Below are 56,420 nucleotides of genomic sequence, written 5' to 3' on the forward strand. Positions count from 1 at the left end.
GCGCGCCACCTTGGTCAGCTCACGGCCGTCGGTGTGCCCGTAGGTGTCTCCGGGCACCTGGCCGGAGCCCATCTCCCATTCCGGGTCGAGCGCGATCCCCACGTCGGGGTGCACGAGCCAGTCGCGCAGCGCCTCGACCTCGTCGAGCACCGATGCGCGGCCCGGCTGGATGTTCAGCAACAGCAGCGCACGCCGGTCGCGGGCCAGGCGGTGGAAGCGGCGGATGGTGGCGGGGGCCGTCCGGGAGCGGTAGGTGCCGTCCGGACCGGCCGAGGCGTTGGCGACCGTCGCCAGGAGTTCGAGCACGGGCAGGGGTTCACGGCCCGCGGCGTACGAGTGCGCCACCTTCTCCGCCTCGGCGGCCCGCTTCTCCGGGTCACCGGTCCCCAGCCTGCCGAGCGCCGCCGCCCCCGGCAGGCCGCAGAACCCGACCAGTCGGTAGTGCGGGAACAACTCCCGCCCGCCACGCGGCAGTTCGGTGCGGCGCCGCTTCGACGGGCGGGCCGAGTGGGGTGCGGTCGCCGCGCCGGAGGGGCTCGGGGAGCCGGACCCGGCGGAGGAGGAAGGCGAGGAACCGCCGGGCGGTGAGGCCTTGGGGGCGGAGTCGTCCGCGCGGGAGGCGGTCCCTCCGCACGCCGTGAGCAGCCCCAGTCCCGCCGCTGCCGCGGCCGCGAGCAGATGACGCCGGCTCCCGTCCGGCGCGGGAGCGGGAGAGGGCGCCGCGGCGCGCCGGCCGGCCGCCCCTGCCCTGCGTATCCCGGCATCCAGTCGCCCTGACACCTCGTCCGCCACACTGCCTCCGTCCCCCGGCGTCCGGTCGATCACCGGGCACCGGCTGTCGTTCGGACCGGTCCTGTCCGTGCAGTGCGCTTCTCCAGACCACTCGCGACAAAACCCGTAGGGGAAATGATCAAGCCAAGTCGGGCTGGGGCTTCCGTGCCGTTCAGGTGCCGTTCGCCGGGGCGGCTTCCGGGGTGGGCGTCGTTGCCGGCGTCCGGGCCGGCTTCCGGGGTGGGCGTGCTGGCGTCCGGGCCGACCTCCGGGCCGGGCGCCCTTGCTGCCCTACGGCGGCCCGTACGGCGCGGCGGCCGCCCGGACCGATGCCCCGTGCCTGCCGGACGAGGCCCCTGCGGGCCCGGCCGCGTAGCGTGAAGGCGTGATCAGGCCCCGCCGTCCCGAACCCCTCGGCCGCTCCCCCGGCAGCGTCCGCCACCTCGCCCCCGCCGACCGCCTCTGGTACGCGGCATACGGCTCCAACATGCATCTCGACCGGCTGACCTGCTATCTGGCCGGCGGGCGGCCCGCCGGCGGGCTGCGCACCCACCCCGGCTGCCGGGACCCCCGCGGCCCCGCGCGCACGGCACCGATGCTGCTGCCCGGTCAGCTGTACTTCGCCACCGAATCGCAGGTGTGGACCGGCGGCAGCGCCTTCTACGACCCCGGTCCCGGCCTCCCGCCCGCCGACGGCGCGGCCGGCCCGCGGTCCGGCGGCGGCGAACTGCCCGCCCGGGGCTATCTGCTGACGCTCGCCCAGTTCTCCGACATCGCCGCTCAGGAGATGCACCGGGAGCCCGGCACGGACCTCGACCTGACGGAGGCCCTCACCCGCGGCCGGGCGCGGACCGGACCCGGCAGGTACGAGACCCTGGTGTGCGCCGGGCTGCTGGACGGCCACCCGGTGCTGACCCTCACGGCCCCCTGGAGCAGCCGGGAAATCGCCGTGCACCCGCCCTCGGCGGCCTACCTCCGGCACATCGCGGCCGGCATCGTCGCCTCCCACGGCTGGAGCCCGCGCCGGGCCGCCGCGTACCTGGCCGGCTGCCCGGGGGCCGAGGGGCACTGGACGGCCGAGGAGATCGCGGCGCTGCTCGACGACTCGTCGTGACCGGCGGCCGCCCTCCCGGCCGGCCGTCCGCGCGTATCGGCCCCCGCCGCCCGTGTTCCGGGCACACTGGAGCCCTCCGGCGCCGTCCGGTGCACTCCGGCGCCGTCCCGTGCCCCGCGGCGCCCCGTCCGGTCGGCGGACGCCGCCCCCGAGGACTGCAGCGAGGACCGTGATGAGAAAGATCGTCTTGTCCATGTCGGTGTCCCTGGACGGTTTCATCGAGGGACCGGAACGCCAGATCGACTGGCACCAGGTCGACGACGAGCTGCACCAGCACCTCAACGACCAGCTCAAGACGATGGGCGCCTTCCTGAGCGGCCGGGTCACCCACGAACTCATGGCGGGGTTCTGGCCGACCGCGGACGCCGACCCCTCCCTCAGCGGGCCGATGGCCGAGTTCGCCGGGATCTGGCGGGAGATGCCCAAGGTCGTTTTCTCCCGGAGCCTGGAACGGGGCGACTGGAACACCCGCATCATGCGCGATGTCGTCCCCGAGGAGATCATGGCGCTCAAGGCAGAGCCGGGCGGAGATCTGGCGCTCGGCGGCGCCGGTCTCGCCGCCGCCTTCATGGCGCACGATCTGATCGACGAGTACCGCGTCTACGTCCACCCGGTCCTCATCGGCCGGGGCAAACCCCTGTTCCCGAACACCGACGCCAGGACCCCGCTGCGGCTCGCCGGGACCCGGTCCTTCGGCAACGGCGTCGTCCTGCTCCACTACCGGCGCGCCGAGGACACCGCAACGCGCTGACGGCCGCGTCCACGGCCTCTGGGGGACGCGCCGGCCGCCCTCGGTCGTACCGGTCCACGGACACGGGGCCGTCCGCGCGTACCGCCACCGGGCAGGGCGGTTCTCCGGTCGGCGCCGCGTCTCACCCGCCGTCTCCGGGCAGGCCGCGCCCGCCCGGTCACCCCGGACCGAGCAGACCGGGCAGATCGGCGAAGGAGTCGAGCACATGATCCGGTGTGCCGTCGGCCGCCCGGTGGGTCTCCGGCAGGTATTTGCCGGTCCTGACGAGCACACCGGTGATCCCGCAGCGCTGGGCCGCCAGCACATCGGACTCGATGTCGTCGCCCACCATCAGCGCTTCCCCGGCCGGTACACCGAGGTGTGCCAGGGCGGTGGCGAAGAACTCCGCCGCGGGTTTGCCGGTGACCGTCGCCTCGACGCCGGCGGCGCGTTCCAGCCCCGGCAGGAAGGCCCCGGTGTCCAGTTCGAGCCCGTCCGCCGTGCGCCAGTACAGGTTGCGGTGCATGGCGACCAGCCGGGCACCGCGCTGCAGATCCCGGAAGGCGCTGTTGAGCGCCGGGTAGCCGAAGGCCTCGCCCGCGCCGCCGAGGACGACCACCTCGGGCCCGTCCCTGCCCGCGTCGTCCGCCCCCGCCCCCGCCCCCACGAGCGTCACACCGGCCAGATCCTCGCCGACCTCACCGCTGTTGATCAGCCGGCAGCGTGCCTGCGGATGGTGTTCGCGCAGGTAGGCGGCGGTGACGGCGGGCGCGGTCAGAATGTCGTCGACCCCGACGGGAAATCCCTCCCCGGCCAGCCGCCCGGCGACCGCGGCGCGGGTCCGCGAGGTGGTGTTGGTGACCAGCACCAGCGGGAGCCCCGCGGCACGCAGCCGTTCCATGGCCGCCACCGTGCCGGGCAGCGCCTTCCAGGAGACGGTGAGCACGCCGTCGATATCGATCAGGACCGCTCCGATTCCCTTCATACGCCGACGGTAACCACCGCCGTCCACGGGCGGGCCGGCGTCCTGGCACCGCGGCGGCCCGACTTGCGAAGCCCCCGGGGATGGGGTTACTTCGAAGTGAGGTGTGGACGCGGCAAATCGTCTCCCCTGGCTAGGGGGTGCACACTGTGCTGTTCACCGACCGCGCGGACGCGGGGCACCGCCTCGCCGAATCGCTGCGACACCTGCAGGCGGAAGAGCCCGTTGTGCTGGGCCTGCCGCGCGGCGGGGTCCCGGTGGCCTTCGAAGTGGCCCGGGCCCTGGGGGCGCAGCTCGATGTGATCGTGGTCCGCAAGCTGGGGGTTCCCTACCAGCGCGAGCTGGGTTTCGGCGCCATCGGCGAAGGCGGCGTACGGGTGATCAGCGACGACATCGTGCGCCGTGGCCGGCTCGACGAGGCGGACCTGGCATCCGTCGAGCACGCCGAGGCGGCCGAGCTCACCCGGCAGGCGGAGCGCTTCCGCGCCGGGCGGCCACGGCTCGATCTCGCCGGCCGGACGGCCATCGTCGTGGACGACGGGATCGCGACGGGCGCCACCGCGGCGGCCGCCTGCGAGGTGGTCCGGGCGCACGGCGCGGCCCGGGTGGTGCTCGCGGTGCCCGTGGCGCCGCCGGACGCGGCCGAGCGGCTGCGCGGCGCGGCCGATGAATTCGTCTGCCTCTCCACCCCGTTCGCCTTCTCCGCCGTCGGCGAGTGGTACCGGGACTTCTCCCAGACCCCGGACGACGAGGTCGTCGCGCTGCTGGCACGGGCCTCGGCCGGCCCCGACCCGTCCGCCGGCTCCGAAGGGGCGGATCCCCAGACGGACGTCGCGGAAGAGGTGGCGATCGACGCCGCCGGGTTCCGGCTCACCGGCGACCTCACCGTGCCGGCGGGCGCCGGGGCCGTGGTGATGTTCGCCCATGGCTCGGGCAGCAGCCGGCACAGCCCGCGCAACCGCCTGGTCGCCGCGGCCCTCAACGAGGCGGGCCTGGGCACCCTGCTCTTCGACCTGCTCACACCGGCAGAGGAAGCCAACCGGGCGAACGTCTTCGACATCGAAGCCCTCGCCGGGCGGCTGGCGGACGCCACCGGGTGGCTGCGCGGCCGCTTCACCGGTCCGGTCGGCTACTTCGGCGCCAGCACCGGAGCGGCGGCGGCGCTGCGGGCCGCCGCCGCCCCTGACGCGGACATCGGTGCCGTGGTCTCCCGCGGCGGCCGCCCCGACCTCGCCGGGCCCCAGCTCCCCGGCGTACGGGCGCCGACGCTGCTCATCGTGGGCGGCAACGACCCCCTGGTCCTCGACCTCAACCGCGAGGCCGAGGCGGCTCTGCGCACGGAGACCCGGCTGGAAATCGTGCCCGGCGCCACCCATCTCTTCGAGGAGCGCGGCGCCCTCCAGCAGGTCGCCGACCTCGCCCGGGACTGGTTCGTCGGGCACTTGGTGCCGTCGGCATAGCCCGTTGGCCGCCTGGTGGCACGGCATGCGTCCGGCCCGGTGCCGGCATCGGCACGGCGGTCCGGCCAGTTGGTGCCACTCGCGCAGCGGCCCGGCCGCCTTCTCGGAACCGGCCGAGGCGCTCCGTACCGGCGTCAGTCGATGGTGATCTCGCCCATCGCGCTCCAGCCGTCCGCGCCCTCGATGGTGGTGCTGACGATGTCCGGGGTACGGCGCAGCAGCGGGCGCATCGTCTCGATTCCGGCGCGGAAGTGGTCGGAATTGACGTGCGCCTCGGCGGCGTCGTCCTTGAATGCCTCGACCAGGACATAGGTGTTCGGGTCCTCGATGCTGCGGGACCATTCGAACCACAGGTTGCCGGGCTCGGCGCGGGTGGCGCTGGTGAAGGATTCGACGTGCTGCGGCCACTCTTCGACGTACTCGGGCTTCACGGGGAACTTGACGACAATGAAGATCATCCATCGAGTCTAGGTCACCGGGTGCCGACTGGCGCCAACCGGGGCATTTACCCGGCCGTCATGCGCGGCCGCCCGCATCGGGCCCGGCCGGCGAGGGCCGGTTCAGCGATTTGACGAGCAGCACCCCCACCACGATCAGCGCGATCCCCAGCCACACCGGCCCCGCCCCGAGGGCGAGGACGATGATGCCCACCGGGGTGAGATAACCGGCGAGCGGCAGGAGCATGTCGCTGACCGGCGGTTCCTCCGGTCCGGGCTGCCCTGCTTCGCGGCGGGCCCGCGCGCGTACGACGTCCGGATACCACTGGGTGAAGCGGAGCGCGACGATGATGGCCGCGATTTGGATGATCCACCCGGTCCACAGATTATTGGAATTGTGCAGCACCAGATCGCCGTAGGCTCCTGCTATTGCCGCCACACCGAAAGCGGCACCCCACACACCCGTGATGTAGTAATTGGTGCGCAGAAATCTGGGATCGTTCCAGAACTCGCGGGGGACTTGCTCCCTGGCGTACTGCACGGTGAAGGGCACTCCGATCGCCATGGAACCGAGGGAAATCACCAGGAGCGCGATATTCGAAACCTCCCCCGAGTAATTCTCCAGCCAGTGAAGGGTGCCCGGGGAGGCGACGATACCGATGACCGCCAGCGCCGCGAAGAAAACGACGTCGGCGATCTCCAGGATTTTGAAGGAACTCCCCGGACGCCGTTTCCGGCCGATGGCCACGATCGCCACGGCGAGGGCGAGCGCGAGGGCGACCGCCAGTTCATAGCGGCCCGGCCCGACCAGCACCGACATCGCGATCCATGGCGTCATCCCGAGGACGGGGCTGTCGAGCAGCTGCGACAGCCGCCCGCCGGCGGCGCTCTCCCGCTGGCCGACTGACATGGCAAGGCCCCCTCAGCGTGGGAACTCCCCTCCACGCTAAGCCTCGGCCACGGCTCCCTCTACTCGGCTGCCGGGCGCCGCTCGGCGACCGGGCGGCGCGGAGACGCGCGGCTCAGGGGCGCGTCTCCAGGGGCTGACCCGGAGCGGCTCTGGGGCTTCTCCGGAACGGCTCCCGGGTGCGTCCGAAAACAGCTCAGGGGCGTGCTCACAGCGACTCAGGGGCGGATCAGGGCGATCCCTGAGGGCAGCGCGGGCGGCGTCCGGAAAGCTGATCGGCATGAGTCCTTCTCCCTTGTCCCGCCGGGCAGTTGTGGGCACCGCGCTGGCCGGTGCGGTGGCTGTCGCGACCGCGGGTCCCGCGCGGGCCTCCGCCCGTCCGCCCGCGGCCCGCTCGTCGGACGGCCCGCCGCCGCGGCCCGCTCCGGCGCCCGTGCCCGTGCCCGTTCCCCCGCTGAACGTACCGGCGCTGCGGGCCGCCATAGGCGACCTCGCGCATCCGCAGCTGACCGGCTCCCAGCTGCGGGTGAGCGGCTCCGCCGGACGGTGGTACGGCACCGCGGGCGTCGCCGACCGGGTCACCGGCCGGGAGATCCATGAGCGGGACACCTTCCGGATCGGCAGTATCACCAAGGTGTTCGTGGCGACGGTGGTGCTGCAGCTCGCGGCCGAACACCGCCTCTCGCTGGAGACACCCGTCCAGCGGTTCCTGCCGGGCCTGCTTCCGTCGCGCTTCCCGCCGATCACGGTGCTGCAGTTGCTGCAGCACACCAGCGGCCTTCCCGACGAACAGGAGCCGCCCTACGACCTGTCCACCCCGGAGTCCCTCGCCCGGCACCGCTACGACCGGTGGACGCCCCACCAGATCGTGGCGCTGGTCTCGCACGGCGCCATGAAGTTCGTCCCGGGCACCCGGCAGGAGTACCGGGGCATCAACTACGTCCTGCTGGCACTGCTGATCGAGGCGCTGACGGGGCGCCGCTACGGCGAGGTGATCGCCGGTCGCCTGCTGCGCCCGCTGGGGCTGCGGCACACCTCCGTGCCCGGCAACGACCCGCGCATCCACGGGCCCCATGTGCACGGCTATCTGAAGATGACCGACGGTTCGCTGCTGGACATCACCGCGTTCGACCAGTCGCTCGCCTGGGGAGAGGGCGAGATGATCTCCCACACCGGCGATCTGGACCGGTTCCTGTCCGCCCTGTTCTCGGGCGAACTCCTGCCGCCCCGCGAGCTGGAGCGGATGTTCACCCTGCCTCCCGAGGAGGTGCGCATGGTGGACGGCAGCCCCGCGCGCTACAGCGCCGGCCTGCAGACCGTCACGCTCAACGGCATCACGCTCTGGGGCAAGACCGGTGAACGCTACGGCTACTGCTCGGCCCTGTTCGCCACCCGCGACCAACAGCGGCGCGCGGTCCTCTCGTTCAACCCGACCCGTCGCGACGCCACCCAGGCACAGGCCACCCAGCGCATAGCCGAGGCCCTGACCAGGCCGTGACCATGGTGCGCAGACCACTGTGGGCTCCTCGCTTCCGCCGGAGCGGAGGCGAGGAGCCCACAGAGAACCCCCCTCGGGGAGGTCCTCCGGCCGGCGTCCTCAGTTCAGGACTGGGGCCGCTTGCCGTGGTTGGCACCGTTCTTGCGACGGGCCTTCTTCTTGCGACGGCGCTTCGATGACATGGCGTCTCCCTTCCTCGGAGTCCCAGCGATGCTTTTCGCCGACTTTCTACCACTTCACAGCGGTATCCCGCCCGGCGATCATGAAGCCGCGTACCCAGCCCACCGGGGCCCACCCCGCTCCGGGCTGTGAATCACCCCACGGAGGCGGTTCGGGTACGTACGCCCCGACCTTACAGATCGGCGTCCTCGCCGAGGTACAGCCCCGCGAAGGCCTTCGCCGCGGACTCGGACCCCAGCAGCCGCCGCAGGCGCGCGGAGGCCGTGCCCGCCCGGAACCGGTCGCCGGACGAGGCGCCGTGCAACACATAGGACAGCCACTGCGAGAACTCCAGATACTGCCAGACCCGCCGCAGACAGGCCTCGCCATAGCCTTCGAGGCCGCTGTCGTCGCCCCGGTAGTGCGCGATCAGCGCCTCGCCGAGCAGCAGCGCGTCATGGATCGCCAGGTTCATGCCCTTGGCGGCGATCGGCGCGACGAGGTGCGCCGAGTCGCCCGCCAGGTGGACCCGGCCGTAGCTCATCGGCTCCACGACGTAGTCGTGCATGTCCAGGACCACCTTCTCGATCAGTGGTCCTTCGGTCAGCGGCGGCGCGCCGGCGGCGGCGAGCCGGGTGTGCAGCTCGTCCCACACCCGCGCGTGCGGCCAGTTCCCGGCGTCCTCACCGGGATCGACCTGGAGGTAGTAGCGCGTGACCTCGGGGCTGCGGGCCATATGGGCGCCGAATCCGCGCTCGTGGATGCCGAAGACCACACCGTCGGCGGACGGCGGCGCCTCGGCGAGGAGCGCGAGCCAGGCGACGCCGTGGTCATGGCGGGTGAGGAGCGTGCGGCCCTCGGGTATGGCCGCCCGGCTCACCCCGCGCGCGCCGTCGCAGCCCGCGATGAAATCGCACTCGATGCGGTGCCGGGCGCCGGTCGCCGGGTCGGTGCAGGAGACCGCCGGCCGGTCCCCGTCGATGTCGTGCAGCTCCACGTCGCGTACGCCGAAGCGCACCTCCCCGCCCGCCGTGTCCGCATACGACGCCACGAGGTCGGTGACCAACAGCGGCTGCGGATAGACGTAGTGGCGCCGCCCCGACAGCTCCCCCGTCGGGACGGTGTGCCGCTCGCCGTCGAAACGGAACTCGAAATCCCCCTGGGTCTCGGCCCGTTCGAGCATCCGGTCGGCCAGCTTGTGGCGGGCCAGCGCGTGCACCACCCACTCCTCGATGAACCCGGCGCGCGGGCGCCGCTCGATGAACTCCCTGCTCTCCGCCTCCAGCAGCACACAGTCGACTCCGGCGGCGCGCAGCAGATTGGCCACGGTGAGCCCGGCGGGCCCGGCGCCGACGATGACGACCCGGGTGCGTGTGACGAGGGAGGGGGTGGAGGACACGTTGCGGGGTTCCCTTCGGGTGGAGCAGAACGATCGCACGCAGTATGGCGGTTGCCCGCCGCGCGCGATCCGGCGGCCCGGCCGCCCGCAGGGGACGCCGGGCCGCCGGCCCGCTCTCACCGCTTCGGCCTACGCACTGCCCGTGAGGCTGGCGAACACCACCACGTTGTCCGGGTAGTAGTGCCGCCCCTGGTTGTACTGGCCGCCGCAGGTGATCAGGCGGAGGCCGGCATGGTCGAGGTTCTTGTAGACCTCGACCGTGGGGAACTTGTTCTTCGGGTACTGGGCGACGCGGTCGACGGTGAACTTCGCCGTCTTCCCGTCCTGCCGGGCGACCTCGATGGTGTCACCGGCCTTCATCGACGACAGCTTCTCGAACACCGACGGCTTGCCGTTCCAGCTGACATGGCCGGCGATCACGGCCGGTCCCTGGGAGCCGGGCGTCGGCCCCGGCCGGTACCAGCCGGCCTTGTCGGGATCGCGCGGGGTCTCCATGGTCCCGTTCGTGTGCTGTCCCAGCGTCTCCAGCGTGGAGGAGACCTGCAACGAGGGAATGGAGAGCCGTTCGGGAACCGACTTCGGCATGCTGGCGGCGGCCTGGCTGCCGGATCCGCTGCCGCTCGCCCCGTCGTGGGTGGTGTCCCCGCCCGGGGCCGGCGACTGCCCCGCGGGGAGCGACCGGGGCGGCGCCGCGTCCTGCCCCCCGCACCCGGCGAGGAGCATGCCGGCGCAGGCCGCGGCGAGGGCGCAGCCGAGCACACGGTGGCTCCGGCGGCGTACGGTCGGCACGAGGTTCTCGGTCCGGCGGCTCACGCGGCACCCCCGTTGTTCCCGCGCCACCCGGCGGCGAGCACGCCCCTGCGCCGTCGCGCGAGGGCCAGTGCGCCGGTCACCGCCACGAAGGCGGCGCCTCCGGCGCCCATCATGGCGATCGGCACCTCTTTCTCCTCCGCGGGCCCGGTTCCGGTCTCGACCCCGCCGACGGGGATGGATCCCACCGCGGCGCCCTTGACCTCGCCGCAGTTGGTCGGAGCGGTGGCCTCCTGCGGGAGCTTGGGGTCGAGTTCGCTCTTGCCCGCGCCGTCGAAGTCGTACTTCTTGTTGTTGTTGCGGTCGATGCCGTGCTGCACGATGTGCAGATCCTTGATGTGGTCGACCACGGCCTGGGAGACGGGGATCGTGCGCTGGTAGGAGAGCTTGCCCTGCGCGTCCGCCACGGGCATGCGGTCGACGGCGAGGCCGCTCATCATGTCCGTGGGGCCCTTGGTGGTGAGGGAGATGTTGATGTTGCCGTAGTCGACCGTGGCCTCGGTGTTGTCGAGGACACCGTCGCCGTTCGTGTCGTCGCTCGCGTCCGGGCAGTGGAAGTCATGGCCGTCGGTGGAGCCGTGGAGGTGCTGGGCCGAGGGCTGTCCGGGGACGAGGCCCTCGGACTCGATCTTCACGGTCAGCCGGTTGCCCTGGACGCTGAGCATCGCCGTGCCCTTGGAACCGGAGTTGTTCAGCTGCGCCAGATTGATCTGGAACGCTCCGGTGCCCTGGGCGACGGCCTGGGACGAGGCGCCCACGGTGAGGGCCAGGGCGGCGGGCAGAGCGAAGAGTGCGGCGAGGCGGCTGGTGCGCTTGGCTATCACGTTCGATCCTTTTCCGGCGGCCTCCCCAGGGGAAGGGGGAAGACCGCTCGTCGTCCGGGTTCGAGACCGACACCTCGGTGAGGTGCCGACCGTGATTCGGAGCCGCAACGCCGGCGGATGGGTGGCGTGTTGAAAAAGTTTTCCGAGGGGGTGGAGTGGCGGTGCCGCGGGTGAGGGCGCTGGTGCGGTGGCAGCGGTATTGCCGACGGCGCTCCGGGGTCCGGCCGGGCGTGCGGGGCCGTCGTCCCCGGCGGGCGCTTCAGCCGTAGAGCGTCGTCATGGCACGGATCGTCGCCGTGCTGCGGCCGCGCAGTACGGTCGGCGCGAGGACCTCCACCAAGCCGGCGGGCGGGGTGAACGGCTCCGCCAAGGCTTCCAGGGCGACGGCGAACACGACGGCCACCGGGTCCGGGTCCGCGCACCGGCCGACCTGACGGTGGGGGAACCGACCCCGGGCGTCCGCCTCGGCTCGTCCGGCATCGGCAAGGTGAGCGCCAGGGTCCCCGCGATCCAGCCGTTCGTCGCCATCCTGGGCCCGGACGAATCCGATCACACCCCCGCTTCGCCGAAGCGGCCGGCGGCCCCACGGGCCGGAGGGCGGTGCCGGCCGCCGCCGAGGCACTGGCCTGCACCGCGGCGGACGTCCTGCGGCACCCCGAACTCGGTGGCCGGGCACGGTCGGAGCTGCACCGCAAGGAGGCACCGGGGGTCTGAGCCGAAGGAGGCCGCGGACGGTGGCCGAACCTGCACCTGCCCGGGTTTGGGTTCCAGGGCTCACGGCCATCTCTTCGGCAGGTCGTGTCGGCGTACCACGGTGGGGGGGACCATGGGCAGGGGCTGGTTACTCGTCAGGGCGGGGATGGCGCTGGCCACCGTCGCCGCGCTGCTCGCGCCGGGCGCGGCGCGCGCGCAGGCGCCGGCGGCACCGCCGCCGCTCACCGACGACCGCGGGCGCACGCTCACCCTGCGCGGCTGGAACGTCGAGGACAAGGCGCACAGCGGCGCCGAGGCGCTCAGCGCCGTCAGCGAGCGGCACTTCCGCGATCTGCACGAGCAGGGCTTCGACTTCGCGCGCCTGCTGGTCTTCTGGGACGACCTGGAACCACGCCCCGGCCACTACAGCGCGCGGTACCTCGGAAAGATCGAGCGGATCCTCGGCTGGGCCCACCGCTGGCACATCCGGGTCGTCCTCGACGCCCATCAGGACGTCTTCGGCCCCGGGTTCGACCATCGGGGCATCCCCGCCTGGGCGACCCGTACCGACGGGCTGCCCTTCACCCGGCACCCGGACGACTGGTTCGCGGAGTACTTCGAACCCGCCGTGCAGGCGGCCTTCGAGCACCTCTACGAGGACCGCGACCTCCAGCGGGCGCAGGCCCGCATGTGGCGCGTGCTGGCCCAGCGCTTCGCCCACCACCCCGCCGTGTTCGGCTACGACCTGATCAACGAGCCCATGGGGCGGCTCCGTCCGGGCGAGGACCTGCCGGCGGCCGCCCACCGCATCGAGGCCGAGCAGCTGACCCCGATGTACAACCGGATCGCGGCCGCGATCCGCACGGTCGACCGCCGCCACAGGCTGTTCGTCGAACCGACGCCGATCGTCGGTGAGGGGCTGCCCACCGGTCTCGGCCGCATCCACGACCCCAAGGTCGTCTACGCGCCGCACTTCTACCACGCCACGATGGAAGCGGGCGGCGACTACGACCCCTCGGGGCACTGGATCGCCTCCTACGAGGACGCCGTCACCCGCTACCCGAGCGCCCATCACCTCCCGGTCGTCGTCGGCGAGTGGGGCCCCCGGGACAGCTCGCTGCCCCACATGGCGCGCTTCTACGACGACGCCCTCGCCTCCTTCGACCGCTACAGCTCCGGCTGGGCGGGCTATGTGTGGTGCTACGGCGGCGGGTACTGCGCCGTCGACCAGGACGGCCGCTTCCTCGCCAACAAGCAGCAGACCGCCCGGCCCTACGCCCCCGCCGTCGCCGGCACGGTGCGCGAGCAGCGCTACGACCCGCCGACGCGGACGCTCCGCCTCGGGTACGCCCCCTCCGGGCGGCCCGACGTCACCGAACTGTCCACGCCACCGGCCGCCACGGGGTGGCAGGTCTCGGTCCAGGGCCCGGCGTCGGCCCGGCCGCGCGTCGTACCGGCCGGGAAGCGGGGCACGATCCGGGTGGAGACGCGGCCGGGTGCCTCGGGGCGGGTCACGGTGACGGTCTCGCCGCGGGGGTGAGGCCGCGGGCGCCGGACGGTGCGGCGGCCCGCGGGAGGCCGGAGTCCAGCGGCCGGCCGAAACCGGTGCACCGCGGTGCGCCGCGGGAGGGCATCATCCTGTGCGAACCCGTGGGAGAGCGGTGCCTGTGCGAACCCGCTGGAGCGCGTTCCCCGTACGGACCCCGCGCACGGCCCCGGCAGCAGGCCCCGGGCCGCGCCGTCACGGTCCTGGGCCGGTACCGCGCCGGCACCGTCTTGAGCCGCCGTCACCCGCGCGGCCCGGGGGACAGCCGCAGCCCGGTGACCAGGTCCGGGCGGATCCGTAGTGCGTAGGACATCCGGTGATCGGCCCACGGGTGCAGCAACGCCTGGTAGTGCGCCAGGTCGTCGGGGTCGGTCACCAGGTGGCAGTAGCCGGTCACCACCACGCTCCAGCCGCAGTGCGTGGCCGGGTCGATGGCGTCGGCCTCGTAGGCGACGACCACGCCCTCGTCACCCGCGTGCCCGGTCAGGCCGGCCAGCGCCGCGCCCTCGTGGGTGCGGATGATCACCTCGTCGTGGTGGAGGAGGTGGTTGACGGGGCGGATGGCGGGCAGCGCGTCCTGGGTGAAGACGATCCGGCCCAGCGACACGCTGCCCAACAGGCGGAGGGCCTCGGCGCGGTCCAGTTCGGTGCGGCGGCGGGACGCCTCGCGGTCGGCGCGGGCCACCAGTACGGAGTCGGTGGCAGCCTCGGCGGTCTGCCGGGCCGGGAAGTCGTTCACGGGGTGCTCCCTGTCCTTGTGACGCTCCTGACGCGCCGAGCGAACGGGCCCCGGCCGGTCAGCATGCCGGGGGCGGTTTCCCGTCAGTAGAAGATCCCCGGCCCGCGACCCGCCAGGGGCCGTTCGGTCCGTCTCGCCGCCCGCCGGACTCCGCGACGGGCGGCCGGCGGCCGCAGGGCCGGGTGCCTTCCCGGGGGCCCGGTGGGCGTCACCGCGCCGCGCCGGCCGCCGTCCCGTCCGCCGGGTTACGTCGTGCAGCGGCCGCCCTGCGGGGTCAGGGGGCCCTGCCGTGGATCCGGCACCGGGTCGTGGCGGATGCGGTCGGCCGGCATGCCCGCCGCGGTCAGCCGTGCGACCGTCGCGCCGACCATGGCCGCCGGGCCGCTGACGAAGGCGAGGTCGGGCGACCACCCGCTGTCCCGCGCCACCGCCTCGGCCAGCGGACCGTACCCGGCGTAGGGGTCGCCGTCTTCCCGGACGAGGTCGTCGTCCAGCACCCGGACCACCCGCAGCCGGTCGTGGCGTGCCGCCAACTCGGCGAGCGCCGCGGCGTCGTACAGCTCGGTGCGGCTGCGGGCCCCGACGAAGAGGTGGACCCGGCCGGCCGCAGGCTGCGGGAGCCCACCGGTTCCGCGGCGACGCCCCGCCCACTCCTCCAGCAGGGCCTTGACCGGCGCCCAGCCCGTCCCGCCCGCCACCATCAGCAGCTCGCGGGAGCGGTCCTCCTCCCGGAGCGTCATCGTGCCGTGGGCCGGGCCCAGCCGCAGGGTGTCGCCGACCCGGGTGCCGCTGACCAGGGCGTCGCTGACCCCGCCGGGGCCGGTGCGCCGGACGTGGAGTGCCACCTCTCCGTCCGGCGCCGGGGCCGACGCGAGGGAATAGTGCCGCCACGCCTGGGGCATCAGCGGGGACTCGACCGCCGCGAACTGGCCGGCCCGGTACGGGTAGGGCTCGTGCGGCCGGATCCGCAGCACCGCGAGGTCCGGACGGCGCCGCTCGTGGGCGGTCACCGTGCCCTGCCAGCACGGGGGTTCGGCGAGCGCGGCGTCGGCGCCCTCGACCATCGACGCGACGGCGAACCGCACCATCCGCACCCATGCCTCTTCCACCGCCTCGGCCCAACGGGGCCCGGCGGTGCGCCGCAGCGCCGCGCACAGTGCCTCCTCGAACGCCTCGTAGTGCACCGGCCGCACCCCGAGCTTGCGGTGGTCGTGGCCGAGCTGCCGGAATCGGGCGGCCACCTCGGCGGGGCGGTGCAGATTCTCGATCAGGTACCAGAAGGCGCGGGCCAGATGCACCCGCTGGAAGTCCATGGACGCGGGAAACAGCGTCCGCAGGTAGGGCCAGCGGGCGAACATCTCGTCGTAGAGGTGGGCGATCAGGTCGGCGAACGGCGTGACCAGGTCGAGGTACTGGGTGATCAGCCGCTGGTCGGCCGCGCCGTCGTGGCCGGCGGCCGTCAAGTCCGGTGCGGGCGCCCGGCCCTGGCCGAGGATGCGGCGGCGCAGCCGCATCGCGTCGTGCCGGGCGAGGAGGGCGTGGTACTCGCCGCCGACGGTGGCCGGGGCGGACCGCTGGGACGGGACGGAGGGCCCGGACGGAGCGGACGGCACGGCCGGAGCGGAGCGTGGGGACCGGTGATAGGACTGCTGCATGGGATCGACCTCCTGACGGGAGCGCCAGTGTCGCAACGCGGTGCCGTGCCCGAAGGGCCCCGATCCCCCAGGGCCGTTCGGCCCTTGCCCGGGACCGCCGGGCCCGGCGAACCTCGTGGTCGGGCCCCTCGTGCCCCACCGATCCGCGCGACCCACCGAGCGAGAGTGCATGAACCAGCAGCCCGTTCCTCCTGCCCCCGCCGCGCCCGGCGCCGTCCCCGGGGCTCCGCTGCGCGTCTTCGTCCTCGACGACCACGAGGTGGTCCGCCGCGGTGTGCGGGACCTGCTGGAGGCGGAGGAGGACATCGAGGTCGTCGGGGAGGCGGGAGACGCCCGGCAGGCCCTCGCCCGGGTGCCGGCGGTCCGGCCGCAGGTGGCCGTGCTCGACGTCCGGCTGGGCGGCACCGACGGGCCCGGCGGCGACCACGAAGGGATCGAGGTCTGCCGGGAATTGCGGGCCCGCCAGCCGGAGCTGGCCTGCCTGATGCTGACGTCCTTCGACGACGACGAGGCGCTGTTCGACGCCATCATGGCCGGGGCGGCCGGCTATGTGCTCAAGCAGATCGACGGCACCGCGCTGGTGCGCGCGGTCCGCACGGTCGCGGCGGGGCAGTCGACGCTGGACCCGCGTACCGCGGCGCGGGTGATGGAGCGGCTGCGCGCCCCGGACCGGGCCCGGACCGCCGAGGCGGAGCCGTCCGAACTCGACCGCCTCTCCCCGCGCGAACGGGAAGTGCTGGACCTGATCGGCGAGGGGTTGACGAACCGCCAGATCGCGGACCGGCTGTACCTCTCGGAGAAGACGGTCAAGAACCGGGTCTCCGCGATCCTGTCCAAGCTGGGGGTGGGCCGCCGGGTCCAGGCGGCGATGGTCGTCGAACGCCTGAAGGGAACCCGGGCGTGACCGCGGCAGCGGGGGCCCGAGGGGCCTGATCCGGGTCGTACGGGTCGGGGCGGCCCCGTCGGGGCGGACGCGATCCGGTCAGCCGGGCAGTGGCACCGTCCAGACGATGCGGGTGCCGCCGCCCTCCGGTGCCTCGACGGCCAGGCGACCGCCGTGCATGTCGGCCCGGGCCCGCATGTTGGCCAGGCCTCCGGTGTGCGGTGCCTCCCCGACCCCGGCCCCGTCGTCCGTCACCGTCAGCGTCACCGCGGCCGCGGTCACCGACAGCGTCACGTCCAGGTGGCGGGCGCGGGCGTGGCGGGCGGCGTTGCTGAGGGCCTCCGCCGCCACCGCCACGAGGTGCGGGGCCAGGTCGTCGGGGACCGCGGCGTCCACCGGTCCGTCGATCCGCAGCGCCGGGCTGAAGCCGAGGGCAGCGGCCGCCCGCTGCACGGCCTCGGTCAGGTCGCGCCGCAGGCCGCTGCCGCTCTTGCCGTCGCCGTCGCCGGTGGTGCGCAGTCCGAAGATGGTGGACCGGATGATCTTGATCGTGGTGTCCAGGTCGCTGACCGCCCGGCCGACCCGGTCGGCGGCCTCCGGGCGGTCGATCAGCCGGGTCGCGCTCTGCAGGGTGATGCCGGTCGCGAACAGCCGCTGGATGGCGAGGTCGTGCAGGTCCCGGGCGATCCGGTCCCGGTCGTGAAGGACCGTCAGCTCCTCCGACTCGGCCCGCCGGCGGGCGAGTTCCAGGGCGATCACGGCCTGGTCGGCGAAGCCCGATATCAGGGTGACCTCGGCGTCGTCGAAGGCGGGCCGCCCGGCCAGGCGGCTCAGCCGCAGCGCTCCGCAGCCGGTGTCCACCTGGAGGGGGACGGCGATCGTCGGCCCGGCCCTCTCGGCGGGCTCTCCGTGCGGCCCGGCACCGTCCGGGTCCTCGTCCCCGTCCCGGGGCCCGGCACCCTCCCCGTCCCGGTGTCCGGGCCCGGCGCCGGCGGCGTCCGGGCCGAGCGGGTACGCCCGCGGGTCGGCCCGTAAGTCGGCACTGACCACCGGCCGGCCGCTGCGGGCGGCCATCCCGGACAGGGAGGCGTCGGCCGGCACCCGCAGCCCGAGGATCCGGCTCGCGCCCGTACCGCAGGCCGCCGCCACCGACAGCTGGTCGGCGGACGAGGGCACCGGCAGCAGGACCGCCGCGCAGTCCGCGCCGGCGACCTCCCGCGCGCGCTCGGCGATCAGCCGCAGCACCTCGTCGGCGGCGGTGCCGGACAGCAGGCTGCGGGTGATCTCGCCGAGTGCCTCCAGCCACCGTTCGCGGCGGCGGCTCTCGTGGTACATACGGGCGTTGTCGATCGCCACGCCCGCCGCGATGGACAACGTGGTCAGCACCGCCTCGTCGTCCGCGTCGAACGAGCCGCCACCGCGCTTCTCGGTGAGGTAGAGGTTGCCGAACACCTCCTCGCGGACCCGGACCGGCACCCCGAGGAAGGTCCGCATCGGGGGATGGTTGGCCGGAAACCCGAAGCTGTGCGGATGCTCCGTCAGGTCGGCGAGCCGCAGCGGCTCCGGGTGGCGGATCAGCTCCCCGAGGATGCCGCGGCCGCACGGCGTCCGGCCGATCAGCCCGATGAGCTCGTCGGACATCCCGACGGGCAGGAACTGCGACAGCTGCCCGTCCCCGACCACGCCGAGCGCCCCGTACTCCGCGTCGGTGAGGGTGACCGCGGCCTCCACGATGCCCCTGAGCACCTGCGGGAGTTCGAGCCCCCGGCCCAGGCTCATCACGGCGTCGAGCAGGCCGCGCACCCGGTCCGGTTCGTGGAGCTGCGGGCCGCTCATGGCCGGTGCGAACTGCTGCGATTCCGACATGACCGTGCCGCTCCAAAGATCCCGTACGTCTGCTCGGCAGCCTACGTGATCAGCACGGGAGCACCGGCGGGCACCGGCGCCGACCAGCCATCCGCCGGGACCGGCACCGGGGCGGGCCGTCCCCTCGCGGAGGGCCGGATGCGGTCCGGAAGAGGGCCGTTCGGCCCTGGGGGCCGCGGTGGCGGACGGCTGACGATGTGTCTGCCGGGAAGGGCCGGTCTCCCCCGTGCCACAAGGGCCCTTCCCGGCTCCGGCCGTTCGCGGGCCGGCGCGCGTTCCCGCGGCGGCCGGTCGCGCCGCGGCCGCCGCTATCCGGTCGAGCGGCCGAAGAACTCCAGCTCGGCGATGGCCACTTGCTTCTTGTCCGTGGCGCCGTAAGCGGAGCGCAGCACCAGCCGTACGGTCATCGCGTCCCGTACCCGCACATCGATCCTCTGCGGCCCGCCGTCGTTGACCCGGTAGTGCGAGAGGTGCTTCTTGCCCGCGGAGTCCGTCACGATCACGTCGAACTCGTGCGGGCGGGCCGGGTCGGCGGCCTGCGGGGTGCGCGAGGAGGCACCGGGCGTGATCACCACGTTCAGCAGGTCGGTGGGCTGGCCGAATCCGGCCTCCAGGTACTGGCCGGCGGAGGCGCCCGAATAGCCCGTCCCCCACCAGGTGTTGGCGTAGCCGTCGAAGGCGAGCTTCGGACCGTTCCGGGGACCGGAGTGCGAGGCCTTCCAGGTGGTGGCGGGCACCGGGACGCGCTGCGCGAAGTGGTCCTGGACGGCCCGCGCGGCCGGCGGCCCCCCGATGATGCCCCCGGCCACGACGCCGGCGATCACGACCGCGACGACGGCACGGGCGATCCACCGGGTGCGGTCGCGGTGCAGCTTCGGGCGCTCGCCGGCGTACGGGCCCTCGGCCTCCGGGCGGGCGGTGTCGTGGAGGGGGGTGGCACAGCTGTGGCAGAAGTGCCGGCCCGGCCGGTTGGGCTTGGCGCAGCTCGGGCAGGGCGTGCCGTCCACGGGCTCGGGCGCGGCCTGCGGGGTGCGGACCCGTGGCCGGGCCGCGTCGGGCCGGCCGGGCAGCACACTGCCGGGTGCCGACGGGGCGGCGACAGGCGAGGCATCCGGCACGGGCACCAGGAGGGCGCGGATGCCGGTCTCGGAGACGTTGCCCTGGCCGGCCGGGCGGCGGGGCGGGGCGTCCTGGCCGTGGGGAGGGGCCGGGGCGTGCGAGGGGCCGGCGCTGTCCGGGCGCTGCGGGCCGTTCGGGGCGGGCCGGGAGGAGGCCGCTGCCCCGTCCTCGCCGTCGGCTGCCGGGAGCGGGGCGGTCGGGTCCTCGCTGCCGCCCTGATGCGGGGCGGCGGCCGGAGCGGTGGCGTGCCCGGCAGCGGGGACAGCCGGGTTCGTCCCGGGCGCGGCGGCGTCGGTCCGTGCGGCGCCCGGATCGGCGGGGTGGCCGGGGGCGGCGTACGGCCCGTTCGCCGCGGGGTGCCCACCCGCCGCGGCCGGTCCGGACGCGGGCGGCGACGCCCCGGGCGGCCCCGACGGTCCCGACGGCGAGGACGCGGACGAGGGGAACTGCCCGGATGTCGACGCCGTGGGCCGCTCCCAGCGCAGAAAGGCTCCGCAGGAGTCGCAGAACGACTGCCCCGTCTGGGGAGCCGGAGCGCCGCAGTCCGGGCAGGTGGTGTGATCGGTGGCCATGGGTCAGGTTCCTTCGGAGGTGGCGTCGGACGTGGCTTCGGGGAGGGTGCCGGGGGCGGGCCGCGCGGTCACCTCGACCGTGAAGGGGAGGTGCGCGGGGCGGGCCGCCGCGACGACGGCGTGCAGACGGTGCGGGTCGGCGCCGGCGGGGTCGTCGACCCGCAGGACCACCCGCAGGCCGGGGCGCACGGAGCCGGGGAACGCACCGAGGGGGCGTGCGGACCAGGTCGCGCCGCCGCTCTCGATGATCTCCGGGCGTACACCGAAGGCCAGGTGGACCGCCTCGGACAGGCCGCGCCGGGTGCCGCGGACGCGGTGCAGCGCGACCGCCGTGGCCACCGCGCGGCGGCGGGTGGCCGGCGGCTCCGTCCCGTCGAGTTCGGTGCCGACCCAGGTCGTCAGCCAGTCGACGAAGTCCTCCGGCGCGAGGGCGGGCGTGAAGTAGCTCTCCAGGCAGTCCAGCACGTGGAAGAGCGGGGCGAGGACGACATCGAGCCCCGCCACGAAGCGCTGGGTGAAGTCGTCGTCGGCGTAGACGGCGGGCAGCGCCGCGCCCAGCGGGTGCGGGGAGGGCAGCCCCGCGGTGGTGCCCCTCATCGCGCCTCGATCACGCGGACGCGGTGGTCGAACGGGAACAGCACGGCGGACGGGGCGAGTTCGATGCGGTCGGTGGCGTCGCCGCGGCGGCCGGTGAGCGGGTCGGCGGGGTGCAGCAGGACCTCGTCGACGAGTTCCACGCCGGGGACGCGCTGCAGGGCCGCGAAGATCTCGCCGGAGCGCAGCGGACGGCCGAACGGCCAGCCCTCGCCGTGCGCGCCGCCGGTCAGCGGGTCGAGGTAGGCGTACAGCGCGTCCAGGGCCTCGGCCCGTACCCGCTCGGCCCGCGCAGCCCGGAAGGAGTGCAGTGTCGCGACGACCGTGACGCCCTGGTAGAAGGGCGGGCCGACGGCGAGGCGGGTGCCCAGGGGGCGGCGCTCGTCCAGGAACCGGGTGATCCGGTCGAGGAGTTCCTCGCCGGGCACCAGCTGCTCGAAGCGCAGGCGGCCGCCGCGGTCGGGGACGGCCTGAGGGACGACCAGGACGCGGACGGCGTTCTCACCGGTGCGGCTCGCCGCGCCGCCCTGGCTCGCGGCGCCGGCGCCCGGGGCGGGCTCGGCGGGGTCGACCGCGAGGCAGGCGATCCGGGCCGCTTCGGGGGCCGCGCGCCCCGCCAGCTCCTCGTAGTCGCGGGCGGTCACGGCCCGTTCCTGGGCGCGCAGCGCGATGGGCGCCCGCACCTTCGCCTCCTGCACCGTCTCGCCGTCGACCCCGCCGCGTGCCGCCTCCCTGTTCTCCACCCGCGCCACATACGGGATGGAGCTGCGCAGCACCTGGATCGCGCCGCGCGCCACGTTCCCCGACCGCCCGCCGCCGGTGCGGTAGTGCGCGGCGCGGAGGACCGCGCCCTTGGGCGGAACGGCCCCGAACTGCGTCGTCGTGCCGTCCGGTTGGCGTACGGAGGGACCGAAGGCGATCTCCCCGGTGGTCGCGTCGAGGGTGAGGTGCGGGTCGTAGGGGCCCGAGGACGCGAAGTCGGAGACGACCTGCCACTCCTGCCAGCCGTCCCCGTCGGAGACCTCCAGCCGCAGCGGCGGACGATCGGCGACGACGGGTGCGTGCGCCAGGCGCAGCCGCTGGCCGGGCACGCCCGTGGACTCGCCGAGCGGTTCGTCCCGCACCACGTCGGCGTGCGCGACCGTGGTCGTGCCCCCGATGGTGAAGGCGGAGGCGGACCGGACGGTCGGCGAGGCGCTGTAGAAGGGCTGGCCGGGCGCGGCCTCGACGACCCGGCAGCGCAGCCAGGCGGAGTCGGTCCGTCCCACGCGCGAGACGACGTGCCCGGCGGGGACGTGCAGGACGACCTCACCGGGGCGGTTGAGGCCGCCGGTGGAGTCCTCCGCCAACTCGCACGCGGTCCATCCGTCGGCGGTCCACGCCTCCCAGACCAGCGGCGGCTGACGCGGGTCGACGCCGACGCCGTCCACCCGGCTGTCCAGCCGCAGGACGGCCGCGCACCGCGGCACCGCCGCCGACAGCCCGAACAGCAGGGTGTCGCCGGGCCGGGGGGCGGGCGCGAAGACGGCCACGTCGGTGCCCGCGAAGACGTCGTCACCGCGGTCCTCGGGGGTGGACCCCGCCTCCTGCCGCAGCACGGCGGCCAGTTCGCAGGGCACCACCGTCAGATCGTCCTCGGTGGCGAAGGACACCGACTCCTCGGTCTCGGTGCGGCCGGTGGCCACCTCCGTCCCCGCGGGGAGCACCACGGGCTCGGGCTGCGGGGCGGAGAGCCAGAAGGTGACGTCGGCGCGGGCGGCGGAGGGCGGGAAGAGGGTGACCCCGAGCAGGTCGAGGAAGGCCAGATGGTTCTTCTCCGGTACCCGGTTGAGGCGGTAGACGATCTGGTCGGCCATGTGCGCGACGGCCTCGATGAGGGTCACGCCCGGGTCCGAGACGTTGTGGTCGGTCCACTCGGGGCAGCGCTGCTGGACATAGCGCTTGGCGTCGTCGACGAACTGCTGGAAGCGGCGGTCGTCGAGGTGGGGTGCGGGCAGGGCCATCAGGCTTCGCTTTCGGTGGACGGTGCGTCCGTGGACGGGATCACGTAGAAGGGGAAGACGAGGCTGCGCGGGTTGTTGGTGCCGCGCACGCTGTAGCGAACGTCGATGAACAGCACGGTCGGCTCGTCGGGCGCGGGGCTCACCTCGACGTCCTGGACCTCGATGCGCGGCTCCCAGCGGTCGAGCGAGGACCGCACCTCGTAGCGGATGCGGCCGGCCGTCGCCTCGTTGACCGGCGCGAAGACCATGTCGTGGACGGCGCAGCCGAATTCCGGCCGCATCGGCCGCTCGCCGGGCGCGGTGGCCAGGACGAGCCGGATCGACTCCTCGATCTCCCGCTCCCTGCGGGCCAGTGCGATACCGCCGGCCGGGTCGGTACGCAGCGGGAAGGTCCAGCCCGCACCGACGAACTGTTCACTCATGCCCGGTGCCCCCCTTGAGATGCATGTCCCTCACCTTCCTCGAGCTCCTAGAAAGGAATGCCGTTGCGCAGGACGGCCGGTGCGTTCAGCGTGACCGTGGCCGGCGAGTTGATGGCTGCCGCGGCGCCCGCGTTGACGGCCACCGCGCCGACCGCGGAGACGGAGACCGCGCCGACCGAGTTGACGGCCACCGCACCGGCCGACTTGAGGCTGATGGCGCCGGTCGCGTTGATGTCCGCCACCGCGCCCGCCGCCACGCCGAACTTCGCGCCCGCCTTGATGTCGACCGCCCCGCCGGCGCTCATCGTCAGCGAGCCGCCCGCGGTCAGCGACAGGTTGCCGCCCGCCTTGATGCTCACGTTCCGGGTTCCGGTGATGGAGACGGAACCGTCGCTGCGGATGGTGACCTGGGTGCGCGTCTCGTCCATGTGGACGGTGAGCTTGCCGTTGCCGGTCTGCAGCCTGATGCCGCTCTTCATCCGGGACTTGGCGTCGACGAGTTCGACGGTGTGGCCGCTGCGCGAGGCGAGGGAGCGCCAGTTGACCCGGCCGCTGGTCGGATCGACCGCGGGCAGCCCGTCCGTCTGCGGGGTCGGCTTGTCGATGCCGTTGTAGAGCCCGGCGAGCACGTACGGGTGCTCCAGGGAGCCCCGGTCGAAGGCGCACAGCACCTCGTCGCCGACCTCCGGCAGGATCAGCCCGCCGCCCCGGACCCCGCCCAGCTGCGCGATCCGGCACCAGTCGCTCTCGTAGGTGTCCGACAGCCAGGGGAAACGCAGCCTGACCCGGCCCAGCTTCAGCGGGTCCTTGGCGTTGCTGACCAGTGCCATCGCCACGCCCGGCAGGGGCGGCGCCGCCTCCGCGCCGCCGGACGCCAGCCCGTACAGCGACCGGAACTGCCGCCCCGAGACGGTCAGCCAGGTGGTGAACTGCCGTCCGGACTCGAAGACATGGCGCACTCCGGTCGCGGTGTACTTGCCCTCGAACGGGAAGCCGGCGCCCTTGAGCGCGACCGGCCGGCCCGGTGCCAGCTGCGGATTCCCGGTGACCGCCACCTCCAGCTCGGCGAAGGAGCCCGCCACGTCGTCGGCGAGCGCGCGGGCGGCATGGGCGACCTGGGCCTGGGTGGTGAACGGGGTGTCCGTGGCGGTCAGTTCGGAGGCACCGAAGGGCCTGCTGAGCGCTCCGGGCGCGATGTCGGCGACGATGTCCTTGCTCGTCGTGGCCGGGGACTCGGCGGTCAGGGCGCGCTTGGCGCGCATGTTCCAGCCGCGCACGCCCGCCTTGGCGACCTGCCCGGCGGCGGTGACGGCGATCCGGCTGTGCAGCGCGTTGTGGCCGAACTCCAGGACGTACGGGCTCTGCGCGGCCGGGGTGGTGTCGGCGGGCGCGGAGGAGGCGGGGGCGAGCTTGCCGAACCGCAGCTTGCCGTACGGATCGAAGGACAGGTGGACGTCGTTCTCCTGGGCCAGGCGCAGCAGGAAGTCCCAGTCGGTGATGTTGGGCTGGGTGGCCAGCTCGTAGACGGTGCGGGTGGCCTCCACCGTGCCGAGGGAGAGCTTGTTGCGGCCGGCCAGGCGGCGCACGATGTCGCTCGCGGTCATGTTGGGGTAGCCCGCGACCCGGCGGTTGCGCAGCAGCCGGTGGCCCGGGTCGTAGCCCCGGACCACCAGGGACTTGCCGCTCGCGTCCGCGTCCACCTCCAGAGCGGTGATCTCGCCGGTCAGCATGGGCGTGCCGCGCTGCCCGTCGGTGAAGGGCGACAGCACCGCCTTCGCACCGATCTTCAACTGCGGGAAGGTCTGGAGGATGTCGGAGCCGCGGTCGGCGAAGGTGAGCTGGAAGGCGGAGGGCACGTTGACGCTGGCGTCCACCCAGCCCTCGGTGAGGAGGGTGGCGAGCTTGTCGGGCAGTACCGTCCCGCCGATCTCGACGTGCAGGACGCTGGTGTACGTCTTCTCGCTCATCGGTGGGTCTCCTGGGGGGTGGGGTGACCGGAGGGGCCGTGCGGCAAACGGCCTTCGGGCGGGCCTTCGTCGGCGGCGGGCAGCAGCAGTTCGGTGCCCGGCCGCAGCCGCATCGGATCGTCGATCTCGTTGGCCTCGGCGATCAGCCGCCAGCGGGTCGCGTCCCCGTACTCCCGCCAGGCCAGCGAGGCGAGCGAGTCACCCGCGACCGTGCGGTGGATACGGCGGGCGGAGAGCGCGCCGGAGGTGGGGTTCTGCCCCTTGGTGGGCATGGCCACCTCGGTCAGGGACAGCGCACAGGTGGCGCGGATCGGCTCCCCGGTGGGGTTGAACAGGGTGTAGGTGGCATGGACGCTCGTCACATACGCGACGAACTGCACGGTGTTGAACGCCCCCCAGGAGAAACGGACCCACGGGGGCGAAGGGCGCTTGGAGTTGACGCTCTGCGGTGTCACCTCGCAGCACGAGAGCAGGAGTTCCACCTGCTTCTGCACCTTCCCGGCGTTCGGGGTCCCGGAGGCGTCCAGGAACACCTCCAGCTGGAGGGTGGCGGGCCGGGTCCCGGTGAACTTCGGCGGCGCGCCGCGCGTGTAGGCGACCGCGGCCTGGGTGTGCCACTCCGCCTCCCGTCCGAGCTGCAACTGCGTCGGGTTGAACTGGAACTCCACCTCGCCGATCCGGCCGCCGATGGAGCCGCCGAGATCGGTGGGCGGCTGATGGATCGCGAGCGCGGCCCGTACGAGACTCGCCCCCGCCTTCCCGCCGGTCGGCGCGGCCATCTCAGGCACCTCCCGCGTCGGTGAACCCGTGGTGCGCGATCTCCAGCGTCTCGGTCGCCACCCCCGGACTGGCCGGGTCCAGGCTCGGCCCCTGCCATCGCACGGGCAGCACCTCGACCAGCCCCCACTGCGCCACGATCGAGCCGTCCGCGCGCAGGGCGGCGATCTGGGCGGTCGGCCTGCGGATGCCGGTGGCGAGGGAGGAGATCCAGGCCGCCACCCGGGAGGTGTCGGCGGTGAGGGGGCGGGTGAGACGGATCGTGGAGAACGTCACGCGGGTGGGCAACTGCCAGACGAATCCGTTGTTGCCGCCCTCCTGCCGCTGCTCCACCTCCACCTCGGAGGCCAGCCCGTCACAGCCGTTGAACAGGCCGAGGTCCTGCCCGTCGATGGACAGCTTGAAGAAGACGGTGGATCCGGGGTCCTTGGGCGCGGGCATGGGGTGGGCTTTCTGGGTGGGGCGGGTGGGTTTTGTGGGGCCGTGATGGGGCGGTGGGTGTTCTGGAGGTGGGCCTTCCGGGGTGGCGTGTGGCCGGTCGGCTCAGCGGCCGCGGTCCCGCAGGCGGCCGATCCGTTCCCGGTCGCTGCGCAACTCCGCCCGCAGCAACCGCGACAGCGGCGCCACGAGCCGCCGAGCCAGCTCATCGAGCTCGGCGGGGGTGGAGGGCGCGGACGGGGCGGCAGCAAGGGCTGGAGCCGGGGGTGGGGGCGGCGTGGTGGGGGTGGGGCGTGATGCCGGGGCGGGGGTTCGGTGGGTGGTGGAGCCTGTCCGCTGGAGGGGAGTGGAGGGTGGGGTGGTGGCGGCGGGGGCTGTCGTGGTGGTGGTTGGGGAGAGGCTTGTACGGGTGGTTGCCGGGGTGCTGGTGGCGGTGGTTGCCGCGGTGTTCGTGGGGGCGATTGCCGGAGAGCTCGTAGCGGCCCGGGTCGTGGTCCGTGTCGTGGTCCGGGTCGGCGTGATTGCTGTGGTCCTTGTGGGGGCGTATGCCGAGGGGTGCGCCGAAGGGGCCGTGAAGAGGCTTGTCGCGGGGGAGCTTGGCGTGTGGCCGCTGGTGCGTTGCAGCGGTTGCGGCGGGCGGGTGGTCACGGCTGGGGGCAGCGGGCTGGGCGAGGTCGACGGCATGCGCGTGGGCACGGCCAGGGGGACGACCAGCGGCGACGGTGAGGTGGGTGACGTGGAGGTGGGTGACGCGGAAGTGCGCCGTTGTACGGCCGGGGCCGAGGCCGGAGCCGGGGCATGGGCCTGGGCCTGGGCCGGCGCAACGGCCTGTGCCGACGCACGGTGTTGGGCCGCGGCAGGTGCCGAGGCCGGTGAGGCAGCAGAGGTTCGCTGGACCGGTCGCGGGTGAGCGAGTGGTGAGGGAGCCGGCGGCTGGTGAGCCGATGACTGCGGCATCGGGACCGCCGGCGGTACCGGCACGCCACCGGTCCGCGCGCGCAGGGGCACGGCGGGCGTGGCCTGACGGCCACCCCCCGGGCCTTGCCCCGGCCCCATTCCCGGCACCGGCACCGGCACCGGCACCCGTGCACTGACGTGGCCGGTGTTTCCGGTGTTTCCGGTGTTTCCGGCGCTGCCCGTGCTTCGGTGGGCGGGCTCCCGAGCGGCCAGCGCCCGAGCCGTCGCGAGAGGCGCACGCTGCACGCCCGGCAGCGGACCTCGTTCGGAAGGCCGGTCCTCAATCGCCTTACGCAGCAACGGTTGCGCCACGGACCCGGAGGGCACGCCACCGCCCCGGTTCGTCGGTTCGGCCATCGTCTCGGTCGTCGTCGGTCCGGGAGTTCGGGGTGCGGCAACGCCGGACGGCACCTGCTGCGAAGGCGCGTCCGTCGTACCGTGCGCGGGTCGTGATGCAGCACGCGTGGTGACGCGCTGTACGGCGGCCCGCCCGGCGGTGTCCGATGCTGCTTCCGCAGGCGCAGAACCGCCTTCGGAGGGAGCGGACGGGCGGACGACCTCGCGCACCGGCGTGGCCGACGAGGCGCTCGCACGTGGCACGGGCGCCGGCGCCGCGGCACCTCCCGACGGCTCATCGGGCACGATCGGTGCGCCGATCAACGGCCGCCGCCGACCCGTACGTGCCGGTGGCGGGGTGTCCCTCTCGACGCCGCGCACCGGTCGCGAGGACGCACCCTCAGCAGGGGGCACCGCCCCCGAGGGCACGTCTCCTGTACCGCGTACCGTTCCCGAGGGCGCATCCCCTGCGCTGCGTACCGCTCCCGAGGGCGCACCTTCGGCACTGCGCACCCGTACGGGGGGCATGCCGGTACGCGCCGACCGTTGCGCCACCGGCCGGTCATCCGCCGGAGCGGAGCGCATCGGCCTACGGGCGGAGTCCTCGCCCGGAGCAGCGGGCACAGGGGCAGCAGAGTTTTCTTGGGACGTCATCCCGGTGCCCGCTGTCTCCCTCCGCGACGTGGTGGCTTCCGGACCCACGGGCCCAGGCAGCCGTCCCGGCCGGACGGGCCCAGCGGACGACCGAAGCGGAGCCCCAAGTCCCAAGCGCGGAGCCGGTGTTGCCGTGGCGCACTGCACAGAGGGGTCCGTTTGAGGACGCTCCGTCCGGCCCTCATGCGTGCCCGGCCCGATGGCGGAAGCAGACGTGGACGTGGACGTGGCCGGGGATGCCGCGAGGGGCCCCGACGCGGCCGAAAGCCCCGATGACGACGCACGCTCGGATGCGGCCGAAGGCCCGGAAGCCGACACGGGCCCCGACGCGGCCGAGGGCCCGGACCTCTGCACAGGAGCGGACGCCTGCACAGGAGCCGACGTCGACGCAGGACCGGACGTCGGCACAGGCCGGGACGCCGACACGGCCCCGGGCTCCGTCGCGGACACGGGCGTCGTCGCGGACACGGGCGCCGACACGGCCCCGGGCGTCGTCGCCGGCACCGGAGCGTCCGCCGGCACCGGCGCGTTCGCAGACCCGGACGCCGGCACGTCCCCGGGCACGGCCGTAGGCACAGACGCCGGAGCGGGACCGGACGCCGAAAGAGGTCCGAGCGCCGAATCGGGACCGGGCGCCGGCACAGCCCGGGACGTAGCAGGCCGCGGGGCGGCCGGTGCGGGAGGCCCGGATGCCGGCGCGGACGGAACACCCTCAACCCCGGGCGGACTCGTCGATGCGGCTACGGGAGCGTGACCCCGCTCAGGACCGCTCCCGTCGCGGGTGCCCGCGGGAGTTGCTCCCGCTTCCGGGGCGGTCCGGCGTACCCGGCGCACGGCCACCCGTCGCTGTACTGCCCGCCCGGCGTTCTCAGGGCGTGCGGCGACGGGGGCCGGCGGCTCCGCCGCGTTCCCGGACGTCGCGGTGGGTGTCCCGGGTCCCGACGGGGGATTCGGGCCCGGGACGGCTGTGGGCCGGTCATCGGCCATGGGCCTCGGCCCGGCAACGGGCGGCACCGGCTCGGCAACCGCGGGCCTCGGCGCCGCAGCGTCCTGCGTCGGCTCCGCGGAAACCGGTGCCGGGGATCCCGGCAGCGCAGAGCTCTGGGCCCTGCCCGCCACCGCCACCCGACGCACCGGCAGACCGACCGCCCGCGGCGCCGACATCAACGCAGGACGTCGCGCCCCGCGCGCCCCGCCGGCCGACACGGGCGTCACGGAGACCGCAGGCGACACGGACGCCGCAGCCCCCGTGGACGAGGCAGACGACACGGACGATACGGAGGACACAGAAGCCCCAGAGGAAGCGGACGTCGCGGAAGGCCCGGACGGCGCCGAGGCCGCCGAGGCCGCAGGCGAAGCAGGCGAAGCAGGCGAAGCAGGCGAAGCAGGCGAAGCAGGCGAAGCAGGCGAAGCAGGCGAAGCAGGCGAAGCAGGCGAAGCAGATGACACCAACCCCTCCGACGCCACCGCCCTCACACGCCGCACGTCCTTCGCAGGCCGCATCGGCCCCGGGCCCGCCGGCCCGGCACCAACCGGCCCCGAAAGGCCACCACCCCCGCCCACGACACCGGACTCCCCGGCTTCGATCGCCGTCTCCTCACCGCCCCGCCCCACCACCGGCAGCCGCAAAGCCGGCAGGTCAAGGCGGGCAGGGGCCCCCGCACCCGTCACCGGAACAGGGGTGAGGACACCACGGAGCGTCCCGCCAGGGGCCGAAGCGCGCACATCGTGCCCCAGCTCGCCTCCGAAGGACGGATCGCGGTGCGCGCTCAGCGACGCGGCGAAGCCGGTCTCCGCGACGGTGCGGGGCGCCCCAAGGACCCTCTGGACGGGCGGCACGGCAGCCCAGCCACCCACCGGCCCCGGCCGGATTCCCTGCGCCGCCGCACTCCCCTCGTTCCCCCTGCTCCCCTCGCTCCCGGCCGCGGCATCCGTCGCCGCCGCCCCGTCCTCCGGCGCACGCACCCGCTCCGCGCCGCGCGCACTCCGTGGCCCCCGCAGCCACCCGAACATCCCCATCCCCCGTCACTGCTTCCCTTCGGCCCGCTCGACCAGGGCCGCGCTCTGCGCCACGTACGCGCGCCGGTCGGCATGTTCGAGGTCGAGAATGTCGTCCAGCCCCCAGTGGAAGTGGTAGGCGAGGTAGGCGACTTCCTCCTCGATCCGATCGGTCGCGTACGTCACGATTCCCCCAGGCGGCTCCCGGCCAGCTCCACCTCGAAGGACTCCTCGCAGTGCGGGCAGGCCACGGCGGCGCGGGTGTGTCCCTCGGCATTGATCTGCCGGTAGAAGTCCTGCAGAAACGCCAGGTCGGAGGCGAACATGTTCTCCACCGTGCCGTCGTGCACGGACCCGAGCGTGCCGAGCCGGGTGATGACCCGGCCGAGCAGCACGACCGACAGGTATGCCGGGTTCTCGCGTACGCGGACGTCCCGCAGCGGAATCAATTCGTCCCGTGCCGTCGCCAGACGCATCGCGCCATTGCGGTGGACGGTGCCGGACTCGTCCACGAATCCGCGCGGCAGCTCGAACTCGAACTCCGTCCGCAACGGTTCACGACCAGCCGCACGGGACGCATCCATGGCAGGGGACGAACTCGCCCCGGAAGACGAACCCGCCGGCCCGGATGCATTCACCGTGCTCGCCGCGCCTGGAGCCCCTGCTACGCCCGCCGCATGTGCCATGTTCGCCGTGGTGGCCGTCTGCGCCCCCGGGCCTGCGCGCCGCATTATTCGATGACCAGCTCTTCGAAGACGATGGTGACCTGCTCGGTCAGTGCGGCCGCGTCGCCCGCCTTGACCCCGCTGGTCTCCACCTTGCTGCACCAGGCATTGCGCATGTTGTAACGCTTCACCGGGTTGTTCTGGTAGTCCATCATCATGATGGTGGCGTTCTTACGGGCCGAACCCATGTCGCCCGCAATGGACTTGTTGATCCATTCGCTGAACGCGCCGCTCTGCGTCATTCCACGGGTCACCGTGCACTCGCCGGCCTTCTTCGTGCCGGGCATCTTCTTCACGACGGGCTTGCCGTCCGCCGAGACCTGCTGGTATTCGATGACGTCCTGTTCCATGGTCAGGCCGCTGACCTCCTGCAGATATTCGACCATCACCCCGTCGATCTGCAGGCCGAAATTGTGTGAGGTGAGAGCATCACCGGGCTGAAGGGACACGGGAGTTTACTCCTGTTGCGGTAAAGGGATGTCGGTTCGGGAGAGAAGCGGAAAGAGAAAGACGGAGGGCTACTCCTCCAGCTCCCCACCGCCCCCGGAGAACTGCGCCAACCGGAAGACCACGAATTCGGCGGGCTTGACCGGCGCGATGCCGATCTCGCACACGACCCGTCCGAGGTCGACGGACTCGACGGGGTTGGTCTCGGCGTCACATTTGACGTAGAAGGCGTCCTCGGGCCGCTGCCCGAACAGTGCGCCCGAGCGCCACTCATTGACCAGGAACGCCGAGATGTTGCGCCGGATACGGGCCCACAGCGCCTCGTCGTTCGGCTCGAACACCACCCACTGGGTCCCGATGAGAATCGACTCTTCGAGGTAGTTGAAGTAGCGCCGGACGTTCAGGTAGCGCCACGCCGGGTCGGACGCCATGGTCCGCGCGCCCCACACCCGGATTCCGCGTCCGGGGAAGGCGCGAATGCAGTTCACGCCGACCGGGTTGAGCAGGTCCTGCTCACCACGGGTGATCTGCAGTTCCAGATCGACCGCCCCGCGGACGATTTCATTGGCCGGCGCCTTGTGGACACCCCGCTCGCTGTCGTTACGGGCCCACACGCCGGCCATGTGGCCGGACGGCGGCACGATGCGCGACTGGCCGGAGGTCGGGTCGAAGACCTTGATCCACGGGTAGTAGAGCGCGGCGTACCGGGAGTCGTACCCGGCGATCTCCTGGCGCCACTTACGGATGTCACGGGCGTTCAGAGCGGGCGGCGGGTCGAGGACGGCCATCCGGTCGCCCATCAGCTCGCAGTGCGCGATGAGCCCGAGCTGAACGGCCTTGACCTGCTCCTCGTCGATCAGGCCCTGCTGGTAGGCGGCCATCAGGTCCGGCACGGCGACCATGTTGACCTCGTCGAGCGCCTCCAGGCCGCCGAATCCGGTGCGGTCGGCGGAGTCGCCGATGAAACGGCCGGAGTCCAGCCGCTCGACGGCGCCGGACGCAGCGGGCGCGGCGGGTGCCGGGGCGGGCGGGGCCAGGGTGACGCTCTGGGCGTCCGGCTTCGCCAACTGCGCCGCCGCGGCGGCCTCTTCGACGACGATCGTCTTCGAGCGCTGCTTGACCTGCGTGACGACATAGTTCCGGGCGCTCTTCTTCGCGCTGACGTCAAAGGTCTCGACGGCCTTGTCGCCGTCCTTGACGACCAGCTTGAAGCGGTCGGCACCGCCCTCGCCCTCGGCGTCCTGCACCTCGACGGAGAGCACCCCGCCGGCAGAAGCGGCCGCGATCGCGGCGACCTTGAAGGTGCCCAGCGCCACCGGCTCCCCGGCGGTCAGTGCCCTGGGCGCCGTCTGCACGGCCGCGGCGGGTTCCGTGCCGTCCGGGGCGCCGCCCACGCGTACGACGTACGCCGCCGTCCCGCCGTTGTTGAAGAAGCCGTACACGGAATGCGCCAGGTAGTACCCGTCCGTGAACTCCCCGAAGGCCGCCACGTACTGGGACCAGTTCGTCACCAGAGTCGGATCGTTCAGCGGGCCGGTGGGCGCCAGCCCGACGAAGGCGGCAACGGATGTTCCCACCCCTTCGATGGGCCGGGATCCGCTGGCGACCTCCTCGACGTATACGCCGGGCGACAGGTAGTTGGGCATGGAACGTTGCTCCTAGTAGGCGTGGGGTGGAAAGGGGGAGGCGGCATCGCGCTCAGGTGGAAACGTGCTTCGGAAGGTTCGCGGCCCTCGACCGGCCCCGGCTCCGCGCTGCGCTGCACGGGCGGTGTGGCGGCTCCTCACCCGCGAGGCATGCGCCTCCGCCTCCCGCTCGAACCGGTCGGAGGGGTCCGAGACCCTCGTCCCGTCGCCGCGGTCGGTGCCCGCGGCCGGTCCGGTGCGCCGCTGGATGACATGGGCCGGCTCATGGACGGGCATCTGGCGGCCCGCCGCAAAGGAGCCGTCGTACCGCCGCCGGAAGGCGCCGTGCGAACCGGAGGTGTGCGCTGGGGCGTTGACCGCGACGCCGGATGCACGGGCCGCCGCGTCCGGGTGGACGCGCACGTCGCAGAAGTCGGCACCGAGCCGTGGCTCCATGTCGGCCCGGACGGAGTCGTCGGGCGCACGGCCGGGGGTGCGCAGTACGTCCTCGACCGGCGAGCACCGCCCGGCGACCGGTGCGGTGCCTTCGCGGCCCGCGCCATGCCGGTGCCGCTCGTCCGCCGCCCGTGCGGCCGAGAACGCGTTGCCCACGGCCCGTGGGAGGACGGCGGCCGCCTCCGGGACGAGGCACCCGGCCTTCCCGGCCGCGGCCGTCCGGCGGGCCGTCCCGGCAGCGGTCGAGGTCGTCGTACGCGCCGCGGGAGCCGCCCCCGCACGCTCCCGTCCGGCTTCCCACCACCGGTCCTGTGCCCGCATGTCCATCCCCCGTCCCGCTCACTGCCGACCGGCGCTGTTCACTGCCGGTCACTGCTGCTGCCGTTCTTGTGCCGCTTCTACGCTTTCGATCCTGGCGGGCGGGTGCGCTCGGTCATAGAGACGAACGGGCCCCGCCACGGGCAGGGCACCTGCCCGTTCGGGCACGAGGGCCGCCGCCCGCCGCGTGACCGGCCATCGGGACACCCGCCTCTGCCCCTGGCTCTGCCCGTTCGGACACTGACCCGCGCCCGCCGGACAGGTTGACTGCCTGGGTGAGTATGTGGACTTCACTGGAACCGGCCGCGATCACCGTCGACCCGGGTGCCGTCGCGCGCGTACGGCTACGCATCCGCAACACGGGAGACACCGTCGAGGAATACCGGCTGCGGCCGGCCGGCGACCCCGCAGGATGGACACGGGTGGAGCCGGACGTGCTGCGGCTCTATCCGGGGGCGGAGGGCACCGCGGAGGTCGTCTTCGCGCCCCCGCGGACACCGGACGCCGTGGCCGGGCCGACGCCCTTCGGCATCCGCGTCGAGCCGGCCGAGCACCCCGAGATCCGCGATGTGGTCGAGGGGCAGGTGACGGTCGGCACGTTCACCGAACTCCGCAGCGAACTGGTCCCGTTGACCGTGCAGGGCCGGTGGCGCGCCAAAGCGGCGGTCGCCGTCGACAACCTCGGCAACCAGCCACTGACCGTCTCGCTCTCCGGCCGGGAGAACGGGGACGCCCTCTCCGTCGAGGCCGTGCCGAGCTCGGTGCAGGTCGCCCCCGGGCGCGCCGCCTTCGCCCGGCTGAACATCCGCCCCGGTCGGGTCAGCTGGGTCGGCGGCACCAACAAGCACCCCTTCACGGTCTCGGCGCTGCGGGCCGGCGTCCCGGAGCCGACCGAGCTGCGCGGCACCTACGTCCAGCCGTCCGTACTGCCGCGCTGGGCGATGGCGGTGTGCTCGCTGCTGCTGGCGGCGGCGCTGGCCTTCGTGGCGCTGTGGTTCACGGCCCAGCCCTCGGTGGCCACCAGCGCGAAGGACAAGCCCGGCCCGGTCGGACGCCCGATCGAGCAGCCCACGAAGCCGGCGCCCTCGCCGCCGCCCGAGCAGCCCTCACCCTCCGCCGCTCCCTCGCAGGAGCCGACGGACGAGGCGCCCGAGGGCGGTGACGAGCAGAAGGACGAGGGCCCCCAGGCCCAGACCATCCGGGACGCCTCGGGCGAAGGCTGGTACCTCCAGGTGAACCAGGGCGGTCAGGAGGACGGCACTCAGGTCGGCCAGAACCCCCGGTGGACGGGCGAGGAGTTCGGCCGCAACCAGTGGTGGATCATCCATCACTACCCCGAGAACAACACGGTCGCCCTGGAGGCGGCCAGCGCCCCGGGCAGCGTCGTCGACCTCAAGGACAACACCAACCAGGTCCAGATCGAGGGCGTTTCCGCGGAGAACCTGGAGTCGGGCGCACTTGCCGAACACCAGAAGTGGCGGCTGGAGGACACGGACAACGGCCGCACCCGCATCGTCAACACGGCCAACAACGAGTGCCTCACCGATATGCAGAACGACAAGGGCGCGATCACCTGGCAGTGCTCCGACGGTCCCAACGAACGGCAGGACTGGAAGATCGCCGACGGTCCGTGAGCCGGCACCGGGCACAGCGGGCAGCTCCGCCCGGCACCGGCCGGGGCCGTCCAGGCCGCCACGGCCGCCGACACCTGCCAAGGCCGCAGGGGCGGGAGCACGCCGTCAGCGGCCACTCTCCAGGCCCCGGTCGATGGCATCGGCGTGTTCGCTCAGCCAGGCGATCTCCAGGTGCAGCCACGACCCGGGGCCGGTGATGCGTCCGGCGCGCGCATGAAAGTCCCGTTCGGCCTCGACCCGGGCGACGATGCGCCCGCCGAAGCCCCGACGGCGCTCGTCCGCCAGCCCGTAGGTGTCGAGGAAGGTGCGCAGGAGGGCCAGCTGCCCCTCGAGCGGGCCGGTGATGTCGGCACCGAGCAGCCACAGCCAGGCGGCGTAGGCCAGGTCCCGCGTGCGGGGGCCGGGGGCGGCCTGGTCGAAGTCGAAGGCGCAGACGGGCAGGCCGTCGACGAAGGCGACGTTGAGCGGGGAGAAGTCGTTGTGGCACACCGTCTCCTCGCCACCCGCGACCGGCGTGCCGGCGGTCGCGTCGTGCAGCCGGCGCAGCAGCCGCGCCGCGGCGGAGATCTGCGCGGGCGCCCAGTCACGGGTCCGGAACTCGGTCAACGTCTCACCGTGCTGGAAGCTGAGGATCTCGCGGCCCTTGGGGTCGATCCCGAGCAGCCTCGGCGCGGCGTCGGAGCCGACGTCCTCCAGATGCCGGAGCAGGCGGTGGACAAACGACGAGTGCGGCCCGACCGGCCGCCGCACCGTGTCCCCGACCCGGACCACACCCTCCGTGATCCGGCCCCCGGTCAACGGAATCTCCAGATCCAGCTCCGTTGCCGTCTCCGTCTCCGTCTCCGTCTCCGTCTCCGTCTCCGTCTCCGTCTCCGTCTGCGACTTTGGGTACATGCGCGTCAGCATAGGCACCCTGGCGGCCGCCCGACCTCAGTGCCGGGCGGCCGCCCTTTTCCATGACCGGCGGCGCGGCCCGCCCGGCCCCCCCCGGGTCGCTCGTCCCCCCAAAGGTGACGCGGGGGGCCGGGTGACTCAGTCCCACAGGTGACGCGTCCGGCCAGGGGGCTCAGTCCCACAAAGGTGACGCGTCCGGCACCAACCGTCCCATCTTGCGGTACTCGCGCCGCGCTCCGGCCCGGATGTCCTCGGCCGACACCGGCCCGCCACGGCCCGCGGCCAGATAGCCGGCGGTCACCGCGGCCGAGCGGATCGCCCCGCCGGACAGCTCGAACTCCTTGGCGCAGGCGTCCAGTCCGAGGTCGTCCGCACAGGGCGCGGCCATCAGACAGGAACGCCACAACGCGGTCCGCTGCTCGGCGTCCGGGAACGGGAAGTCGACCACCAGATCCAGCCGACGGGTGAACGCGTCGTCGATGTTGGCCCGCAGGTTGGTGGTGAGCACGGCGATCCCGTCGAACGCCTCCAGCCGCTGGAGCAGATACGCACTCTCCAGGTTCGCGTACCGGTCGTGCGAGCTCTTGACCTCCGAGCGCTTGCCGAAGACGGCGTCGGCCTCGTCGAAGAGCAGCAGCGCGTCCGTACGGTCGGCCTCGGAGAAGATCCGCTCCAGGTTCTTCTCCGTCTCCCCCACGTACTTGTCCACCACCGCGGACAGCTCCACCACATACAGATCCAGGCCCAGTTCACCGGCCACGACCTCGGCGGAGAGCGTCTTCCCGGTGCCGGACTCCCCGGCGAACAGGGCCACCACGCCCCTGCCGCGGCCACCGCCGGTACGCAGCCCCCACGCGCCGAGCACCTGCTCCCGGTGCCGGGCCCGCTGCACCAGTTCGTGCAGCAGCCCCAAGGGCTCGGGCGGCAGCACCAGCCCGTCGAAGCCGACGGCGGGCCGGACGCGCCGGGCGTGCCGGTCCAGCAGCGGGGCGGACTGCTGACGCGCACTGCGCTGGACATGGGCGGCGGTCAGCGGTGTCCCGTCGAACGCGGCGAGGGCACCGGCCGCACGGGCCGCCCGGCGGATCTGCCCGGCGGCCAGCCGGTACGGCGCCACGGCCGCCCCGAGATCGAACTCCCCGTCCAGAACGTCGGGACCGATGTCATCGCTCACGGCGCCGAGTTCGGCACGCCACACCTCGGCCGCCGCCACCGCCCCGTCCGGCGCGTCCAGCGCCAGCAGGCCGGCATCGGGAGCCCACCCGGGGTCGTACGACTCGCTCCCTAAGAACACCACCGGCACCTCCCGCCCCGCCAGCGCCCGTACGAGCCCTCCGGCCCGCTCCGGCAGCGGCCCCACGACCAGCGCCGCCCCCCGCAACCGTGCCTCGCGCACCAACGCACCGACCGGCCCCGCACCGTCGCCCTGGCTGTCCTCCGGCCGGTACCGCACTACGGGCCGGCCGACGCCCCGCACCTCATCGGTCACCGACCCGGCAACGGCACCGGCCCTCCGCTCCCGCAGATGTACGGCGATCGGCCGCTCCCCCACGAGAGCGGCAAGCCGCCCGAAGAACGCCCGCTCGTCGCTGCCGTCGATGTCCGGGCCTTCGCCCGCGCCCTCTCCCGGCGGCAGCAACTCCACCCCCGCACCGCACAGTTCAGGATCGAGTCCGTCGTCCCCCAGCAGATGGGCCACCACCCGCTCCGGCACCCGCAGCGCGCGGCCGGGCAGCGGCCGGTCCTCCTCCTCGACGACGAGCAGCCCACCGGACCGCAACGGCGCGGCGGGATGGAACCGGGCGCGCGCCGCGGGCTCGTGCGGACCGGTGCCGGCGAGCTCCAGCGCCAGGGCGACGGTGGCCCGACGGCGCCCGACATCGTCGTTGAGGTAGCCGTAGAGCGGCTCGAAGTGCCGGTCCACATCAGGAGCGAGTGCGGCCAGGAGAATCCGCAGGTCCAGGACGGACAGCCCGAACCGCCCGACGAGCACCCCGACCCGATCCGCCGCCCCCTCGCCCCATGCCGCAGTGGTCCCGTCGCCCGTCTCCGCGGTCCCGGCCCCGTCCGCCGAGGTTCCGGCTCCCTCCGCCGAGGTCCCGTTCCCCTCCCCCGCCCACGCCTCGTCCTCCTGCGTCTCCCCCGTGGCGGCCGGCGGGGGCTGGGCGGCCAGCCGTCGGGCCGTCTCCGGGGTCACGTACAGCCCGCGCAGCGGATCCGCAGCCGTGGGATCACCGGCGCTGCGCCGCTCGACGAGCCCGGCCACCCGCTCCCGCAGCGCCGCCAGCCGCCCCAGCAACGCGCCACTCGCGCCCCCGTGCCCTGCCGTACCACCCACCGCCGTACCACCCACCATGGCGTCGCTCACCGTGCTGCCGCTCACCGCTCGCCCTCGCGGGAACCCGTCCCTGACGGCGAAGCATCCGGAGCCGACCGGAGCATCCGGAGCCGCGAGTCGTCCGGTGAGCCGTCCACGCCCCGCACGACCACCGCCGCGCCCTGCGTGACCGGCGGCGCCACCTCGTACGACGGCGTGACCGGGAAGGGCACGGTGATCACCACATCCAGGGACGGCTTGAGTTCGCCACCGAGTGCGGACCAGATGTCGGCGATCGAGCGCGACTCGGCGGGCGGCACCGCGACCGTGATCGGGATGGTCGCCTCCAGCCCCCGGAGGGCGTCCGTCAGTGCCTCCGGGGGCAACGTTTCCTGCCCGAGCAGGCAGCCCAGCGCGGCCGACAACAACCGGTGCTCGTCCTCCGGACGGCTGGTCCACGCCGTGACCAGGTACGACAGCCGGAACCAGCGGGGCGGCTGACGCCGGCGCACCACCATGCCGCTCGCATCCCGCTCCGCGATCGCCCCGCGCTCACGGCGGGCCACGTTCTCACGGATGTCGTAGAGATAGGCGTTGAGCGTGGGCGTATTGCGCCGTGCCGCCCAGTCACGGCTCGGCGCCTCGAACGCGACATCCCCCGCCCCGTCCGGCAACGCCCCCGCCCGCAGCACCCGCCGCAACGCCTCATCCACCTCATGAATCATGACCACACCCCCGCGCCCGGCCGGCGGCCCGATACCCGGCGCCCGCTGTCTTCCCTGGTCTCGCGCCTGCTGCGGAGCTCATCAGATACATCCCTCCCGTAGTGCGTCCACGACGGCGTGCGCTCAAGAGCGCAACAGCGGCCGCGTCATCCGGTCATCCAGTCATCCAGAACGTCCTTGACGGAGGACGACTCTCGGCCCGTTCAAAACAGCCGGCCTTCTCGGGCATCGGCCAACGCCCCACCCCTCGCCGACGAGCCACAGCACATCGACCACGCCCCGGCACCATGCCGACCGCAGCACCTCGACCGCGCGCCACACCGCGCCGCTCGTCGCCATCACCCCGACCGATGCGGAAGGCCCAGCCACCACGCCCTGCCGAAGCCGCCCCACCCGCGCGGACAACCGGCCGATCAGCCTCAGCGGCAAACGGCCCGCACCGCGCACCCGCGCACCACCGCCCACAACTGCCGCCACGGGAAGGCCCGATGGCTCCGGGAAGGGCCCGTACTCCGTACTCTACGGCGGTCGTGGTCCCGGGTTCGTGCAGATCACGCACAGCGGCGCCGCTGTGCACGAGTGCACAGCGGCGCGGGTGCCCGGGTGTGCAGATGCGCGGCGTACGGGTGCACCGATCCATGCGCCACCTCGTCCGGAACGTGCCCGACCGTGCACAGCCGAGCGCCCCGACGGTGCGCCAGTGGGAGGACCGGAGAAGGCCCGGAGAAGGCCGGGAGGATTCCCGGAGCAGGACCGGAACAGAAGGCGCCGGCCTGTGCAGGTGCCTGTGCGTCCGCCCCGGTGGACGAGGCTCGCCGTGCCGGAGCACTCGACGGCGTCGATGCGGCGCGCGTAACACCGCAGGAGGGACGTCAGAGACTACGCGCTGTACGTGCAGCCTTGCCCGCCGTAATACCACTCGTACTGGCCCATCACCCACGGGTCCGCCGTGATCGCGAAGGTGCCTCGCGGGGCGGGACAGTAGAACGTCGTGGTGACGATGCCACGACCCGGCGGGGGCCCCGGCTCGGCCGAGGCCGCAGAGGCAATGCCGGCGCTTCCGGCGCCGAACAGTGCGGTGACGAACGCTATCGCGATGATCTTCTTCATCATGTCTCCCCGTCCCCTCACGCTCGGGATCTGCCTCTGAGGAGAATACACGTAACCCCTCAAAACGGAACAAGAAGATGATCGACCCGATATCCGTCAAGAGCCCCCATAGCCGACTCCCCCTGGACCGCCCCGGGCTTCCGGTGCGGCACACGTGAAGTCCCGCTTCGGAGCCACGGCAACCGAGGCAACGCAATCCCGCGAACGAGTCGGACTCACCGTTCGAGTACACGCCTGAACCCGCCGCCGAAGCCTCGCCCGCCTTCCGCCATCGAATGAAACGGCGGCACATCGCGCTGGACGAGGAGGAGATCAGCCTGCTGGCGGACGGCTGGTCGCAGGGCGAGCGGTTCGAGGCGGGGAGGGCCTGGCGGTTCTCGTGCTGCGCGGCCCCGCACGGGACTGCGCTGCGGTGGAGAAGGCCGACCGGAACCGCAGTCCGTCGTCGGTGTGTGTGCGGTGGTCACCGACGGCTCCGGGCGCGTGTTGCTCGGCCGGTCGACGCGAGGCATGGGGGAGCTGCCCGGCGGGCGCGTCGAGGCCGGCGAGTCCTTCCAGGCGGCAGCGGTGCGAGAGCTCGTCGGCGAACTCCGGCTGCGCCACGAGGACGGCACTCCCCCGGATCCCGCCGGCCTGGAGGAGGCTCTGCGGGGTCCGCGACATGAGCTGCCCACCGGCGTCACCGTTGTGGGGAGGGAGTCCTTCGACACGCTCCAGCTCTATGCGGCCACCACCCTGCCGGGGTTCTGCCGGCTGGCCGGCGCCCGGGGCACTGCGCCGGCCGCCCTCCCGCGCGGCGTGGACGCCGCCGCCACCGTCGCGGACGGCTCACTGGCCTACCTCACCCACGTCCTGGTCAAGGACGGAGAGGCGGCCGAAGAGCGCCGCTCCGAGTTCATCGTCCACGCCGTCGGCCCGGCCGGCGCCGCGCTGGCGGAGCGGATGGCCGCCTGCGTACGGTCCTGGGACCAGCACGTCCGCGGGAGCGGCTACCCGCAGATGACCGTGCACCCCGCAGGCACTCCCGACCATGAACTCCCGGCCGGCCACGTCCTGGACAAGACCTCCTCCCGCCTGGTCTTCCCGTGGCCGGGCCGGCACCCCGCCCCACGGACCACGGTTGAAGCAGGGGTCCTCGCAGAGGCGGGAGGGGGCCGATGACCACGAGGACGGAGCAGCCGGCGCCGCCGTCGGCGGGGCCCGGCCCGGCGGTCTGCTCGGACACCGCAGCTCGGACAGCACCTTCACCGCCTCACCGAGGCCGGACGTCGCCACGAGCAGGGCGACGCCCCATGGTTGGCGCGCGTACATCGGGGCCCGGAACTATGTCGTCCCACCACATACGCCTCTGACCTGCGTGTTCCTACGGTGTGGCGACACGAAGACGTCCCCGTCCAACGCCAGGAAGTGGTGCCGATGTCCTCCCCCGCGACCGCTGCTCCGCCACCCGCCAGCCTCAAGCGCATCGTCGCCGCCAGCCTGATCGGCACCACCGTCGAGTGGTACGACTTCTTTTTGTACGGGTCGGCCGCGGCACTGGTGTTCAACAAGCTGTTCTTTCCGGGCTCGGATCCGCTCGTGGGGACGCTGTTGTCATTTCTGACGTATGCGGTGGGGTTTGCGGCGCGGCCTCTTGGGGCGTTGGTGTTCGGGCATTACGGGGACCGGTTGGGGCGCAAGAAGCTGCTGGTGCTGAGTCTGCTGATGATGGGCGGGGCGACCTTCGCGATCGGGTTGCTGCCGACGCATGCGACGGTCGGGACCGCGGCGCCGGTGTTGCTGACCGTGCTGCGGCTGGTCCAGGGGTTCGCGCTGGGTGGTGAGTGGGGCGGGGCGGTGCTGCTGGTGTCGGAGCACGGTGACGCGCGGCGGCGCGGGTTCTGGGCGTCCTGGCCGCAGACCGGTGCGCCCGCGGGGCAGTTGCTGGCGACGGGTGTGCTGTCGGTGATGACGGCGCTGTTGTCCGACGCGGCGTTCGCGTCGTGGGGGTGGCGGGTGCCGTTCCTGCTCTCGGGTGTGCTGGTGGTCGTGGGGCTGTGGGTGCGGCTCTCGGTGGACGAATCACCGGTGTTCCGGGCCGCGTTGGCGAGCGCCGGTGCGCGGCGGGCACAGGGCGGCGCCGTGGAGAGGCTGCCGCTGGTGGCGGTGCTCAGGCACCACTGGCGGGATGTGCTGATCGCGATGGGCGCGCGGATGGCCGAGAACATCTCGTACTACGTGATCACGGCGTTCGTGCTCGTCTACGCCACCTCGCACACGCGGCTGTCGCAGCAGACCGCCCTCAATGCCGTCCTGATCGCTTCGGCGCTGCACTTCGCGGTCATCCCCGCCTGGGGCGCGCTCTCGGACCGGATCGGGCGCCGGCCGGTCTATCTGCTGGGCGCCGTGGGCGTCGCGGTCTGGGCGTTCCCGTTCTTCGCGCTGGTGGACTCGCGCCAGTTCGGGCTGCTGCTGCTCGCGGTGAGCGTCGGGCTGGTCTTCCACGGTGCGATGTATGCGCCGCAAGCGGCCTTCTTCGCGGAGATGTTCGCGACCCGGATGCGGTACTCGGGCGCCTCGATCGGTGCCCAGTTCTCCTCGGTCGTGGCCGGAGCGCCCGCCCCGCTGGTCGCGACGGCGCTGCTCGCGGACTTCGACAGTCCGGCGCCGATCGCCCTGTACGTCATCGCGGCCGCGCTGCTGACGCTGCTCGCGGTGGGCGTGGCGCGGGAGACCCGTAGCCGGGATCTCGCCGCGGTGGACGGCACGGCGACGGCCGACGCGTTCCGGGCGGCGGGCCCGGAAGCGGCGGAGGGCGGAACCTCGTCGGCCGTACCGTCCTGAGGGGTCCGGCCGAAGGGCCGGGGAACCTGATGTTCGGCGGGGGCGTGGCGGGCCGGGGACGCTCCGGGAGACGGGGCAGCAGGTCCGCCACGCCCCCGCCGGGCGTCAGGAGTTCTTGCTCTTCAGGGAGTCCTTCATCCCCTGGATGTTCTCCTTGGCGTTGCCCATCGCGCCCTTGGCCTTGCCCTTGGCCTCGTCGGTGCGGCCTTCGCTCTTCAGACGCTCGTCGCCCATGGCCTTGCCGGCCTTCTGCTTGGCCTTGCCCTTCATCTTGTCCATGGCGCCTTTGTCACCCATGACGAACTCCTCTTGTGCGGTGGGAGGGGAAAGCTTCGCCACCACGTTGCCGCAGGTCGCGGCGGCCCGCACCCGGAGGCGGCTACCGGTACCGGCCGGTTCGGGTGCCGGGGGCCCGGCAGCGTCGTTGGCTACCTGCCGGTATCGCGTGCCACGGCGGAGGACAGCTGGTGCAGCCGCAGCGCCAGCTGGATCTCCAGGGCACGCGCCGGGCTCTGCCAGTCGGGGCCCAGCAGCCGGCTCACCCGCTCCAGGCGCTGGGCGACGGTGTTCACATGGACGTGCAGGGCGTCCTTGGTACGGACCGGGCTCATGCCGCAGGCGAAGTAGGCGCCGAGGGTGCGCAGCAGCTCCGTCCCGCGCCGGGCGTCGTAGTCGGCGACCGCGCCGAGCGTGCGGTGGACGAAGCCGTCCACGTCGCGGGTGTCGGCGAGCAGCAGACCGAGGAAGCCGAAGTCGGCGGCGGCCGCGCCCTGGCCCGCCCGGCCCAGTACGCGCAGCGCCTCACCGCAGCGCCGGGCCTCCGCGTAGGCGTCGGCGACCGCGGCGGGGCGGGCGGCGGGGGCCGGGAGCGGGGCGGAGGCGCCGACCGTGACCGGCTGGTGCAGCGCGGCACCGAGCCGGGCGGCGATCTCCCGGGCGGTGTGTGCCGGGTCGTCGTCGGGGCCGAGCGGCAGCAGCAGGACGGCGCCGCCGTCGCGTACGGCGGCCAGGCCATGGCGGGTGGCGGCGAGGTGGGAGGCCGCCGACCACAGGCGGCGGCGGTCGGCGCCATCGGGGTGGGAGGCGGCATCGGCGGCCGGCGGTGCCTGGTCGGTCCGGGCCGCCAGGACGACATGCGGGGCGTCGAGGTCGGCGCCGACCCGGGCCGCGCGTTCGCCGAGCAGGCGGGGATCGCGGTCGGCGGCGTTCAGCAGGTCGTCCAACAGCTCGCCGCGCACCCGCTGTTCGGCCTCCCCGGCGGTCCGCCGGGCGAGCAGCAGCAGCGAGGTGACCATGGCGGCCCGCTCCAGGGTGCGCTGGTCGACCGGGTCGAGGGCCGGGTGGCCGCGCAGGACGAGCGCGCCCAGCACCTCACCGCCCGCCCCGACCGCGGCGACCCACTGGTCGCCCTCCCGTACGGCGTGGCCGTCGGCGCGGGAGCGGTCCAGCGCCGCGGCCGGGGCCCCGCCGGGCTCGGTGAACTCGACCTCGCCGTGCAGGACTTCCGCCAGCGCGTCGGCCACGTCGAGGACCCCGCCGCCGCGCAGCACCAGTTCGGTCAGCCGGTCGTGGATGTCCGAGGCGCGCTCGACGGCCGCGCTGCGGTCGCGGATGATCTCGTTCGCGGCCTCCAGTTCGGTGAGGGTCTTGCGGGTCTCGGCGAGGAGGCGGGCGGTGTCGATCGCGACGGCGGCGTGCGCCGCGTGGGCGGCGAGCAGGGCTATCTCGCCGTGTTCGAAGACCCGCTCGCGGCGGTCGGCGGCGAAGAGCACGCCGATCACGCCGCTGCCGAGCATCAGCGGCACCCCGAGGATCGCCACCAGGCCCTCGTCGTGGACGCCCGAGTCGATGCTGCGGGTGTGCCGGAACCGCTCGTCGTGGAAGTAGCTGTCGGTGACGTAGGGGCGGGCGGTCTGTGCGACCAGCCCGCCCAGGCCCTCGCCCATGCCGAGCCGCAGCTGCTGGAACCGCGCGGAGACCGAGCCGTCGGTGACCCGCATGAAGGTGTCGCCGGCGGCGGGGTCGTGGAGGGTGAGGTAGGCGACCTCGGTGCCCAGGAGGGAACGGGCCCGGCGCACGATCGCCCGCAGCACCGCGTCGGGGTCGCGCAGCCCGGCGAGGTCGTGGGCGGTGGCGTGCAGCGCGGACAGTTCGGCCTCGCGCCGCCGGCGGCCCTCCAGCTCGGCACGGACCCGCAGCGCGAGGAGCTTGGCCCGCTCCAGTGCGGCGAGCCGGGCGGCGGACGCGCCGTCGGCACGGGCGCGGAGCACCGGACGCTCGTAGTCCTCGGCGGGGGCGCCGGCGGTCAGCAGCGCGAGGAAGGCGGTCTCGGCCGGGTCGTCGTCGAACGCGCGGGCCCGGGCGTGGGGAACGGGCGCCGGCGGGCGGGCGGCCGCGGGGCCGGGCGCCGGCGAAGGCGCCGCCACGGGCTCGGGGTCCGGCTCGGGCACCGGCTGATCGCAGGACATGGTCACAGGGATACCTCCGGGTCGTCACGGTGCGCCAGCCTCCGCGGCCGGGTACCGGACCGGGGCCGCTCAATGCGCGGTCCAGCCCCCGTCCAGCACCAGCGAGGCACCGGTCATGAAGGACGCCTGCGGAGTGCAGAGGTAGGCGACGGCCTCGGCGACCTCCTCCGGTTCGAGCAGCCGCTTGAGGGCGGAGTCGGCGAGCAGGAGGTCGGTCAGGACGCGTTCCTCGGGGATGCCGTGCGCGGCTGCCTGGTCGGCGAGCTGCCGTTCGACGAGCGGGGTGCGGACATAGCCGGGGTTGACGCAATTGCTGGTGACGCCGTGCCGGGCGCCCTCCAGGGCGGCGGTCTTCGACAGCCCCTCCAGGCCGTGCTTGGCCGCGACGTACGCGGACTTGAAGGGCGAGGCCCGCAGGCCGTGCACGGACGAGATGTTGACGACGCGGCCCCAGCCCTGCGCGTACATGTGGGGCAGCGCGCCCCGCAGCAGCCGGAAGGGCGCCTCCAGCATGACGGTCAGCACCTGGTGGAAGACGTCGGGCGGGAACTCCTCGAGGGGGCGTACGAGCTGGAGGCCGGCGTTGTTGACGAGCAGGTCGGTGCCGGCCGCGGCCCGTTCCGCGGCGTCGAGATCGGTGAGGTCCAGCGCCCGCGGTTCGATGCCGCCGCGGCCGCCGTTCGGGTGATCCGCCACGAGGGCGGCCAGCCCGTCGGCGTCCCGGTCGACCGCGCGCACCGTGGCGCCGGCCGCCGCCAGTCGCAGCGCGCAGGCGCGTCCGATGCCACTGGCCGCTCCGGTGACGAGCGCGGTGCGGCCGTCGAGGTCGAGGGATACCGGGCCTGGGGTGCCGATCACGGTCATGCCCGCACCCTAGGTAGCGGCCGGGTCCGTCACCGATGTGGTCCGGCGCCACAGTTCGCGGCCCGCAGGTGGCGGCGGCCCACGTCAGATGTGGTGCCCGCGCCCGCGCCCGGCCGCCGCACCGCCGCTCCCGGCCGCCCGCCCGCTTCACCCGACCGGCCGTCCCGGATCGCCGCGCCCCCGTCGGGCCCCTAGCGTCGTACGACGCAGCGTGCTGTCCGCGCACCGCCGCCCCGTCCGCGCACCGCCGCCCCGAGGGAGAGACCGACATGCACAGGCTCATCGCCGTGCCGACGGCGCTGCTCGCCCTGGCCGCGGCGGGCTGCGGGGAAACCGACGGCGGCCGGGACCCGACGGCCGCGGCGTCGTCCGCCGCGGGCACCGCGCCGGGCCCGGACGAGACCCTTCGCGAGGATCCCGGCTCCGCGTCCCCCACCGTCCCCGGACAACCGATGGACTGCGGCGATCTGCGCGACGCACTGGGCAAGGCGGGTGACGTCACCCTCTACGCGGACCCGGCTGCCGGCGGCACGGTGGACTGCGGCGAGGCGCGCCAGGTGATGTCCGAGTTCTTCCTGCGGGTCCCGCACGAGGGCCGGGACGACCGGGGCACCCTGGCCGTGCGGGGCTGGTTCTGCCAGTACGAGAGCGGGCCCACCGGCACCTGGATCACGACCTGCCGCAAGGACAAGCGGGAGATGCACACCGAGGAGCCGACCGACCAGCCGTCCGGGGAACCCGGCGGACCGGACGGATCCCAGCTGCCCACGCTGCCCGGCGCGCCCTCCGGCCCGATGGACGAGCCGTCGACGGAAGAGCTGTAGCCGCCGGAGTGCGGGCGCCCGCCCGGGAACGACGCCTCAGGGCTGCTGCCCCTCCGGCTCCTCCCCCATCTTGTGGAACCACGTCGGCCCGGCCTCCTGCGCCCGCTTGATGCGGGTCAGCGCGTACTCCTCCAGCTCCGGCAGGGCGTCCACGTCGAACCAGCCCACCTCCAACGACTCGTCGTCGTTGACCCTCGCCTCGCCGCCGACCGCCCGGCAGCGCAACGTCACGTCCATGAACTGGCAGACGTCGCCATTGGGGTAGTGCGTGGGCGGCATGGTCTCGACGAGGACGACGCCCTCGGCGACGACCCGCACCGCGGTCTCCTCGTATACCTCGCGGATCGCGGTCTCGGCGGGCTGTTCACCGGGCTCGGGAATACCGCCGATCACCGACCAGCCACCCGTGTCGGCCCGCTTGCCCAGCAGGACCCGCCCCTGGTCGTCGAAGACCACCGCGCTCACCCCGGGCAGCCAGAGCAGCTGCCGGCCGATGGAGGTCCGGAGGTGACGGATGAATTCGGGGGTTGCCATGCTCCGACCCTACGGGACGTCCCCGCCGGGCCCCGGCCCCTGGGCGGGCCTCCGCCCCGCTCGGCGCTCAGGCGCCCGCCGGGGTCCCCTTGCGCGGCCGCAGCCGGCCGCGGATCGCACGGACGGCGCCCTCCGCGTCATCGACGGTGACGGTGAAGTCGCGCCCGTCGCCGAGCCGCACCACCACGCCCTCCCCGCGGCGCACGACCACGGCCGTGCCCTGCTCGGGGCGCCAGCGGTAGCCCCAGCCGCCCCAGTGGCGCGGGGTGACCTGGGGGGTGAAATCGGCGCCGACGACGGTGTCGAGGGGGATGCGGCGGCGGGGCACTCCTATATGGCCGCACCGCACCTCCAGGCAGTCCTTGTCGATGCGTACCGCGACATGGACGTAGGCGAGCGTGCCGAAGAGCACCAGCAGGCCGACGGCGACACAGCCGACCACCGACATCACCAGGGGCGCCAGGCCCGCGGTCCAGTTGCTCTCGACGGCGAGTTCGATGCCCAGCGCGAGACAGCCCGCACCGATCGCGGCCAGCAGCCACTGGATGCGGTTGGTGGCACTGCCGTGCCAGACCTCGGGGATCTCCGCATGGGAGCCGCCGGTGGGGCGCGCTCCGCTGTCGGCGCCATCGGTCGTACCAGGGTCGTCGGGGGCTGCTGCCCCCTCGTGGGGGTGGTCCCTCATGAGACGCAGCGTACGCGTCTTTGCACGCTGCGGCAGGGCATCGGCCGGTCGTTCACGGCCCGCAGCGCGGGACCGCCGACGTCATGGCTGACGTCAGCGGCGGACGGCCGCGGCGACCCCGTCGGCCCGGGCGGAGCCCCCGGCCGGGGCGCCCGGTGCGAGGTCCGTACGACTCTCGGCGAGCAGCCGGCCCTCGGCGAAGGTGAGCGCCGCGGCCGGCAGTCCGGCGGGGCGCCCGCTGAGGATCACGCTGAGGGCACCGGTCGGGGCGGCCGCCGGCGCCGGTTCGGCACCGATGCGGCGCAGCGCCTGGGCGGCGACCGCCTCGGCGGAGCCGTGCAGGACGAGGGCGGGGGCACCGGGCTGCTGGAGGGCGGCGCGGATGCGTTCGGCGACCAGTTCGTAGTGGGTGCAGCCCAGAACGACGCTGCGCAGGCCCCGCGGGGTGCGCGCCGCCGCGGCCGCGATGGCGTCGTCGATCGCGGCCTCGTCGGCGGCCTGGACCGCGTCGGCGAGCCCGGGGCAGGGCACCCCGGTGACCTCCACGCCCTGCCCGAACCGCTCGATCAGGTCCCGCTGGTAGGGGCTGCCGGTGGTGGCGGGGGTGGCCCAGATGGCGACCGGGCCGCCGCCGGCCGCCGCGGGCTTGATGGCCGGGACGGTGCCGATGACCGGGACCTGGGGTTCGAGTGCGGCACGGAGCGCCGGCAGTGCGTGCACGGACGCGGTGTTGCAGGCGACGATCAGGGCGTCGGGGCGGTGTGCGGCCGCGGAGCGGGCCACCGCCAGTGCGTGTGCGGTGACGTCCTCGGGGGTGCGGGGGCCCCAGGGCATGCCGTCGGGATCGGAGGAGAGGACCAGATCGGCGTCCGGCCGCAGTCGCCGCATGGCGGCGGCCGCCGCGAGCAGCCCGGTCCCGGAGTCCATCAGCGCGATCTTCACCCGGACACTTTACTCAGTCGCACGTACGGCTTGTCATACCGGGCACGGCGGCGGGGCGGGCCTGCGGGTGCGGCGGACGGCGGGCGGGTGCCGCTGGGCTCCGTCCCGCACCGGGACACCGTGTCGATCGCCGGTGCGGGCCGGTGGTGGTGCGGCAGACTGCGGCCGTGAGCGCGATGGAGTGGATCGGTGCCGGGTCGCTGCTGGCCTGGGTGTGGCTGCTGCTGGGGCAGGGCTTCTTCTGGCGGACGGACGTACGGCTGCCGGAGCGCCGGGACCCGGAGCGCTGGCCGTCGGTCGCGGTGGTGGTCCCGGCGCGGGACGAGGCCGCGGTGCTGCCCGAGAGCCTGCCGCCGCTGCTCGGGCAGAAGTACCCGGGCCGGGCGGAGGTGTTCCTCGTCGACGACGGCAGTACGGACGGGACGGGCGCGCTGGCCCGGGAGCTGGCGGCCGCGGGCGGGGGGCTGCCGCTGACGGTGTCCTCGCCGGGCGAGCCCGAGCCGGGGTGGACGGGGAAGCTGTGGGCCCTGCGGCACGGCATCGCGCTGGCGCGGGAGCGGACCGCTCCGGAGTACCTGCTGCTGACCGACGCGGACATCGCCCACGCCCCGGACAGCCTGCGGGAGTTGGTGGCCGCGGCCCGGTCGGCCGGCCTGGACCTGGTGTCGCAGATGGCGCGGCTGCGGGTGGTGACGTTCTGGGAGCGGCTGATCGTGCCGGCGTTCGTGTACTTCTTCGGGCAGCTGTATCCGTTCCGGTGGGTCAACCGGCCCGGAGCGCGGACCGCGGCGGCGGCCGGCGGCTGCGTACTGCTGCGGCGGGAGGCCGCGGAGCGGGCGGGCATTCCGGAGGCGATCCGGCATGCGGTGATCGACGATGTGACGCTGGCCCGTGCGGTGAAGCGTTCCCGGCCGGACGGGGGCATCGCGCGGCGATTCGGCTCGGGGCGGCGGGCGACGGGCGGGCGTATCTGGCTGGGGCTCGCGGACCGGGTGGACAGCGTGCGGCCGTATCCGCGGCCGGCCGAGCTGTGGCGGATGGTCTCGCGCAGCGCCTACGCCCAACTGCGGCACCAGCCGCTGCTGCTGCTCGGCACGGTCCTCGGTCTCGCGCTGGTGTATCTGGCCCCGCCGGTCGTGCTGGTGGCCGGGCTGGCCGCCGGCCGTACGACCGTCGCCGTGCTCGGCGGGGCGGCCTGGGCGGTGATGTGCGGGACGTATCTGCCGATGCTGCGCTACTACGGGCAAAGGCCGTGGTGGGCACCGCTGCTGCCGTTCACCGCGCTGCTGTATCTGCTGATGACGGTGGACTCGGCGGTGCAGCACTACCGGGGGCGCGGTGCGGCCTGGAAGGGGCGGACGTATCCGGCGCCCTGAGCGGCGCCCCCGGTGCCGCCGTCATTTGCGGGCCGGTGACCAGTCCAGGCCCCAGCCGTAGGCGTGGTCGACGGTGCGCTGGGGGCTGACGCCGGGCTCGGGCACGAGGTAGCGGGCCTCGCGCTGGACGACGAGTTCGCCGCCGGTGTTGGTGATCAGGGCGAGCGCGCAGACGTTGGAGGGCACCGTGCAGGCGTCGAGCGAGAAGTCGACGGGGGCACCGTGCTGGGGCTGGAGGGTGACCGTCGCGCTCAGGCCCTCGAAGCTGCGGGCGCCGGCGTAGACCGTGACGAAGATCAGGATGCGCTTGATGCGTGCCTGGTGGTCGAGGTTGATGGTCATGTTCTCGCCGGCCGCGACGGCACCCGTGCGGTCGTCGCCGTCGAGCTGGATGAACGGCGGGGCGTGCAGGGCGCCGAAGTTGCTGCCGAGCGGGTGGACCACCCCGGCTGCGCCGTCGGTGAGCTCGTACAGCGCGCACAGGTCGAGGTCGAGCTCGCCGGACGGGGGCAGCAGCGACCCGCGGGCGCCCATGGCCTGCATCGCCTTGCGGCCGAGTTTCTTGCCGAGCCGCTTGCCCGTCGGACCGCCGCTCCAGTTGAGGTTCACCCGCATCGCCCCGGAGGTGCCGCCCTGCTTGGTCAGGGAGACGGCGGGGGCGTCCTTCGTGAGGGTGACTTTCGTCAGACGAACGGGAGGGGCCTGGGGTGCGGGCGCGGGCTGCCCGGACGGAGCCGGAACGGAGGCGGCGGGCTGTCCCGCCGGCGGCGGCGCGGGGGCCATGGGGGGCGGGGCCATCGGCGGGGCGGGCGCCGGAGGCGGCGGGGCGGGCGCCGGAGGCGGCGGGGCGGGCACGACGGGGGCGGGCGGCGCGGGGGCCGGGGCGGGCGTGGCGGGCTGCGGCGGTGCCGGATCCTCGACGCTGATGCCGAAGTCGGTGGCCAGTCCGGCGAGCCCGGTGTCGTAGCCCTGCCCCACCGCGCGGAACTTCCAGGCGCCCTGCCGGCGGTAGAGCTCGCCGAGCACGAAGGCGGTCTCGCTGCCGGCGTCCCGGCTGTCGAAGCGGGCCAGCTCCGCGCCGCTCGCCGCGTCCCGTACCCGGATGTGCAGCCCGGGCACGCTCCCGAAGGTGCCGCCGTCGGCGGAGGCGGCCAGCACCACCGTGTCGACGGCGGGCTCGACGGCGGCCAGGGCGACGGTGAGGGTGTCGGTCACGGCGCCGCCGGCGGACCGCTTGCCCTCGTGACGTACGGCGCCCGAGGCGTGCGCGGCCTGGTTGTAGAAGACGAAGTCCCCGTCGTCGCGGACCCTTCCGGACACCAGCAGCAGGGCGGAGGCGTCCACGTCCGGTGTCCCCGGGGCCGCCTGCCAGCCCAGCTCCACCCGGACCTTTGGGGCCGGTACCGGGACATTGCTGCCCTTGAGCATCGACATCGCCGCGCCTTCCTCTCGTCCGCCGTGCCCCCTGGCCGGTGGCACTCCCAACCTACTTGGCCCGAACCGTTCCGAACGCACCTTGTTCACCTGCGAGAAGCGGCGTCTTTACACGATCCCTACGGGCGATCGCGACCGATTTCCACAAGTTCGCTCGCATTGGCGCTCCACGCCCACTCCCAACACGCAAAACAACCCTCTTTTCAGGCTCCCCAATCGGCACATCGTGGGCTTAACTTATGAGGCATGACCTCCCCCCGCTCTACCTACGGCGGCTACTACGCTTCGCCCTCCTTCCCGGACACCCCGATCTACGACAGCCTCGTCGCCGAACGGGGTACGCCGCAGATCGCCCCGATCCGGGTGAACCCCTCCCCGTACGAGACGGGTTCGTCCTATTTGCCGGCGCTTCCCTCGGCGCTGCCGGCACTCCCTGCCGCGCCCTCCTACCCGTCGCCCGGCCAGGGCTATCCGGGAGCGGCCGCACAGCCGGTCGCCCCGCTGCAGCAGGCTCCGGCGCCGTACATCCCGCAGCAGGCGGGCGGCCGCGGCTACCAGTCCCCGCAACAGCAGCAGCCCCCGCGTCCGCCCATGGGCACGGGGTACGAGGCGATGCGGCCGGCCGCCCCGGTGGCGCCCCGGCAGGCGTCGCCGTACGACGACCCCTACGGCCGGCAGTATCCGCGGGGGTACTGACCCGGCCGCTCGGCCAACCGTCCGAGGCGGCTGGCAGGATGGAGGGCATGCTCAAGCCTGCCCTCCGGTCGATCCATCTCTACCCGGTCAAATCCATTGCGGGGTCCGGTCCCGGCGAGGCGGTCGTGGAGCCGTGGGGGCTCGCCGGGGACCGACGCTGGCTGCTGGTGGACGCCGAGGGCAGGCAGATCACCCAACGGCAGCAGCGGACCCTCGCGTTGGCGCACGCCGAGGAGCAGGCCGGCGGCGGCCTGCGGTGCACCGCGCCCGGAAGGGAACCGCTGACGGTCGAGGTGCCCGCCTCCGGGGAGACGGTCCCGGTCCGGATCTGGAACGACGAGGTCGAGGCGGTGCCCGCGGACCCGGTGGCGGCCGAGTGGTTCGGCGGCTATCTGGGCGTCGAGTGCCGGCTGGTGCACCTCGACGCCCCGGAGAAGCGCCGCCCCGTCGACCCGGACCACTGCACGCCCGGTGACACGGTCAGCTTCGCCGACGGCTTCCCGCTGCTGCTGACGACCACCTCGTCGCTGGACGCCCTCAACTCCCTCATCGCGCAGGGCGACCACGCCGACGAGGGCCCGCTGCCCATGAACCGTTTCCGGCCCAATGTGGTGGTGGACGGCACCGCCCCCTGGGCGGAGGACGAGTGGCGGCGGATCCGCATCGGCGAGGTGGAGTTCGAGGTGGCCAAGCCCAGCTCGCGCTGTGTGGTCACCACCACCGACCAGCTCACCGCCGAACGCGGCAAGGAGCCGCTGCGCACCCTCGCCCGGCACCGCCGCTTCGGTGACCGGCTGGTCTTCGGCCAGAATCTGATCCCCCGCGGGGTGGGCACGATCCGGATCGGCGACCCGTTCGAGATACTCGGCTGACCGGCCGGCACGGCACGCGCCCGACGGGCCGCCGTGGCCGTTCGCCGGGGTCGCGCGGGCGTGCGGCGACTGGCGACTGCGGACCGCCGCGGCCGGTGACCACCTGCCGGCGGGAGCGCCCGGCGCCGCCGGCGGCGCAGCCCGACGGAGACGGAGAACTGGGTGCCGATGTCTGCGAGGGACACCGGGGGCGACCGCCTCCTTCCCGTCCAGCATCTGCGGCCCGGGGACCACGCCTTTGTGAGCTACGGCGACGACGAGGTGCGCTGGGAGGCCGTCACGGCGTTCGTCCGGCTCGGGCTGGCCCGCGGCGAGAAGGTCCTGGTGCTGCCCTGCCCCGGGGTGCCCGAGGACGAGGTGCTGGCCAGGCTCGACTTCCCCGGCCGCAGCACGGTCCCGGCGCGCGGGCGCGGCCAGTTGGTGGTGAGCTGCATGCGCGAGGTGATCCGGCCGGACACGGAGTTCACCGCGGCGCGCCAGATGGGCCGGCTGTACGCGGAGACGGACCGGGCGACGGCCGAGGGCTATGCGGGCCTGCGGGCGTACATCGACATGGGCTGGGTGCGCGCGCTCGGCGCGGACGTCGAGGTGATGGCGTGCCGCGAGACCGGTGCGCAGGCGCTCTTCACCGGCCGGCCCTACACGGAGCTCTGCGCCTACGACCGCCGCCGGTTCGACCGCGCGGTGCTCGCCGCCATGGAGCGGGCGCATCCGCGCTCCCTCCTGGAACGCCTCGGCAGCCTGCGGTCGTTGCGCGCCCCGGACGGCGCGCTGTGCTTCGTCGGCGAGGCGGACGCCGCGCACCGGACCGCGTTCGGCCGGTCGCTGGAGCTCGCGCTGGCGCAGACGGCACCGGCCCGGCGGCTCACCGTCGATCTGACCCGGCTGCACTTCCTGTCGGTGGGCTGCGCCGTCGGCCTGCTCCTGCTGGCCAGGGGTGCCGCGGGCCACGATCTGGTCGAGGTGCGCTGCGCGGCGGGGCAGCGCCGGCTGCTGCAGCGGCTGGGCGCGGGGACGGTGCCGCGGCTGGCGCTGACGGAGGTGGTGCGGGCGTGGTGAGCCCCGATCCGGCCGGGGTGCCGGCCGAGGAGTCCGGCCGGCGGCTGCTGCAGCGGCGCTTCACCGCCCGGCTGCTGCCGCAGGTGCGGCTGCTGGTCGAGGAGTGCGCGGCCCGGGAGGGGCTGGGCGAGCCGCGGCGCGGCGAGTTCGTCCTGGCGGTGGACGAGATCGCGGGGAACGCCGTGGAGCATGCGGGCGGTGCGGGGCGGCTGGTGCTGCGGCGGGTGGGCGACGAACTGGAGTGCCGGATCAGCGACGCGGGCCCCGGCTTCAGCGAGGAGGTGATCCCGGAGCTGCTGCCGGGCCTGGACGGCGCGCCGAAGGGGCGCGGACTGTGGCTGGCGCGGCTGGTGGCGGACCGTTTCACGGTGGCCGCTGGGGCTCCGGGGCCGGGGGGACCGGGTGCCGTGGTGACGCTGGCGGTGCGGCTGCGCTGAGCGCGGCGCCGTTCGGGCCGCGCGCTCCGGCGCGCGGGTCCCGCTTCACGCGCCATACGTCCGGTTGTCGCTCTTTGTACCGGGAGAAGTTGCTCTCTCTTCGCGGAAGTCTCGCGTGGACCACCCCTGATGAGGTATCCACGGACACGGAGAGGGGGCAGGATGCGAGCGATGAGAGGTGTGTGGCGCTGGCGGCGCAATCCGCTGCGGCGCCGGACCGACCGGATCGAGGCCTGGGTGGCGCTCGCCGCCGCCCTCCTGGTCGTCTTCGGGGCGACCTCCGCCGGCTGGCTCGCCGGGCGGGCGACTCATGGTGCGCTGCTGGAGACCGTACGGATACAGCACCAGCAGCGTCAGCTGGAGTGGGTGACGGTCGACCGGCTGGTCTCCCGGACCCCCCTCGACCCCGATCCCGAGACGTCCTCGCAGCGCGATGCGCACCGCCGGGTCGTCGCCCGCTGGACGGGCCGGGACGGCACTGCGCACATGGGGCAGCTCGCCGCGCCGCGTCCCGTGGAGACCGGTGAGCGGTTCCGGATCTGGACGGACGGCCGGGGCCGGGTGGTGCCGCGGCCGATGGACGCCGGCACGGCGGGCACGCACGCGGTGCTGGCCGGTCTGGGCACCGCGGCCGGGGTCGGCATGATGGTCGAGGGCGCCCGGCGGCTGATCGTCTGGCTGCTGATGGTGCGTCGCTTCCGCCGCTGGGACGAGGCGTGGGAGCGCGCCGGGCAGGACTGGGGCCGGGCCGGCGCGGGGAGTTGAGAGGCCGCCTTTCCGGGTGGCCGACCGTGTCAACTGCCGCCCGCCGGGCGCGCTACGGTGGTGGCGCCAGCCTCTCGGCT

Annotated in this window: 52 protein-coding genes (1 of these 52 only partly in view); 17 read left to right on the forward strand and 35 right to left on the reverse strand. The window is 73.8% G+C overall.

The window, feature by feature from the left end:
* Positions 1-792, reverse strand: partial view of a hypothetical protein gene (locus AB0411_RS22350; RefSeq protein ID WP_366419036.1) — the 5' portion only. The gene continues 315 nt to the left of window position 1, outside the view; only the first 792 of its 1,107 coding nucleotides appear in the window; the start codon lies at positions 790-792; its stop codon lies beyond the left edge, outside the window.
* 364 nt (positions 793-1,156) lie between these two features.
* On the opposite strand from AB0411_RS22350, the gene AB0411_RS22355 reads away from it, so the two are divergent.
* On the forward strand, positions 1,157-1,885 hold the full coding sequence (locus tag AB0411_RS22355; RefSeq protein ID WP_366419037.1) for a histone deacetylase: 729 nt from the start codon (positions 1,157-1,159) through the stop codon (positions 1,883-1,885).
* A 172-nt stretch (positions 1,886-2,057) separates the two neighbouring features.
* Positions 2,058-2,636: a dihydrofolate reductase family protein gene (locus AB0411_RS22360; RefSeq protein ID WP_366419038.1), complete on the forward strand. Its 579-nt coding sequence runs from the start codon at positions 2,058-2,060 to the stop codon at positions 2,634-2,636.
* 157 nt (positions 2,637-2,793) lie between these two features.
* Here the strand turns inward: AB0411_RS22360 and AB0411_RS22365 are convergent, their stop codons facing one another.
* Entirely contained in the window at positions 2,794-3,600 is an 807-nt protein-coding gene (locus tag AB0411_RS22365) for an HAD-IIA family hydrolase (protein WP_366419039.1), read from the reverse strand.
* Positions 3,601-3,746: 146 nt separating this feature from the next.
* On the opposite strand from AB0411_RS22365, the gene AB0411_RS22370 reads away from it, so the two are divergent.
* Positions 3,747-5,057 (forward strand): phosphoribosyltransferase, encoded by a 1,311-nt coding sequence (locus AB0411_RS22370; protein WP_366419040.1) that lies wholly within the window; start codon positions 3,747-3,749, stop codon positions 5,055-5,057.
* Between the two features lie 134 nt (positions 5,058-5,191).
* On the opposite strand, the gene AB0411_RS22375 is transcribed toward AB0411_RS22370, so the two are convergent.
* Both AB0411_RS22375 and AB0411_RS22380 read right to left on the reverse strand, forming a co-directional pair.
* On the reverse strand, positions 5,192-5,515 hold the full coding sequence (locus tag AB0411_RS22375; protein ID WP_366419041.1) for a putative quinol monooxygenase: 324 nt from the start codon (positions 5,513-5,515) through the stop codon (positions 5,192-5,194).
* A gap of 58 nt (positions 5,516-5,573) precedes the next feature.
* Entirely contained in the window at positions 5,574-6,404 is an 831-nt protein-coding gene (locus tag AB0411_RS22380; RefSeq protein WP_366419042.1) for a hypothetical protein, read from the reverse strand.
* Between the two features lie 277 nt (positions 6,405-6,681).
* Here AB0411_RS22380 and AB0411_RS22385 point away from each other — a divergent pair, with 277 nt between their 5' ends.
* Complete coding sequence (locus AB0411_RS22385; RefSeq protein ID WP_366419043.1) at positions 6,682-7,899, forward strand: serine hydrolase domain-containing protein; 1,218 nt, start codon at positions 6,682-6,684, stop codon at positions 7,897-7,899.
* A 104-nt stretch (positions 7,900-8,003) separates the two neighbouring features.
* Here the strand turns inward: AB0411_RS22385 and AB0411_RS38160 are convergent, their stop codons facing one another.
* The 5 genes from AB0411_RS38160 to AB0411_RS22405 form a co-directional block, all read right to left on the reverse strand.
* Positions 8,004-8,081 carry a 50S ribosomal protein bL37 gene (locus tag AB0411_RS38160; RefSeq protein ID WP_370454205.1) on the reverse strand — a complete coding sequence of 26 codons (78 nt, stop codon included), beginning with the start codon at positions 8,079-8,081 and terminating at the stop codon, positions 8,004-8,006.
* Positions 8,082-8,251: 170 nt separating this feature from the next.
* Complete coding sequence (locus tag AB0411_RS22390; RefSeq protein ID WP_366419044.1) at positions 8,252-9,457, reverse strand: 4-hydroxybenzoate 3-monooxygenase; 1,206 nt, start codon at positions 9,455-9,457, stop codon at positions 8,252-8,254.
* 129 nt (positions 9,458-9,586) lie between these two features.
* Positions 9,587-10,270, reverse strand: coding sequence for a class F sortase (locus AB0411_RS22395; RefSeq protein WP_366419045.1), 684 nt, complete (start codon positions 10,268-10,270; stop codon positions 9,587-9,589).
* Positions 10,267-11,091: a hypothetical protein gene (locus AB0411_RS22400; RefSeq protein WP_366419046.1), complete on the reverse strand. Its 825-nt coding sequence runs from the start codon at positions 11,089-11,091 to the stop codon at positions 10,267-10,269. The genes AB0411_RS22395 and AB0411_RS22400 overlap by 4 nt, the downstream gene beginning before the upstream one ends.
* Positions 11,092-11,350: 259 nt before the next feature.
* On the reverse strand, positions 11,351-11,494 hold the full coding sequence (locus tag AB0411_RS22405; RefSeq protein ID WP_366419047.1) for a hypothetical protein: 144 nt from the start codon (positions 11,492-11,494) through the stop codon (positions 11,351-11,353).
* Between the two features lie 423 nt (positions 11,495-11,917).
* On the opposite strand from AB0411_RS22405, the gene AB0411_RS22410 reads away from it, so the two are divergent.
* Positions 11,918-13,324 carry a cellulase family glycosylhydrolase gene (locus tag AB0411_RS22410; protein ID WP_366419048.1) on the forward strand — a complete coding sequence of 469 codons (1,407 nt, stop codon included), beginning with the start codon at positions 11,918-11,920 and terminating at the stop codon, positions 13,322-13,324.
* A gap of 247 nt (positions 13,325-13,571) precedes the next feature.
* Here the strand turns inward: AB0411_RS22410 and AB0411_RS22415 are convergent, their stop codons facing one another.
* Positions 13,572-14,069, reverse strand: a complete 498-nt coding sequence (locus tag AB0411_RS22415) for a pyridoxamine 5'-phosphate oxidase family protein (protein WP_403150321.1) — start codon at positions 14,067-14,069, stop codon at positions 13,572-13,574.
* A 245-nt stretch (positions 14,070-14,314) separates the two neighbouring features.
* The gene (locus AB0411_RS22420; RefSeq protein WP_366419049.1) at positions 14,315-15,724 is read right to left on the reverse strand and encodes a globin domain-containing protein; all 1,410 of its coding nucleotides are present in this window, start codon (positions 15,722-15,724) and stop codon (positions 14,315-14,317) included.
* A gap of 169 nt (positions 15,725-15,893) precedes the next feature.
* Between AB0411_RS22420 and AB0411_RS22425 the strand changes: the two genes are divergently transcribed.
* Positions 15,894-16,628: a response regulator transcription factor gene (locus AB0411_RS22425; protein WP_366419050.1), complete on the forward strand. Its 735-nt coding sequence runs from the start codon at positions 15,894-15,896 to the stop codon at positions 16,626-16,628.
* 78 nt (positions 16,629-16,706) lie between these two features.
* On the opposite strand, the gene AB0411_RS22430 is transcribed toward AB0411_RS22425, so the two are convergent.
* From AB0411_RS22430 to AB0411_RS22465, 8 genes are all read right to left on the reverse strand, one after another.
* Complete coding sequence (locus tag AB0411_RS22430) at positions 16,707-18,443, reverse strand: sensor histidine kinase (protein ID WP_366419105.1); 1,737 nt, start codon at positions 18,441-18,443, stop codon at positions 16,707-16,709.
* A 338-nt stretch (positions 18,444-18,781) separates the two neighbouring features.
* A complete protein-coding gene (locus tag AB0411_RS22435) occupies positions 18,782-20,164 on the reverse strand; it encodes an NADase-type glycan-binding domain-containing protein (RefSeq protein WP_366419051.1) in 1,383 nt (460 codons plus the stop codon).
* A 3-nt stretch (positions 20,165-20,167) separates the two neighbouring features.
* The gene (locus AB0411_RS22440; protein WP_366419052.1) at positions 20,168-20,761 is read right to left on the reverse strand and encodes a phage tail protein; all 594 of its coding nucleotides are present in this window, start codon (positions 20,759-20,761) and stop codon (positions 20,168-20,170) included.
* Positions 20,758-22,761, reverse strand: coding sequence for a putative baseplate assembly protein (locus AB0411_RS22445; protein WP_366419053.1), 2,004 nt, complete (start codon positions 22,759-22,761; stop codon positions 20,758-20,760). Before AB0411_RS22445 ends, AB0411_RS22440 begins: the two co-directional genes overlap by 4 nt.
* Positions 22,761-23,183, reverse strand: coding sequence for a GPW/gp25 family protein (locus AB0411_RS22450; RefSeq protein WP_366419054.1), 423 nt, complete (start codon positions 23,181-23,183; stop codon positions 22,761-22,763). Before AB0411_RS22450 ends, AB0411_RS22445 begins: the two co-directional genes overlap by 1 nt.
* A gap of 47 nt (positions 23,184-23,230) precedes the next feature.
* Entirely contained in the window at positions 23,231-25,150 is a 1,920-nt protein-coding gene (locus AB0411_RS22455; RefSeq protein WP_366419055.1) for a VgrG-related protein, read from the reverse strand.
* On the reverse strand, positions 25,147-25,929 hold the full coding sequence (locus tag AB0411_RS22460) for a CIS tube protein (protein WP_366419056.1): 783 nt from the start codon (positions 25,927-25,929) through the stop codon (positions 25,147-25,149). The genes AB0411_RS22455 and AB0411_RS22460 overlap by 4 nt, the downstream gene beginning before the upstream one ends.
* A 1-nt stretch (position 25,930) precedes the next feature.
* A complete protein-coding gene (locus AB0411_RS22465) occupies positions 25,931-26,368 on the reverse strand; it encodes a phage tail protein (RefSeq protein ID WP_366419057.1) in 438 nt (145 codons plus the stop codon).
* A gap of 316 nt (positions 26,369-26,684) precedes the next feature.
* Between AB0411_RS22465 and AB0411_RS22470 the strand changes: the two genes are divergently transcribed.
* Positions 26,685-27,275, forward strand: a complete 591-nt coding sequence (locus AB0411_RS22470) for a hypothetical protein (protein WP_366419058.1) — start codon at positions 26,685-26,687, stop codon at positions 27,273-27,275.
* Between the two features lie 3,062 nt (positions 27,276-30,337).
* Here the strand turns inward: AB0411_RS22470 and AB0411_RS22475 are convergent.
* The 5 genes from AB0411_RS22475 to AB0411_RS22495 all read right to left on the reverse strand — a co-directional run bounded on the left by AB0411_RS22475 (position 30,338) and on the right by AB0411_RS22495 (position 33,884).
* Entirely contained in the window at positions 30,338-30,496 is a 159-nt protein-coding gene (locus AB0411_RS22475; RefSeq protein ID WP_086721073.1) for a DUF6760 family protein, read from the reverse strand.
* Entirely contained in the window at positions 30,493-31,041 is a 549-nt protein-coding gene (locus AB0411_RS22480) for a hypothetical protein (protein WP_403150295.1), read from the reverse strand. Before AB0411_RS22480 ends, AB0411_RS22475 begins: the two co-directional genes overlap by 4 nt.
* Positions 31,041-31,484, reverse strand: a complete 444-nt coding sequence (locus AB0411_RS22485; RefSeq protein ID WP_018087540.1) for a phage tail protein — start codon at positions 31,482-31,484, stop codon at positions 31,041-31,043. Before AB0411_RS22485 ends, AB0411_RS22480 begins: the two co-directional genes overlap by 1 nt.
* A 69-nt stretch (positions 31,485-31,553) precedes the next feature.
* A complete protein-coding gene (locus AB0411_RS22490; RefSeq protein ID WP_366419060.1) occupies positions 31,554-33,128 on the reverse strand; it encodes a phage tail sheath family protein in 1,575 nt (524 codons plus the stop codon).
* 12 nt (positions 33,129-33,140) lie between these two features.
* Positions 33,141-33,884, reverse strand: coding sequence for an eCIS core domain-containing protein (locus AB0411_RS22495; RefSeq protein ID WP_366419061.1), 744 nt, complete (start codon positions 33,882-33,884; stop codon positions 33,141-33,143).
* A gap of 278 nt (positions 33,885-34,162) precedes the next feature.
* Between AB0411_RS22495 and AB0411_RS22500 the strand changes: the two genes are divergently transcribed.
* Positions 34,163-35,515: an RICIN domain-containing protein gene (locus AB0411_RS22500; protein WP_366419106.1), complete on the forward strand. Its 1,353-nt coding sequence runs from the start codon at positions 34,163-34,165 to the stop codon at positions 35,513-35,515.
* 105 nt (positions 35,516-35,620) lie between these two features.
* Here the strand turns inward: AB0411_RS22500 and AB0411_RS22505 are convergent, their stop codons facing one another.
* The 4 genes from AB0411_RS22505 to AB0411_RS22520 form a co-directional block, all read right to left on the reverse strand.
* On the reverse strand, positions 35,621-36,409 hold the full coding sequence (locus tag AB0411_RS22505) for an aminoglycoside phosphotransferase family protein (RefSeq protein ID WP_366419062.1): 789 nt from the start codon (positions 36,407-36,409) through the stop codon (positions 35,621-35,623).
* 172 nt (positions 36,410-36,581) lie between these two features.
* Positions 36,582-38,765, reverse strand: a complete 2,184-nt coding sequence (locus tag AB0411_RS22510) for an ATP-binding protein (protein WP_366419107.1) — start codon at positions 38,763-38,765, stop codon at positions 36,582-36,584.
* Positions 38,766-38,788: 23 nt separating this feature from the next.
* A complete protein-coding gene (locus AB0411_RS22515) occupies positions 38,789-39,451 on the reverse strand; it encodes a DUF4255 domain-containing protein (RefSeq protein WP_366419063.1) in 663 nt (220 codons plus the stop codon).
* Between the two features lie 879 nt (positions 39,452-40,330).
* The gene (locus AB0411_RS22520) at positions 40,331-40,561 is read right to left on the reverse strand and encodes a hypothetical protein (protein WP_366419064.1); all 231 of its coding nucleotides are present in this window, start codon (positions 40,559-40,561) and stop codon (positions 40,331-40,333) included.
* 483 nt (positions 40,562-41,044) lie between these two features.
* Between AB0411_RS22520 and AB0411_RS22525 the strand changes: the two genes are divergently transcribed.
* Together AB0411_RS22525 and AB0411_RS22530 are read left to right on the forward strand one after the other, a co-directional pair.
* Entirely contained in the window at positions 41,045-41,722 is a 678-nt protein-coding gene (locus tag AB0411_RS22525) for an NUDIX domain-containing protein (RefSeq protein ID WP_366419108.1), read from the forward strand.
* A gap of 255 nt (positions 41,723-41,977) precedes the next feature.
* The gene (locus tag AB0411_RS22530; protein WP_366419065.1) at positions 41,978-43,384 is read left to right on the forward strand and encodes an MFS transporter; all 1,407 of its coding nucleotides are present in this window, start codon (positions 41,978-41,980) and stop codon (positions 43,382-43,384) included.
* A 105-nt stretch (positions 43,385-43,489) separates the two neighbouring features.
* On the opposite strand, the gene AB0411_RS22535 is transcribed toward AB0411_RS22530, so the two are convergent.
* The 3 genes from AB0411_RS22535 to AB0411_RS22545 all read right to left on the reverse strand — a co-directional run bounded on the left by AB0411_RS22535 (position 43,490) and on the right by AB0411_RS22545 (position 46,716).
* Positions 43,490-43,681 carry a CsbD family protein gene (locus AB0411_RS22535; protein ID WP_366419066.1) on the reverse strand — a complete coding sequence of 64 codons (192 nt, stop codon included), beginning with the start codon at positions 43,679-43,681 and terminating at the stop codon, positions 43,490-43,492.
* A gap of 131 nt (positions 43,682-43,812) precedes the next feature.
* A complete protein-coding gene (locus tag AB0411_RS22540; protein ID WP_366419067.1) occupies positions 43,813-45,852 on the reverse strand; it encodes a helix-turn-helix domain-containing protein in 2,040 nt (679 codons plus the stop codon).
* A gap of 69 nt (positions 45,853-45,921) precedes the next feature.
* Positions 45,922-46,716 (reverse strand): 3-hydroxybutyrate dehydrogenase, encoded by a 795-nt coding sequence (locus tag AB0411_RS22545; protein ID WP_366419068.1) that lies wholly within the window; start codon positions 46,714-46,716, stop codon positions 45,922-45,924.
* Positions 46,717-46,985: 269 nt separating this feature from the next.
* Here AB0411_RS22545 and AB0411_RS22550 point away from each other — a divergent pair, with 269 nt between their 5' ends.
* Positions 46,986-47,540, forward strand: a complete 555-nt coding sequence (locus AB0411_RS22550) for a hypothetical protein (protein WP_366419069.1) — start codon at positions 46,986-46,988, stop codon at positions 47,538-47,540.
* 36 nt (positions 47,541-47,576) lie between these two features.
* Here the strand turns inward: AB0411_RS22550 and AB0411_RS22555 are convergent, their stop codons facing one another.
* The 3 genes from AB0411_RS22555 to AB0411_RS22565 form a co-directional block, all read right to left on the reverse strand.
* Entirely contained in the window at positions 47,577-48,074 is a 498-nt protein-coding gene (locus AB0411_RS22555) for an NUDIX hydrolase (RefSeq protein ID WP_366419070.1), read from the reverse strand.
* Between the two features lie 67 nt (positions 48,075-48,141).
* Entirely contained in the window at positions 48,142-48,759 is a 618-nt protein-coding gene (locus tag AB0411_RS22560; RefSeq protein WP_366419071.1) for a hypothetical protein, read from the reverse strand.
* 93 nt (positions 48,760-48,852) lie between these two features.
* Positions 48,853-49,701: a glutamate racemase gene (locus tag AB0411_RS22565; protein WP_366419072.1), complete on the reverse strand. Its 849-nt coding sequence runs from the start codon at positions 49,699-49,701 to the stop codon at positions 48,853-48,855.
* Positions 49,702-49,877: 176 nt separating this feature from the next.
* On the opposite strand from AB0411_RS22565, the gene AB0411_RS22570 reads away from it, so the two are divergent.
* Positions 49,878-51,077: a glycosyltransferase gene (locus tag AB0411_RS22570; RefSeq protein ID WP_366419109.1), complete on the forward strand. Its 1,200-nt coding sequence runs from the start codon at positions 49,878-49,880 to the stop codon at positions 51,075-51,077.
* Positions 51,078-51,098: 21 nt separating this feature from the next.
* On the opposite strand, the gene AB0411_RS22575 is transcribed toward AB0411_RS22570, so the two are convergent.
* Entirely contained in the window at positions 51,099-52,511 is a 1,413-nt protein-coding gene (locus tag AB0411_RS22575) for a TerD family protein (protein ID WP_366419073.1), read from the reverse strand.
* 246 nt (positions 52,512-52,757) lie between these two features.
* Between AB0411_RS22575 and AB0411_RS22580 the strand changes: the two genes are divergently transcribed.
* From AB0411_RS22580 to AB0411_RS22600, 5 genes are all read left to right on the forward strand, one after another.
* Positions 52,758-53,207: a DUF6643 family protein gene (locus AB0411_RS22580; RefSeq protein WP_366419074.1), complete on the forward strand. Its 450-nt coding sequence runs from the start codon at positions 52,758-52,760 to the stop codon at positions 53,205-53,207.
* Between the two features lie 47 nt (positions 53,208-53,254).
* Positions 53,255-54,079, forward strand: coding sequence for an MOSC domain-containing protein (locus AB0411_RS22585; protein WP_366419075.1), 825 nt, complete (start codon positions 53,255-53,257; stop codon positions 54,077-54,079).
* Positions 54,080-54,247: 168 nt separating this feature from the next.
* Positions 54,248-55,138, forward strand: a complete 891-nt coding sequence (locus AB0411_RS22590; RefSeq protein WP_366419076.1) for an MEDS domain-containing protein — start codon at positions 54,248-54,250, stop codon at positions 55,136-55,138.
* Positions 55,132-55,575 (forward strand): ATP-binding protein, encoded by a 444-nt coding sequence (locus AB0411_RS22595; RefSeq protein WP_366419077.1) that lies wholly within the window; start codon positions 55,132-55,134, stop codon positions 55,573-55,575. Before AB0411_RS22590 ends, AB0411_RS22595 begins: the two co-directional genes overlap by 7 nt.
* A 171-nt stretch (positions 55,576-55,746) precedes the next feature.
* Positions 55,747-56,340, forward strand: coding sequence for an Rv1733c family protein (locus AB0411_RS22600; RefSeq protein WP_366419078.1), 594 nt, complete (start codon positions 55,747-55,749; stop codon positions 56,338-56,340).
* Positions 56,341-56,420 lie beyond the last annotated feature (80 nt).

Origin of the sequence: Streptomyces angustmyceticus, from assembly GCF_040701845.1 — a bacterium.
Taxonomy (GTDB): domain Bacteria; phylum Actinomycetota; class Actinomycetes; order Streptomycetales; family Streptomycetaceae; genus Streptomyces; species Streptomyces angustmyceticus_A.

Coding starts and splice junctions, on each gene's coding strand:
- AB0411_RS22360 (WP_366419038.1), top strand. CDS start 2,058: ATGAGAAAGATCGTCTTGTCCATGTCGGTGTCCCTGGACGGTTTCATC.
- AB0411_RS22365 (WP_366419039.1), bottom strand. CDS start 3,600: ATGAAGGGAATCGGAGCGGTCCTGATCGATATCGACGGCGTGCTCACC.
- AB0411_RS22375 (WP_366419041.1), bottom strand. CDS start 5,515: ATGATCTTCATTGTCGTCAAGTTCCCCGTGAAGCCCGAGTACGTCGAA.
- AB0411_RS22380 (WP_366419042.1), bottom strand. CDS start 6,404: ATGTCAGTCGGCCAGCGGGAGAGCGCCGCCGGCGGGCGGCTGTCGCAG.
- AB0411_RS22385 (WP_366419043.1), top strand. CDS start 6,682: ATGAGTCCTTCTCCCTTGTCCCGCCGGGCAGTTGTGGGCACCGCGCTG.
- AB0411_RS38160 (WP_370454205.1), bottom strand. CDS start 8,081: ATGTCATCGAAGCGCCGTCGCAAGAAGAAGGCCCGTCGCAAGAACGGT.
- AB0411_RS22410 (WP_366419048.1), top strand. CDS start 11,918: ATGGGCAGGGGCTGGTTACTCGTCAGGGCGGGGATGGCGCTGGCCACC.
- AB0411_RS22420 (WP_366419049.1), bottom strand. CDS start 15,724: ATGCAGCAGTCCTATCACCGGTCCCCACGCTCCGCTCCGGCCGTGCCG.
- AB0411_RS22425 (WP_366419050.1), top strand. CDS start 15,894: ATGAACCAGCAGCCCGTTCCTCCTGCCCCCGCCGCGCCCGGCGCCGTC.
- AB0411_RS22430 (WP_366419105.1), bottom strand. CDS start 18,443: ATGAGCGGCCCGCAGCTCCACGAACCGGACCGGGTGCGCGGCCTGCTC.
- AB0411_RS22435 (WP_366419051.1), bottom strand. CDS start 20,164: ATGGCCACCGATCACACCACCTGCCCGGACTGCGGCGCTCCGGCTCCC.
- AB0411_RS22440 (WP_366419052.1), bottom strand. CDS start 20,761: ATGAGGGGCACCACCGCGGGGCTGCCCTCCCCGCACCCGCTGGGCGCG.
- AB0411_RS22445 (WP_366419053.1), bottom strand. CDS start 22,761: ATGGCCCTGCCCGCACCCCACCTCGACGACCGCCGCTTCCAGCAGTTC.
- AB0411_RS22450 (WP_366419054.1), bottom strand. CDS start 23,183: ATGAGTGAACAGTTCGTCGGTGCGGGCTGGACCTTCCCGCTGCGTACC.
- AB0411_RS22455 (WP_366419055.1), bottom strand. CDS start 25,150: ATGAGCGAGAAGACGTACACCAGCGTCCTGCACGTCGAGATCGGCGGG.
- AB0411_RS22460 (WP_366419056.1), bottom strand. CDS start 25,929: ATGGCCGCGCCGACCGGCGGGAAGGCGGGGGCGAGTCTCGTACGGGCC.
- AB0411_RS22465 (WP_366419057.1), bottom strand. CDS start 26,368: ATGCCCGCGCCCAAGGACCCCGGATCCACCGTCTTCTTCAAGCTGTCC.
- AB0411_RS22480 (WP_403150295.1), bottom strand. CDS start 31,041: ATGCGGCGCGCAGGCCCGGGGGCGCAGACGGCCACCACGGCGAACATG.
- AB0411_RS22490 (WP_366419060.1), bottom strand. CDS start 33,128: ATGCCCAACTACCTGTCGCCCGGCGTATACGTCGAGGAGGTCGCCAGC.
- AB0411_RS22495 (WP_366419061.1), bottom strand. CDS start 33,884: ATGCGGGCACAGGACCGGTGGTGGGAAGCCGGACGGGAGCGTGCGGGG.
- AB0411_RS22500 (WP_366419106.1), top strand. CDS start 34,163: ATGTGGACTTCACTGGAACCGGCCGCGATCACCGTCGACCCGGGTGCC.
- AB0411_RS22505 (WP_366419062.1), bottom strand. CDS start 36,409: ATGTACCCAAAGTCGCAGACGGAGACGGAGACGGAGACGGAGACGGAG.
- AB0411_RS22510 (WP_366419107.1), bottom strand. CDS start 38,765: ATGGTGGGTGGTACGGCGGTGGGTGGTACGGCAGGGCACGGGGGCGCG.
- AB0411_RS22515 (WP_366419063.1), bottom strand. CDS start 39,451: ATGATTCATGAGGTGGATGAGGCGTTGCGGCGGGTGCTGCGGGCGGGG.
- AB0411_RS22520 (WP_366419064.1), bottom strand. CDS start 40,561: ATGAAGAAGATCATCGCGATAGCGTTCGTCACCGCACTGTTCGGCGCC.
- AB0411_RS22530 (WP_366419065.1), top strand. CDS start 41,978: ATGTCCTCCCCCGCGACCGCTGCTCCGCCACCCGCCAGCCTCAAGCGC.
- AB0411_RS22535 (WP_366419066.1), bottom strand. CDS start 43,681: ATGGGTGACAAAGGCGCCATGGACAAGATGAAGGGCAAGGCCAAGCAG.
- AB0411_RS22540 (WP_366419067.1), bottom strand. CDS start 45,852: ATGTCCTGCGATCAGCCGGTGCCCGAGCCGGACCCCGAGCCCGTGGCG.
- AB0411_RS22545 (WP_366419068.1), bottom strand. CDS start 46,716: ATGACCGTGATCGGCACCCCAGGCCCGGTATCCCTCGACCTCGACGGC.
- AB0411_RS22550 (WP_366419069.1), top strand. CDS start 46,986: ATGCACAGGCTCATCGCCGTGCCGACGGCGCTGCTCGCCCTGGCCGCG.
- AB0411_RS22555 (WP_366419070.1), bottom strand. CDS start 48,074: ATGGCAACCCCCGAATTCATCCGTCACCTCCGGACCTCCATCGGCCGG.
- AB0411_RS22560 (WP_366419071.1), bottom strand. CDS start 48,759: ATGAGGGACCACCCCCACGAGGGGGCAGCAGCCCCCGACGACCCTGGT.
- AB0411_RS22570 (WP_366419109.1), top strand. CDS start 49,878: ATGGAGTGGATCGGTGCCGGGTCGCTGCTGGCCTGGGTGTGGCTGCTG.
- AB0411_RS22575 (WP_366419073.1), bottom strand. CDS start 52,511: ATGTCGATGCTCAAGGGCAGCAATGTCCCGGTACCGGCCCCAAAGGTC.
- AB0411_RS22580 (WP_366419074.1), top strand. CDS start 52,758: ATGACCTCCCCCCGCTCTACCTACGGCGGCTACTACGCTTCGCCCTCC.
- AB0411_RS22585 (WP_366419075.1), top strand. CDS start 53,255: ATGCTCAAGCCTGCCCTCCGGTCGATCCATCTCTACCCGGTCAAATCC.
- AB0411_RS22590 (WP_366419076.1), top strand. CDS start 54,248: ATGTCTGCGAGGGACACCGGGGGCGACCGCCTCCTTCCCGTCCAGCAT.
- AB0411_RS22600 (WP_366419078.1), top strand. CDS start 55,747: ATGAGAGGTGTGTGGCGCTGGCGGCGCAATCCGCTGCGGCGCCGGACC.